Annotated in this window: 53 protein-coding genes (1 of these 53 cut by a window edge); 13 read left to right on the forward strand and 40 right to left on the reverse strand. The window is 71.9% G+C overall.

All coding sequences use genetic code 11. From position 1 onward, the window contains the following. Positions 1-239 precede the first annotated feature (239 nt). On the forward strand, positions 240-1652 hold the full coding sequence (locus AC3WRT_RS15210) for a class II fumarate hydratase (RefSeq protein ID WP_492723312.1): 1413 nt from the start codon (positions 240-242) through the stop codon (positions 1650-1652). A 181-nt stretch (positions 1653-1833) separates the two neighbouring features. After that, on the forward strand, positions 1834-2145 hold the full coding sequence (locus tag AC3WRT_RS15215; protein ID WP_492723313.1) for a hypothetical protein: 312 nt from the start codon (positions 1834-1836) through the stop codon (positions 2143-2145). Positions 2146-2155: 10 nt separating this feature from the next. On the opposite strand, the gene AC3WRT_RS15220 is transcribed toward AC3WRT_RS15215, so the two are convergent. From AC3WRT_RS15220 to AC3WRT_RS15310, 19 genes are all read right to left on the reverse strand, one after another. Then, the gene (locus tag AC3WRT_RS15220; RefSeq protein ID WP_492723314.1) at positions 2156-3487 is read right to left on the reverse strand and encodes a D-arabinono-1,4-lactone oxidase; all 1332 of its coding nucleotides are present in this window, start codon (positions 3485-3487) and stop codon (positions 2156-2158) included. Positions 3488-3572: 85 nt separating this feature from the next. Continuing rightward, a complete protein-coding gene (locus tag AC3WRT_RS15225) occupies positions 3573-4754 on the reverse strand; it encodes a type III PLP-dependent enzyme domain-containing protein (protein WP_492723315.1) in 1182 nt (393 codons plus the stop codon). Between the two features lie 141 nt (positions 4755-4895). Next, positions 4896-5915: a polyprenyl synthetase family protein gene (locus tag AC3WRT_RS15230; protein WP_492723316.1), complete on the reverse strand. Its 1020-nt coding sequence runs from the start codon at positions 5913-5915 to the stop codon at positions 4896-4898. A 31-nt stretch (positions 5916-5946) separates the two neighbouring features. Beyond that, a complete protein-coding gene (gene nuoN, locus AC3WRT_RS15235) occupies positions 5947-7560 on the reverse strand; it encodes an NADH-quinone oxidoreductase subunit NuoN (RefSeq protein ID WP_492723317.1) in 1614 nt (537 codons plus the stop codon). After that, positions 7557-9158, reverse strand: a complete 1602-nt coding sequence (locus AC3WRT_RS15240) for an NADH-quinone oxidoreductase subunit M (protein ID WP_492723482.1) — start codon at positions 9156-9158, stop codon at positions 7557-7559. Before AC3WRT_RS15240 ends, nuoN begins: the two co-directional genes overlap by 4 nt. A gap of 8 nt (positions 9159-9166) precedes the next feature. Then, positions 9167-11152 carry an NADH-quinone oxidoreductase subunit L gene (gene nuoL / locus AC3WRT_RS15245; protein WP_492723319.1) on the reverse strand — a complete coding sequence of 662 codons (1986 nt, stop codon included), beginning with the start codon at positions 11150-11152 and terminating at the stop codon, positions 9167-9169. Between the two features lie 15 nt (positions 11153-11167). Then, on the reverse strand, positions 11168-11467 hold the full coding sequence (gene nuoK, locus AC3WRT_RS15250; protein WP_492723321.1) for an NADH-quinone oxidoreductase subunit NuoK: 300 nt from the start codon (positions 11465-11467) through the stop codon (positions 11168-11170). After that, positions 11464-12252: an NADH-quinone oxidoreductase subunit J gene (locus AC3WRT_RS15255; RefSeq protein WP_492723323.1), complete on the reverse strand. Its 789-nt coding sequence runs from the start codon at positions 12250-12252 to the stop codon at positions 11464-11466. The genes nuoK and AC3WRT_RS15255 overlap by 4 nt, the downstream gene beginning before the upstream one ends. Next, positions 12249-13109, reverse strand: a complete 861-nt coding sequence (gene nuoI / locus AC3WRT_RS15260; RefSeq protein WP_492723325.1) for an NADH-quinone oxidoreductase subunit NuoI — start codon at positions 13107-13109, stop codon at positions 12249-12251. Before nuoI ends, AC3WRT_RS15255 begins: the two co-directional genes overlap by 4 nt. After that, complete coding sequence (nuoH, locus tag AC3WRT_RS15265) at positions 13102-14514, reverse strand: NADH-quinone oxidoreductase subunit NuoH (RefSeq protein ID WP_492723327.1); 1413 nt, start codon at positions 14512-14514, stop codon at positions 13102-13104. Before nuoH ends, nuoI begins: the two co-directional genes overlap by 8 nt. Then, positions 14511-16985: an NADH-quinone oxidoreductase subunit G gene (locus tag AC3WRT_RS15270; protein ID WP_492723329.1), complete on the reverse strand. Its 2475-nt coding sequence runs from the start codon at positions 16983-16985 to the stop codon at positions 14511-14513. Before AC3WRT_RS15270 ends, nuoH begins: the two co-directional genes overlap by 4 nt. Further along, on the reverse strand, positions 16982-18325 hold the full coding sequence (nuoF, locus tag AC3WRT_RS15275; RefSeq protein ID WP_492723331.1) for an NADH-quinone oxidoreductase subunit NuoF: 1344 nt from the start codon (positions 18323-18325) through the stop codon (positions 16982-16984). The genes AC3WRT_RS15270 and nuoF overlap by 4 nt, the downstream gene beginning before the upstream one ends. Beyond that, positions 18322-19092 carry an NADH-quinone oxidoreductase subunit NuoE gene (gene nuoE / locus AC3WRT_RS15280; protein ID WP_492723333.1) on the reverse strand — a complete coding sequence of 257 codons (771 nt, stop codon included), beginning with the start codon at positions 19090-19092 and terminating at the stop codon, positions 18322-18324. Before nuoE ends, nuoF begins: the two co-directional genes overlap by 4 nt. Further along, positions 19089-20477 carry an NADH-quinone oxidoreductase subunit D gene (locus AC3WRT_RS15285; protein ID WP_492723335.1) on the reverse strand — a complete coding sequence of 463 codons (1389 nt, stop codon included), beginning with the start codon at positions 20475-20477 and terminating at the stop codon, positions 19089-19091. Before AC3WRT_RS15285 ends, nuoE begins: the two co-directional genes overlap by 4 nt. Continuing rightward, positions 20477-21277, reverse strand: coding sequence for an NADH-quinone oxidoreductase subunit C (locus tag AC3WRT_RS15290; RefSeq protein WP_492723337.1), 801 nt, complete (start codon positions 21275-21277; stop codon positions 20477-20479). Before AC3WRT_RS15290 ends, AC3WRT_RS15285 begins: the two co-directional genes overlap by 1 nt. Beyond that, complete coding sequence (locus tag AC3WRT_RS15295) at positions 21274-21828, reverse strand: NuoB/complex I 20 kDa subunit family protein (protein WP_492723339.1); 555 nt, start codon at positions 21826-21828, stop codon at positions 21274-21276. The genes AC3WRT_RS15290 and AC3WRT_RS15295 overlap by 4 nt, the downstream gene beginning before the upstream one ends. A 66-nt stretch (positions 21829-21894) precedes the next feature. Beyond that, a complete protein-coding gene (locus AC3WRT_RS15300) occupies positions 21895-22254 on the reverse strand; it encodes an NADH-quinone oxidoreductase subunit A (RefSeq protein ID WP_020145018.1) in 360 nt (119 codons plus the stop codon). Positions 22255-22390: 136 nt separating this feature from the next. Continuing rightward, positions 22391-23710: a geranylgeranyl reductase family protein gene (locus tag AC3WRT_RS15305; RefSeq protein WP_492723341.1), complete on the reverse strand. Its 1320-nt coding sequence runs from the start codon at positions 23708-23710 to the stop codon at positions 22391-22393. A 130-nt stretch (positions 23711-23840) separates the two neighbouring features. Next, on the reverse strand, positions 23841-24533 hold the full coding sequence (locus tag AC3WRT_RS15310; RefSeq protein ID WP_492723343.1) for a demethylmenaquinone methyltransferase: 693 nt from the start codon (positions 24531-24533) through the stop codon (positions 23841-23843). 132 nt (positions 24534-24665) lie between these two features. Between AC3WRT_RS15310 and AC3WRT_RS15315 the strand changes: the two genes are divergently transcribed. Together AC3WRT_RS15315 and menD are read left to right on the forward strand one after the other, a co-directional pair. Continuing rightward, positions 24666-25961, forward strand: coding sequence for an isochorismate synthase (locus tag AC3WRT_RS15315; protein ID WP_492723345.1), 1296 nt, complete (start codon positions 24666-24668; stop codon positions 25959-25961). Between the two features lie 9 nt (positions 25962-25970). Further along, entirely contained in the window at positions 25971-27761 is a 1791-nt protein-coding gene (gene menD / locus AC3WRT_RS15320; RefSeq protein ID WP_492723346.1) for a 2-succinyl-5-enolpyruvyl-6-hydroxy-3-cyclohexene-1-carboxylic-acid synthase, read from the forward strand. 18 nt (positions 27762-27779) lie between these two features. Here menD and AC3WRT_RS15325 read toward each other — a convergent pair whose 3' ends face one another. The 3 genes from AC3WRT_RS15325 to AC3WRT_RS15335 are packed head-to-tail and all read right to left on the reverse strand — an operon-like array spanning position 27780 to position 30069. Then, positions 27780-28535 carry a 3-keto-5-aminohexanoate cleavage protein gene (locus tag AC3WRT_RS15325; protein ID WP_492723348.1) on the reverse strand — a complete coding sequence of 252 codons (756 nt, stop codon included), beginning with the start codon at positions 28533-28535 and terminating at the stop codon, positions 27780-27782. Then, the gene (locus AC3WRT_RS15330) at positions 28532-29536 is read right to left on the reverse strand and encodes an o-succinylbenzoate synthase (RefSeq protein WP_492723349.1); all 1005 of its coding nucleotides are present in this window, start codon (positions 29534-29536) and stop codon (positions 28532-28534) included. Before AC3WRT_RS15330 ends, AC3WRT_RS15325 begins: the two co-directional genes overlap by 4 nt. Positions 29537-29583: 47 nt before the next feature. Beyond that, a complete protein-coding gene (locus AC3WRT_RS15335; RefSeq protein ID WP_492723351.1) occupies positions 29584-30069 on the reverse strand; it encodes an NUDIX hydrolase in 486 nt (161 codons plus the stop codon). Between the two features lie 35 nt (positions 30070-30104). Between AC3WRT_RS15335 and AC3WRT_RS15340 the strand changes: the two genes are divergently transcribed. The 6 genes from AC3WRT_RS15340 (at position 30105) to AC3WRT_RS15365 (ending at position 36437) form a co-directional block, all read left to right on the forward strand. Further along, entirely contained in the window at positions 30105-31055 is a 951-nt protein-coding gene (locus AC3WRT_RS15340; RefSeq protein WP_492723352.1) for a 1,4-dihydroxy-2-naphthoyl-CoA synthase, read from the forward strand. A gap of 67 nt (positions 31056-31122) precedes the next feature. Then, positions 31123-32664: an MFS transporter gene (locus AC3WRT_RS15345; protein ID WP_492723354.1), complete on the forward strand. Its 1542-nt coding sequence runs from the start codon at positions 31123-31125 to the stop codon at positions 32662-32664. Then, positions 32664-33848 (forward strand): o-succinylbenzoate--CoA ligase, encoded by a 1185-nt coding sequence (menE, locus tag AC3WRT_RS15350; RefSeq protein ID WP_492723356.1) that lies wholly within the window; start codon positions 32664-32666, stop codon positions 33846-33848. The genes AC3WRT_RS15345 and menE overlap by 1 nt, the downstream gene beginning before the upstream one ends. A gap of 46 nt (positions 33849-33894) precedes the next feature. Further along, positions 33895-34179: a PLDc N-terminal domain-containing protein gene (locus tag AC3WRT_RS15355; protein ID WP_492723358.1), complete on the forward strand. Its 285-nt coding sequence runs from the start codon at positions 33895-33897 to the stop codon at positions 34177-34179. Positions 34180-34198: 19 nt separating this feature from the next. Then, a complete protein-coding gene (locus tag AC3WRT_RS15360; RefSeq protein ID WP_492723360.1) occupies positions 34199-35074 on the forward strand; it encodes a 1,4-dihydroxy-2-naphthoate polyprenyltransferase in 876 nt (291 codons plus the stop codon). Between the two features lie 136 nt (positions 35075-35210). After that, entirely contained in the window at positions 35211-36437 is a 1227-nt protein-coding gene (locus tag AC3WRT_RS15365) for a flavin-containing monooxygenase (protein ID WP_492723362.1), read from the forward strand. 19 nt (positions 36438-36456) lie between these two features. Here AC3WRT_RS15365 and AC3WRT_RS15370 read toward each other — a convergent pair whose 3' ends face one another. Genes AC3WRT_RS15370 through AC3WRT_RS15395 form a run of 6 tightly spaced genes read right to left on the reverse strand, consistent with a single transcriptional unit; the run spans position 36457 to position 41636 of the window. Then, entirely contained in the window at positions 36457-36798 is a 342-nt protein-coding gene (locus AC3WRT_RS15370) for a DUF4229 domain-containing protein (RefSeq protein ID WP_492723364.1), read from the reverse strand. A gap of 11 nt (positions 36799-36809) precedes the next feature. After that, complete coding sequence (gene ccsB, locus AC3WRT_RS15375; RefSeq protein ID WP_492723366.1) at positions 36810-37847, reverse strand: c-type cytochrome biogenesis protein CcsB; 1038 nt, start codon at positions 37845-37847, stop codon at positions 36810-36812. Continuing rightward, complete coding sequence (gene resB, locus AC3WRT_RS15380; RefSeq protein ID WP_492723368.1) at positions 37844-39598, reverse strand: cytochrome c biogenesis protein ResB; 1755 nt, start codon at positions 39596-39598, stop codon at positions 37844-37846. Before resB ends, ccsB begins: the two co-directional genes overlap by 4 nt. A 1-nt stretch (position 39599) precedes the next feature. Beyond that, positions 39600-40343, reverse strand: coding sequence for a cytochrome c biogenesis CcdA family protein (locus tag AC3WRT_RS15385; protein ID WP_492723369.1), 744 nt, complete (start codon positions 40341-40343; stop codon positions 39600-39602). A 10-nt stretch (positions 40344-40353) separates the two neighbouring features. After that, entirely contained in the window at positions 40354-40968 is a 615-nt protein-coding gene (locus AC3WRT_RS15390) for a TlpA family protein disulfide reductase (protein WP_492723371.1), read from the reverse strand. Next, a complete protein-coding gene (locus AC3WRT_RS15395; RefSeq protein WP_492723372.1) occupies positions 40968-41636 on the reverse strand; it encodes a histidine phosphatase family protein in 669 nt (222 codons plus the stop codon). Before AC3WRT_RS15395 ends, AC3WRT_RS15390 begins: the two co-directional genes overlap by 1 nt. Positions 41637-41744: 108 nt before the next feature. Between AC3WRT_RS15395 and AC3WRT_RS15400 the strand changes: the two genes are divergently transcribed. Next, positions 41745-42362 (forward strand): LysE family transporter, encoded by a 618-nt coding sequence (locus AC3WRT_RS15400; RefSeq protein ID WP_492723374.1) that lies wholly within the window; start codon positions 41745-41747, stop codon positions 42360-42362. A gap of 159 nt (positions 42363-42521) precedes the next feature. Here the strand turns inward: AC3WRT_RS15400 and hemL are convergent, their stop codons facing one another. From hemL to AC3WRT_RS15440, 8 genes are all read right to left on the reverse strand, one after another. Further along, a complete protein-coding gene (gene hemL / locus AC3WRT_RS15405; protein ID WP_492723376.1) occupies positions 42522-43859 on the reverse strand; it encodes a glutamate-1-semialdehyde 2,1-aminomutase in 1338 nt (445 codons plus the stop codon). Positions 43860-43905: 46 nt separating this feature from the next. Next, complete coding sequence (locus AC3WRT_RS15410) at positions 43906-44391, reverse strand: MarR family winged helix-turn-helix transcriptional regulator (protein WP_492723378.1); 486 nt, start codon at positions 44389-44391, stop codon at positions 43906-43908. Positions 44392-44426: 35 nt separating this feature from the next. Then, entirely contained in the window at positions 44427-45392 is a 966-nt protein-coding gene (gene hemB, locus AC3WRT_RS15415; RefSeq protein WP_492723380.1) for a porphobilinogen synthase, read from the reverse strand. A gap of 13 nt (positions 45393-45405) precedes the next feature. Continuing rightward, complete coding sequence (locus tag AC3WRT_RS15420) at positions 45406-47055, reverse strand: bifunctional uroporphyrinogen-III C-methyltransferase/uroporphyrinogen-III synthase (protein WP_492723381.1); 1650 nt, start codon at positions 47053-47055, stop codon at positions 45406-45408. Continuing rightward, positions 47052-48032: a hydroxymethylbilane synthase gene (hemC, locus tag AC3WRT_RS15425; protein WP_492723383.1), complete on the reverse strand. Its 981-nt coding sequence runs from the start codon at positions 48030-48032 to the stop codon at positions 47052-47054. Before hemC ends, AC3WRT_RS15420 begins: the two co-directional genes overlap by 4 nt. Beyond that, positions 48029-49411, reverse strand: a complete 1383-nt coding sequence (gene hemA / locus AC3WRT_RS15430; RefSeq protein ID WP_492723385.1) for a glutamyl-tRNA reductase — start codon at positions 49409-49411, stop codon at positions 48029-48031. Before hemA ends, hemC begins: the two co-directional genes overlap by 4 nt. After that, positions 49408-50091: a redox-sensing transcriptional repressor Rex gene (locus AC3WRT_RS15435; protein ID WP_492723387.1), complete on the reverse strand. Its 684-nt coding sequence runs from the start codon at positions 50089-50091 to the stop codon at positions 49408-49410. Before AC3WRT_RS15435 ends, hemA begins: the two co-directional genes overlap by 4 nt. Before the next feature lie 143 nt (positions 50092-50234). Beyond that, entirely contained in the window at positions 50235-50498 is a 264-nt protein-coding gene (locus AC3WRT_RS15440) for a glutaredoxin family protein (protein WP_492723389.1), read from the reverse strand. Positions 50499-50658: 160 nt separating this feature from the next. On the opposite strand from AC3WRT_RS15440, the gene AC3WRT_RS15445 reads away from it, so the two are divergent. Together AC3WRT_RS15445 and AC3WRT_RS15450 are read left to right on the forward strand one after the other, a co-directional pair. Next, on the forward strand, positions 50659-51441 hold the full coding sequence (locus AC3WRT_RS15445; RefSeq protein WP_492723391.1) for an RNA polymerase sigma factor: 783 nt from the start codon (positions 50659-50661) through the stop codon (positions 51439-51441). A gap of 345 nt (positions 51442-51786) precedes the next feature. Beyond that, positions 51787-53109 carry a DUF5667 domain-containing protein gene (locus AC3WRT_RS15450; protein WP_492723393.1) on the forward strand — a complete coding sequence of 441 codons (1323 nt, stop codon included), beginning with the start codon at positions 51787-51789 and terminating at the stop codon, positions 53107-53109. A gap of 49 nt (positions 53110-53158) precedes the next feature. On the opposite strand, the gene AC3WRT_RS15455 is transcribed toward AC3WRT_RS15450, so the two are convergent. From AC3WRT_RS15455 to AC3WRT_RS15470, 4 genes are all read right to left on the reverse strand, one after another. After that, positions 53159-54922, reverse strand: coding sequence for a lysophospholipid acyltransferase family protein (locus AC3WRT_RS15455; RefSeq protein ID WP_492723395.1), 1764 nt, complete (start codon positions 54920-54922; stop codon positions 53159-53161). Further along, positions 54919-55965: an NAD-dependent epimerase/dehydratase family protein gene (locus AC3WRT_RS15460; RefSeq protein WP_492723397.1), complete on the reverse strand. Its 1047-nt coding sequence runs from the start codon at positions 55963-55965 to the stop codon at positions 54919-54921. Before AC3WRT_RS15460 ends, AC3WRT_RS15455 begins: the two co-directional genes overlap by 4 nt. A gap of 212 nt (positions 55966-56177) precedes the next feature. Next, positions 56178-56276: a 30S ribosomal protein bS22 gene (locus tag AC3WRT_RS15465; protein ID WP_003792170.1), complete on the reverse strand. Its 99-nt coding sequence runs from the start codon at positions 56274-56276 to the stop codon at positions 56178-56180. A gap of 225 nt (positions 56277-56501) precedes the next feature. After that, positions 56502-56563 carry the 3' end of a helix-turn-helix domain-containing protein gene (locus AC3WRT_RS15470; protein ID WP_020145054.1) on the reverse strand. The gene runs 139 nt beyond the window's last position, so 62 of the gene's 201 nt are visible here — the last part of the coding sequence; the start codon falls outside the window, past its right edge; its stop codon occupies positions 56502-56504.

The following is a 56563-nucleotide window of genomic DNA, read 5'->3' on the forward strand; positions in this document are numbered from 1 at the left end:
CGCCGGTGTCGACAGGCACGGCACGACCGAGCCCGTGCGCGACGCTGCCGCCGTCCTCAGCCCGAGCACACGGCACATGCGGGCGGCGCCGGCCGGGTGGTCGTGCGCCGGCTCCGAGGGCTGCCCGGGCACGGGTCGCGAGGAGCCGGCCACGGCCCGGCACGAATGACCGACCCGGCCGCACACGTGGTCGGGCGGCTGCCCGTGGCCCCAGGATGCATTGCGTGGATGATGGGGGCATGAGCGACGTCGCAACGCAGGGCTTCCGGACCGAGCACGACTCGATGGGCGATGTGCAGGTGCCTGCCGACGCGATGTGGGGCGCGCAGACGGCGCGCGCGGTCGAGAACTTCCCGATCAGTGGACAACCCGTCCCGACCGGAGTCGTGCACGCGCTGGCGCGTCTCAAGGCCGCGGCGGCCGAGGTCAATGCCGACCTCGGCGTCCTCGACGCCGACCGCGCCCGCGCGATCGCCGCAGCGGCCGGTGAGGTGGCGGAGGGCCAGCACGACGACCAGTTCCCCATCGACGTCTTCCAGACCGGCTCGGGCACCTCGACCAACATGAACGTCAACGAGGTCGTGGCCCGCCTGGCACACCTCGAGAGCGACCTCGACGTGCACCCCAACGACCACGTCAACGCCGGCCAGTCGAGCAACGACACCTTCCCGAGCGCGCTGCGTATCGCCGCCACCACGGCCGCGGTCCTCGACCTCGTGCCGTCGCTCGAGCACCTGGCCCTGGCGCTGGCGCGCAAGGAGTCGGAGTTCGCCGACGTCGTCAAGGCAGGGCGCACGCACCTGATGGATGCGGTGCCGGTCACCCTCGGCCAGGAGTTCGGCGGCTACCGCCGGCAGGTCGAGCTCGGGGCGACGCGGGTGCGGGCCGCCGCGGAGGCGACGAGCGAGCTGCCGCTCGGCGGCACGGCGGCGGGCACCGGGCTCAACGCGGCTCCCGGTTTCGCGCGGGCGGTGATCGAGCGGGTGTCGGGCGTCACCGGACTGCCCTTCCGCGAGGCGGCGAACCACTTCGAGGCGCAGTCGGCCCAGGACGCCGTCGTCGAGCTGTCCGGCGCCCTCAAGGTGGTCGCGGTCAGCCTGACGAAGATCTGCAACGACCTGCGCTGGATGAGCTCGGGGCCCCGCACGGGCCTCGGCGAGATCCACCTGCCCGACCTCCAGCCCGGCTCGAGCATCATGCCCGGCAAGGTCAACCCCGTGGTGCCCGAGGCCACGGTGATGGCGTGTGCGCAGGTCATCGGCAACGACGTCGTCATCACCACCGCCGGGGCCGCCGGCAACTTCGAGCTCAACGTCATGCTGCCGGTCATGGCGAAGAACATCCTCGAGTCGATCGGCCTGCTCGCGTCCACGAGCCGCCTGCTCGCCGACCGCTGCGTCGACGGCATCACCGCCGAGGTCGAGCACGCGCGGGCGCTGGCCGAGGGCTCGCCCTCGATCGTCACTCCGCTCAACCGCTACATCGGCTACGAGGCCGCAGCCGCCGTGGTCAAGCAGGCCGTCAAGGAGCGCCGGACGATCCGCGACGTCGTCATCGAGCAGGGCCACGTGGCCGCCGGCAGGCTGACCGAGCAGCAGCTCGACGAGGCCCTGGACGTGCTGTCCATGACCCGGCCCGAGGCCGCAAGCTGACCAAGCGGTGAAGCACACCGGCCGGTCAGCACGCCTGCCGGTCACAGCACCTGTCGGGTTCCAGAGGCCCCCTCTGCGTTGGGTTGCCACGTGACCCAGCCAGCGGCATACGCAGTCGTTCGCCTCTGGGCCACCCGCCGACCCAACGCACAGCGGCTGGCCCCCCCACTAGCGTGAGCCCATGACGCTGGACGACGTCGACGCGTACCTCGACACGCTCGCGGGCTGCCGCGCGCGCCGCACCGACGGGCGCCGGGCGTGGTACGTCGACGGCCTGCTGGTCGCCCGTGCCGACGCCGACGGCACCCTGCTCGTGCGTCTCGGCGGTCGCGACCGCGAGGAGCTCGTGGCGGCGCACCCGCAGACGTTCGTGGTGCCGCCCCGGTGGGAGTCGCACCAGAAGGTGCAGGCCGACCTCGCGGGTGACGCGGACGCGGTCCGGCTGGCGCTGCGCCTCGCGTGGGATCGACAGCGCACGGCGCGGTCGTCGTGAGCCCTCCGGCTCAGGAGCCGAGCACGCGCTCCAGGTAGGGGTTGCCGAAGCGGCGCTCGGGGTCGACCCGGTCGCGCACGGCGAGGAAGTCGTCGAAGCGCGGGTAGACGCCGCGCAGGTAGTCGGCACCGCGGGTGTGGAGCTTGCCCCAGTGGGGGCGGCCACCGTGGTTGCTCGCGATGGCCTCGAAGGCGTCGAAGTAGGCCCCTCGCTCCTGGCGGTGGTAGCGGTGGATCGCGACGTAGCAGCTCTGCCGTTGGTACGCCGTCGAGAGCCAGACGTCGTCCGCGGCCGCCATGCGGCACTCGACCGGGAAGGAGATCCGCTCGTCGTGGGTGTCGACCCACTCCCTCAGCTCGAGCAGCACCTCCGCCAGGCTCGCGCGCGGGAAGGCCCACTCCGACTCCAGGAAGCGCACCTCGCGCGCCGTCACGAAGACCTTGTGCGAGCTGTCGGTGTACTGCCGCTCGCTGAGCGCCCGGGCGGCCAAGGCGTTGATGCCCCTCGTCGAACGAGGCACCCGGGTGGCGACGCGGTTGGTCAGCTCGAAGAACCGGTTGCTCAGCAGGTCGTCGTCGAGCTTCTCGCGCCACGCCGCAAGGGGTCGGCGCGCGGTGCCTTCGGGGACCCGGTTGTTGCGCTTCGTCAGGGTCCGGTCGGTGTGCGGGAACCAGTAGAACTCGAAGTGGTCGTTGCCCTCGGCCGACGCAGCGGCGTGGGCAAGCACCTCGGCCAGCGGTTCGGGCCGCTCGTCGGCGTGCAGCAGGAAGGCGGGGACGACCGACAGAGTGAGCTCGGTGACGATGCCGAGCGCGCCCAGACCGAGACGCGCAGCCTGGAAGAGCTCCGGCTCCCGCGTCGGGGAGCACTCGACCACCGAGCCGTCGGCCAGCACCATGCGCAGGGCACGGATGCCGGCGGACAGCCCTTTGAGCTTCAGCCCGGTGCCGTGGGTGCCGGTGGCGGTCGCGCCCGCGACGCTCTGGCGGTCGATGTCGCCGAGATTCGGCAGGGCGTAGCCGAACGCGGCGAGCTCCTCGTTGAGGACGTGCAGTGGCGTGCCCGCCCGGACCGTGGCCTCACCACGCGTCGAGTCGATCGAGGTGACGCCGGCCAGGGCGCCGAGGCGCAGCTGGACCCCGTCGGTGACGGCCACACCGGTGAACGAGTGACCCGCGCCGATGGCCTTGACCCGCAGGCCGCGCGCCGCCGCGCGCGACACCTCTTCCACGACCTCGGCCTCGCTGGTCGGGGTCGCCACCCGCGCGAGCTTCGAGCGCTCGATGCCGGCCCAGTTGGACCACTCGACGCTGCGGACCACGCCACCCTTCCCGCCGGTCACACCGGGATCCACACCGGGGTCCACGCCATTCGTCACGCCATTCGTCACGCCACTCGTCACGCCACTCGTCACGCCACTGACCGTGTCAGCCAAAGCACTGCCCTTCCCCACGATAGGTCGCGGCCCGCCCGACGACCCGGTCGCCTCCGTCGCTGCTGACGAGCACGAACTCCGGAAAGCGCTCGGCCAGCTCCCCCGCCTTGGCGTGCCGGAACCATATCCGATCTCCCAGTGAGAGCCGGTCGGCCCCCGCTCCCGTCAGCGGCGTCTGGACCTCGCCCGTCCCCTCGCGGCTGCTGAGCTCCAGGTCCTGCTCGGCGAGTGGGGCGGGGACCCGCGCCCACCCGGGCGGCCCGGATGCCACGTAACCACCGGCGTATGCCGTCACCATGCCCGGTCCGGGCCGGCGCACGACCGGGACGGCGAAGTACGCAGCGGGTCGGAGCGAGAGCGCGTCGTAGCCGTCGAAAAGGGTCGGCGCGAAGAGCCCCGACCCGGCGGCGAGCTCGGTCAGCGCCGGGTCGGAGTGGGTGACGTGGAGGCTGCCGGTGCCGCCGCCGTTGACGACGTCGAGGTCGGCCAGCGCGCGGGCAGCCCTGACCACCTCCGCCCGACGGGTGCGCAGCTCGGCGTCGGACGCCCTCTTCATCCGGCGCACCACCAGCGACGAGTCGGGCAGCCCTGCGATCTGGGCGTCGTAGAACATCAGGCCGGCGACGACGAGCCGGCGCTCCTGCGCCCTGCGGATGACCGTCTCCACGTCCGCCGGCGTGCGGGTGGGCGACCGGCGTACGCCCAGGTGCGCCGGCCCGAGCCGCAGGGAGGCGTCGACGTCCACGGCCACCCGCAGGCCCTCGTGGCCGGGCACCTCACGGGCGAGGAAGTCGACGTGCTCGACGCTGTCGACCATGAGGATGACGGCACGCTTCCAGGCCGGGTCGGCGGCCAGCTCGCGCAGGGCCTGGAGGTCGACGCTGGGGTAGGCGACGAGGAGGTTGTCGTGGCCCGCGCGGGCCCACCAGAGGGCCTCGCGGACGGCGTAGCACATGAGCCCCTCGAAGCCGTCACGACCGAGCGCGCGTTCGATGAGCGGCCGGCTGCGCAGGGACTTCGTCGCGATCCGGATCGGCCGGCCTCCGGCCAGCCCGACGAGCGTCGCGGCGTTGGCGTCGAAGGCGTCGAGGTCGACGACGGCGAGCGGCGCGGGCAGGTCGGCGGTCGCTGCCGAGAGGCGCGCCGCGACGGGCGGCGACAGGCGACGAGGCATGCCCTGCACCCTAGCGACCCTCCATCCCCTCCCCGGCCCCTTCACCGAACGCAGCGCTCGGTGTCGAACTCGCTGGTAGGACACTCAGTTCGCGACCGAACGCTGGGTTCGCGCGGCCAGGGTCGGGGTTCGCCGGCGGGGTCAGCCGACGCGGTCGACGACGGAGAGCGCGAGGGCCTGCAGGGCCGCCTTGGCGTCGCTGGCCGGCAGCGGGGCCAGCAGGTCCTGTGCCTGGCGCGCGACGGCATACGTCTCGAGGCGGGCCTGCTCGAGCGCCGGGTGGGCGCGGAACAGCGTCAGGGCCTCGGCCAGGGCGTCCTCGTCGTGCGAGAGGTCGCTGTCGAGCAGCTCGAGCAGGCGGGCGTCAGTGGCGTCGGCGGGGTCCGCCATGGCCCGGAAGCGCAGCACGGCCAGTGTGTCGACGCCTTCGCGCAGGTCGGTGCCGGGCAGCTTGCCGCTCTCGCCGGCGTCCGACGCGATGTCGATGAGGTCGTCGGCGAGCTGGAACGCCACGCCGACCTTCTCGCCGTAGGCGCGCAGGATCTCGACGGTCTCGGCCGTGCCTCCGCTGAACATCGCGCCGTAGCGCCCCGCGGTGGCGATGAGCACGCCGGTCTTGTCGGCGAGGACCTCGAGGTAGTAGTCGACCGGGTCGACTCCCTCGGGGCACGGGCGGTCGTCGCGGATCTGGCCCGAGCAGAGGCGTACGAACGTCTGGGCCTGGATGAGGACCGCCTCGGCGCCGAGACCGGCGACCAGCTCCGAGGCCTTGCCGAAGAGCAGGTCGCCGACGAGGATCGCCGTCGAGTTGTCATAGGCGGCGTTGACCGACTCCACGCCCCGCCGCACGGTCGCCTCGTCCATGACGTCGTCGTGGTAGAGCGAGGCGAGGTGCGTCAGCTCGACTCCGGACGCGGCCCGCACGACGTCGTCGTTGATGCCGTCACCGAGCTCGGCTGCGAGGAGGGTCAGCAGCGGCCGGAACCGCTTGCCGCCCGCCTCGACGAGGTGGCCCGAGGCCCTCGCGATGAACGGGTCCTCGTGGTCGACGACCTGCAGCAGCAGCGCGTCGACGCGGGCGAGGCCGTCACGCAGCCGGGCCGAGAGGTCCGCGCTGGCCCCCGGGATGCCGAGGACCGGCGGGGTGGCGTGGGTCGTCATCGGGCCCCGTGACCGTGCAGCGACAGCGACGTCATCGGACGAACAGCGATGCACGGTCGGCGAGGTCGAGCAGCGACGACGGCAGGACGCCGAGGGCCAGCGTGATGAGCGTGCCGATCGCGATCGAGAAGGTCGTCGACACCGACGGCGTGATGACCTCGACGGCGTCGTCCGGGGCGTCACTGAAGAACATCAGGACGATGACCCGGGCGTAGACGAAGACCGTGATCGCGCTGCACACGACACCGACGACCGCAAGGACCGTACCGGTCGCGCCACCCGTGGCGACCGCTGCGGAGAAGACACCGAACTTCGAGACGAAGCCCGAGGTCAGCGGGATGCCGGCGAAGGCGAGCATGAGGAAGGCGAACGCGCCGGCCACGAGCGGGTAGCGCTTGCCCAGACCCGCCCACTGGGACAGGTGCGTCGCCTCGGCGCCGTTCTGGCGCACGAGCGACACGATGGCGAAGGCCGCGATCGTCGAGAAGCCGTAGGCGACGAGGTAGAAGAGCACCGCGCTGACGCCCCTGCGGTCGAAGGCGAGCACGCCGACGAGGATGAAGCCGGCGTGGGCGATCGAGGAGTAGGCGAGCAGGCGCTTCATGTCGGTCTGGGTGACCGAGAGCACCGAGCCCACGACCATCGTCAGCATCGCGACGATCACGAGCGCGTTGGTCCACTCCCAGCGAGCGGTGTCGAGGCCGACGTACGCGAGGCGCAGGATCGCGCCGAACGCCGCCGCCTTGGTGCAGGCCGCCATGAAACCGGTGACCGGCGTCGGGGCGCCCTGGTAGACGTCGGGGGTCCACGCGTGGAACGGCACGGCAGCGACCTTGAAGAGCAGTCCGACGAAGACGAGGAAGGCCCCCGGCAGCAGCAGCCCGTTCAGCTCGAGCGGTGCCGAGGCGATCGCCCGGGACAGGTCGCCGAAGTACACCGAACCGGCGTAGCCGTAGAGCAGGGCGGTGCCGAAGAGGAAGAAGGCCGAGCTGAAGGCGCCGAGCAGGAAGTACTTCAGCGAGGCCTCCTGCGAGAGGAGGCGACGACGGCGCGCCAGGCCGGACAGGATGTAGAGCGGCAGCGAGAGCACCTCGAGTGCGACGAACATGCCGATGAGGTCGTTCGTCGTCGGGAAGAGCATCATCCCGAAGATCGCGAAGAGCGTCAGCGGGAAGACCTCGGAGGTCAGCGCACCCGCGCGGGCCGCAGCCGTCTCGCTCGCTGAGCCGGGGGTCGAGGCGCCGCTCGGGGTGAACGCGTCGGGGCCCACGCCGCCGAACCGCTCGGACATCGTCAGGACGCCGAGCACGCCCATGAGCAGGATCGTGCCCTGCATGAACAGGGCGAAACCGTCGATGGACAGGGCGAAGAGCTGGTGGCCGGCGGTGCCGTCCGAGAGTCCCATCGTCAGGCCCTGGTGCTTCGCCGCGAGGATGAGCGACGCGGCAGCCACGAGCAGGCCCCCGACGGTCAGCGTCAGCTGGATGGCGTGACGGCGCGCGCGCGGCGCGAAGGCCTCGACGAGCACGCCGACCAGGGCCGTGCCGAAGACGATGAGCAGCGGCAGGATCGCCAGGTAGTCGACGTTCGACTGCTGGAACGCTGCGGGAAGCGTGGGCAGCGCCAGCGGAGCGACGGCGGTCACTTCGAGCTCCCTTCGGCCAAGGTGCCGGTCGGGTTGAGGTTGGGGACGGCTTTCTGAACGTGCGACAGGGTCTTGTCGACGGCCGGGTTGATGACGTTGAGCGCGAGGTTCGGGGCGAACCCGAGCACCACGAAGGCGGCGATCAGCGGCACGGCGACGAGCTTCTCGCGCGTCGTCAGGTCACGCACGGCGGTGAGGCCGCGGCGGCCGGGCTCGTCGAGGCGGTCGTGCTCGCGCACGCCCACCAGACCCTCCGCCCTCGGGCCCGTCATGACCCGCTTGTACATCAGCAGGATGTAGAGCGCCGCCAGGATGATGCCGGCCGTCGCGATGACGGTCCCCACCGGCTGCGTGGAGAAGCTGCCGGCCAGGACGAGGAACTCCGAGACGAAGGTCGAGAGGCCGGGCAGCGCGAGGCCGGCCAGGCCGGCGACGAGGAAGATGCCGGCGAGGGCCGGGGTGATGCGCTGCCACCCCCCGAAGTCGGGGATGCGCTTGCTGCCGCGACGGCGTACGAGCATGGCGGCGAAGAGGAAGAGCGCAGCGGTCGAGAAGCCGTGGTTGACCATGTAGAGGGTCGACCCGGCCTGGCCCACGTTGGTGAAGGCGAAGATGCCCAGCACGATGAAGCCGAAGTGGCTCACCGAGGTGTAGGACACCAGGCGCATCATGTCCGTCTGGCCGATCGCGAGCAGGGCGCCGTAGATGACGGACAGCACCGCGAGGGCCACCACGACGGGCGTCGCCCACGCGCTCGCCTCCGGGAAGAGCTGGAGGCAGAAGCGGATCATCCCGAAGGTGCCGACCTTGTCGAGCACGCCGACGAGCAGCGTCGCCGTCGCCGGCGAGGACTCGGTGGCGGCGTCGGGCAGCCAGGTGTGGAACGGCACCATCGGCGCCTTCACCGCGAAGGCCAAGAAGAAGCCGACGAAGAGCAGCCGCTCCGTGATCGGGTCCATCGAGAGGCCGGTGAGGCGCTCGATGAGGAAGCCGTCGCTGCCGCCGGGGCCCTGCAGGTAGAGGGCGATGACGGCGACGAGCATGATCAGCCCGCCCGCGAGGGAGAAGAGCAGGAACTTCATCGCGGCGTACTGCCTGCGCGGCCCGCCGAAGCGGCCGATGAGGAAGTAGACCGGGATCAGCATGGCCTCGAAGAAGACGTAGAAGAGGAACACGTCGGTGGCCGCGAACACGCCGACCATGAACGTCTCGAGCACGAGGATGAGCGCGAAGTACGTCTTGACGCGCTGTCCGCCGCGGGGGCCGGCCTCCTCGGGCACGTCGTGCCAGGCCGCGAGCAGGCATACCGGGGTCAGCACGAGCGCCATGAGGATCAGCACCAGCGCGATGCCGTCGACGCCGAGGGCGTAGCTCACCCCGAACTGCGGGATCCACGAGTACTGCTCACCGAGCTGGAACTGCGCGGTCGAGGACCGGTCGAACTGCGTCGCGGCCACGATGCCGAGGACGAGCGTGACGAGGGAGACGCCGAGCGCGAGGCGCTTGGCGTTCTCGACACTGCCCGGCACGAAGGCGACGAGCAGCGCGCCGACGAGCGGGACGAGCCCGAGGATCGTCAGCCACGGGACGGTGGACATGTTCGTCATCAGGAGATCACCCAGAGTGCACCGAGGATGGCGACGACGCCCGCGAGCATCGTCAGGGCATAGGAGCGTGCGAAGCCGTTCTGCAGCTTGCGCAGGCGGGAGCTCGTCCCGCCGACGAGGGCGGCGAGGCCGCCGGCGGCACCGTCGACGCCCTTGCTGTCCGCGAAGACGAGCGAGCGCGTGAGGTGGAGGCCGGGCCGCATGAGGAGGGCCTCGTTGACCTGGTCCTGGTAGAGGTCCTTGCGGGCCGCCTGGGTCGCGAGCGAGCCGGTGGGAGCCGTGAGCGGCACCTCGTCACGCCAGTAGCGCAGCCACGCCAACAGCCCGCCGGCCAGCACGAGGACGAGCGTCAGGGCGATCAGTACCGGAACCGGCAGGACGGGGTGGGCACCAGCCGGCTCGGCGCCGGTGACGGGCTCGAGCCAGGTGTTGAAGAGCCCCGTCGGGCCGAGGACGAGCCCGAGGAAGGCCGACCCGACGGCGAGCACGATCATCGGGACCGTCATCAGCCGGCCGGACTCGTGCGGGTGCACGTCGTCGGTCCAGCGCTTCTTGCCGTGGAAGGTCATGAAGAACAGGCGGGACATGTAGAAGGCGGTGATGCCGGCACCGACGAGGGTGGCCGTGCCGAACACCCACGGCCGCCAGCCCTCGCCGATGAAGGCGGCCTCGATGATCCGGTCCTTGGACCAGAAGCCCGAGAACGGGGGCACACCGAGGATCGCGAGCCAGCCGACGGCGAAGGTCGCCCAGGTGATCTTCATGGCGCCCGACAGCCCCCCGAAGCGGCGCATGTCGATCTGGTCGTTCATGCCGTGCATGACCGAGCCGGCGCCGAGGAACATGCCGGCCTTGAAGAAGCCGTGCATGAGCAGGTGGAAGATCGCGAAGGCGTAGCCGACCGGGCCGAGGCCCGCCGCGAGCATCATGTAGCCGATCTGGCTCATCGTGGAGGCCGCGAGGGCCTTCTTGATGTCGTCCTTGGCACAGCCGACGATCGCCCCGAAGAGCAGCGTGATGGCGCCGACGATGACGACGACGAGCTGGGCCGTTGGCGCGGCCTCGAAGACCGGCGCCGAGCGCACGACGAGGTAGACACCGGCCGTGACCATGGTCGCGGCGTGGATCAGCGCCGAGACCGGCGTCGGGCCGGCCATCGCGTCACCGAGCCAGCTCTGCAGCGGGAACTGCGCCGACTTGCCGCAGGCACCGAGCAGCAGCATCAGGCCGATGGCCGTCATGAAGCCCTGGTTGGCGTTGCTGCCGGCGGCCCCGAGCACCGTCTGGAAGTCGACCGCGCCGAAGTGGAAGAACATCAGGATGATCGCGATGGACAGGCCGAAGTCACCCACACGGTTGGCGACGAACGCCTTGTTCGCCGCGGTCGCGTACGCCGGGTTGTGGTTCCAGAAGCCGATCAGCAGGTAGCTGGCCAGGCCCACGCCCTCCCAGCCGACGTAGAGCAGCAGGTAGGAGTTCGCCAGGACGAGCAGCAGCATCGCCGCGACGAACAGGTTGAGGTAGGCGAAGAAGCGGCGCTTGTCGCGGTCGTGCTCCATGTAGCCGAGCGAGTAGACGTGGATCAGCGAGCCGACGAAGGTGATGAGCAGCACGAAGACCAGGGAGAGCTGGTCGACGAGCAGGCCCGCGTTCACCGTGAAGGAGCCGGCTGAGATCCAGTCGAAGAGGTTGACGGACACCGCGCGGTCCTCGGCGCCACGGCCGATCATCGAGAGGATGACGACCGCACCGACGACGAAGGCGGCCCACGAGAGGGCGGTCGCGAGCACGGGACCGAACTTGTCGGTGCGGCGGCCGCCGAGGAGCAACACGGCGGCACCGAGCAGCGGCAGCGCGACGAGCAGCCACGCGTATGCCGTCACCCCGGTGGCGGCGTGCGCCTCACCTTCGTGCGTGGCGAGGCCCACGGCATACGTGCTCAGCGTGCTCGGCGAGCTCGCGAGCGTCTGGACGAGAGTTCCCATTGTGGGCGGCGCTCCTTACAGCTTCAGCAGGTTGGCGTCGTCGACCGAGGCCGAGCGGCGGGCGCGGAAGATCGCCATGATGATGGCGAGTCCCACGACGACCTCCGCGGCTGCGACGACCATGACGAACAGGGCCATGACCTGCCCGTCGAGGGCGCCGTGCAGCCGGGAGAAGGTGACGAGGGCGAGGTTCGTCGCGTTGAGCATGAGCTCGACGCCCATGAAGACGATGATCGCGTTGCGGCGGATCAGCACGGCGGCGGCACCGATGGCGAAGAGCAGCACCGACAGGTTGACGTAGTTCATCAGGCTCATTTGGACCGACCCTCCTCGATCTCGCGCTCCATGTGGCGCTCGACGTCCTTGAGGCCCTCGGCGGTGGCGACCTGGTCGCGCGCCACGAGGACACGCGAGACGGACAGGTCGCTCGGCGTGCCGTCGGGCAGCAGCGCCGGGGTGTCGACCGCGTTGTGGCGGGCGTACACACCGGGCACGGGCAGGCCGGCGACGTTCTTGTTCTCGCGCACGCGCTTGGCGGCCCACTCGGCCTGGGTGATGCGCGGCGTGAGGCGCTCGCGGTGGGCGAGCACCATGGCGCCCAGCGCGGCGGTGATGAGCAGCGCGGAGGTGATCTCGAAGATCCAGACGTACTGGCCGAAGATCAGCTCGGCGATGCCCGTCACGTTGCCGGTGTCGGCGTTGCTCGCGACGAGCTTGTCCATGCCGGCCTGAACGCTCTGCTGGTCGAGGACGACCTGCCCGATCGAGAAGACAAGCACGCCGGCGAGGCCGATGACGAGCAGGAACGCCGCCCAGCGCTGGCCCTTGATGGTCTCGACGACGGAGTCGGAGGAGTCGACGCCGACGAGCATGAGGACGAAGAGGAAGAGCATCATCACGGCGCCGGTGTAGACGAACACCTGCACGATGCCGAGGAAGTCGGCCTTCTGCATGATGTAGAAGATCCCGAGGGTGCACATGACGAGCGCCATGCCGAGGGCGGCGTGGACGGCCTTCCTGGCGAACAGCAGGCCCAGCGCGGCGATGACCGCGATCGGGGCCAGCACCCAGAAGCCGACGGCTTCGGCGGTGGAGGTCACGGGTTGGCCCCTTCCCTGGTCTGTGCTGCGGTGGGGTGCCCGGCGTGGGCGACGTCGTGCTCGCCCGGGACGGCCGCGGCCGCGTTGCCGGGGCGGCCGCCGGCGCCGGTGATCGAGGGCGCGGTGCTGCCGTCGTCGTCGAGGTCGTCGACGTCGCCGTCAGCCGTGCCGGCGTCGCGAGCGCCGACGTATGCCTTCTGCTCGGCGGTCGCGCCGGTGACCTTGCCCTGGTAGTAGTCGCGCTCCTCCAGGCCGTCGGCCATCGGGAACGGCGGCGGCAGCATCCCGCCCTGCAGGGGTGCGAGCAGCTGGTCCTTGGTGAAGATGAGCTTGCCGCGGTCGTTGTCGGCCAGCTCGTAGAAGTTCGTCATCGTCAGGGCGCGGGTCGGGCAGGCCTCGATGCACAGGCCGCAGAAGATGCAGCGCAGGTAGTTGATCTGGTAGACGCGGCCGTAGCGCTCGCCGGGGCTGAAGCGGCCCTTGCCACCCTGCTCGAGCGGCGTGTCGTCGTTGTCGGCGCCCTCGACGAGGATCGCGTCGGCCGGGCAGGCCCACGCACACAGCTCACAGCCGACGCACTTCTCGAGGCCGTCGGGGTGACGGTTGAGCTGGTGGCGGCCGTGGAAGCGCGGCGCGGTCGGGCGCGGCTTCTCGGGGTACTCCTCGGTGGCGACCTTGCGGAACATCGTGGAGAACGACACCCCGAACCCGGCCACCGGGGCGAAGAGCTCGGACAGGAAACCCTTGTCGCGCTCGTCCTTGGCGGGCCGCTGGCCACGCGGCGCGCCGACCTCCGAACCCGTGGGATTGCCGGGGCTCTGGGGCGACACGTCCTTGCCGACGGTGTCGTCAGGCATGGTCCTCCTCCTTGCGGGGGGTCGAGGTGCTCGAGGTGCTGGCGGTCGTGAGCACGGGCTCGCGGGACGCGGCCAGGCGCGGGGTGGGCTCGGCGAGGCGCTGGCCGGGCAGCGGCGGCACGGGGTAGCCGTCCTCGAAGGGGTCGACCTCCTCGGGCGGGGTCTCCTCCTCGGCGGCGGCCCTGGCGGCGCGCTTGTCGTCCCAGATCCACGCCGCGGCGAGCGCGATGACGGCGACGATGCTGACGATGACCACGGTGGCGACGGAGAGCTCCCGGCCGGCGAAGGTCAGCTTGCTGTCGCCGAGGAAGCCCAGCTGGGCGCCGCGGATGAAGGCGACGGCGACGACCCAGGCGAGGGTGATCGGGATGAGGAACTTCCAGCCGAAGCGCATGAACTGGTCGTAGCGCACGCGCGGCAGGGAACCGCGCAGCCAGACGAAGATGAACATGAACAGCCACAGCTTGGCGGTGAACCACAGCAGGCCCCACCAGCCGCCGCCGAACATGTTGTCGTTGATGGCCGAGATGATCGGCGGTGCCTGCCAGCCGCCGAGGAACAGGGTGGTGGCGAGGGCCGAGACGGTGAACATGTTGACGTACTCGCCGAGGAAGAACATCGCGAAGCGCATCGAGGAGTACTCGGTGTGGAAGCCACCCGTGAGCTCACCCTCGCCCTCGGCGAGGTCGAAGGGCAGGCGGTTGGTCTCGCCGACCATGGTGATGACGTAGACGGCGAAGCTGAAGAACGCCGGGAGGATGTACCAGAGCGAGCTCTGCGCCGACACGATCGCCGAGGTCGACATCGAGCCGCTGTAGAGGAAGATCGCGACGAGCGAGAGCCCCATGGCGATCTCGTAGCTGATCACCTGGGCGGTCGAGCGCAGGCCACCGAGCAGCGGGTAGGTCGAGCCGGAGCTCCACCCGGCGAGGATGATGCCGTAGACGCCGACCGAGGCGACGGCGAGCACGAGGAGCACGGCCACCGGGACGTCGGTCACCTGCAGCGGTGTCTCGTGGCCGAAGATCGACACCGTGCCGCCGACGGGGATGATCGCGAACGACACGAAGGCCATCGTGGCGGCGATGAGCGGCGCCAGCGTGTAGATGAGCTTCTCCGCGTTGGCCGGCGTGATGTCTTCCTTGAGCATCGACTTCATGCCGTCGGCGAGGGTCTGCAGCAGCCCGAAGGGTCCGTTGCGGTTGGGCCCCGGGCGCTGCTGCATGCGGCCGATGACGCGGCGCTCGAACCAGATGACGAGCAGCGTCGAGATGAGCAGGTAGACGAAGATGCCGACGGCCTTGATGAGCGACAGCCACCACGGGGTGTCGCTGAAGTTCGCCGTGGGGTTCTCGGTCGCGGGCAGCGCGGCCGCCACCCCGTATGCGGTCAGGCCGAGGCTCATGCCGCACCACCCTTCGTGACGTGGACGCGGCCCCCGGCGTCGGTGCCGAGGCCGGCGCGGACGGAGCAGTCCTGGTTGGTCGAGCGCGAGTTGGTCGGGAGCCAGACGACGCCGTCGACCATGCCCTCGGTGACGACCGCGGGCAGCGTGACGCTGCCGATCGGGCCGGTGACCGTGACGTGGTCGCCGTCTTCGACGCCGAGTCCGGCGGCCGAGGAGACCGAGAGCCGGGCCACGGCCAGCGGCGCGGTGCCGGCCAGGAACGGCTCGCCGTCCTGCATCCGGCCGGCGTCGAGGAGCGTGGCCCACGTCGACAAGGTGAAGTCACCGGTGCCGTCGGGCGCCGCGGCGGCACGCTGGCCGGCCGGCGCGCTGGTGGCGCGCGCACCGCCCCACGGGCCGAGCGCCTCGAACTGGGCCTGGATCTCGTGCTGCGTGCGGGTCTCGAGGAAGTGGCCCATCTCGCTGGCCAGCATGTCGAGCGCCCGGTGGTCGCTCACGGCGTTGCTCTCGAGGGCCTCCTCGAAGGCGCGGACGCGGCCCTCCCAGTCGACGAACGTGCCGGCCTTCTCGGACTGCGAGGCAACCGGGAGGACGACGTCGGCGACGGCGGTGACGGGCGACTCGCGCAGCTCGAGGGAGACGACGAACGCCTTCTCGAGGGCCACGGCAGCAGCCGGGTCACCGAGGTCGGACGGGTCGACGCCACCCACGAGCAGGGCCTGGATGTCTCCCGCAGCGGCGGCCGCGACGATGCCGGCCGTGTCGCGCGGCGGCGTCGCGGGCACGTGGTCGACGTCCCAGACGCGGGCCACCTCGGCACGGGCCGTGGCGTCGGAGACAGGACGCCCGCCGGGCAGGAGCGCACCGAGCGCACCGGCCTCGAGGGCACCGCGCTCCCCCGCCCGGCGCGGGACCCACGCGAGGCGGGCGCCCGTGGCGGCGGCGAGGTCGGCGGCGGCGCGCAGGGCGCCGGGCGAGGTGGCGAGGCGCTCTCCGACGAGGACGATGCCGCCCTCGGTGAGGGCCGCACGAGCCGTCGCGAGGAGCTCGGTGCGAGGCTCGGTCGCGCCGAGATCGGCCAGGGCCGACGCCTCGTGGCCCGGAACGGTCGGCAGCAGGGTGCCACCGAGCTTGGTGAGGCCGCGCGTCGCGTGGGACGCGACGGCATACACCTGCGTCTTGTGGTGGCGGTAGGCCTTCCGCAGGCGCAGGAAGACGATCGGGCTCTCGTCCTCGGGCTCGAAGCCGACGAGGAGCACGGCCTTGGCCTGCTCGAGGTCGGCGTAGGTCACCGAGCCGCCCTCGGGGCCGGTGGCGGCCACGTGCTCGCCGAGGAAGGCGACCTCCTCGGCGGAGTGCGGGCGGGCGCGGAAGTCGACGTCATTGGTGCCGAGCACGACGCGCGCGAACTTGCCGTAGGCGTAGGCGTCCTCGGCGGACACGCGGCCACCGACGAGCACGCCGGCGGCGGCAGCCCGGGAGAGGCCGGCCGCAGCGGCGGCGAGGGCCTCGGGCCACCCGACGACCTTGAGCTCGCCGTCGGTGTCACGCACCATCGGCAGCTGCACGCGGTCGGGCAGCGTGGCGTAGGTGAACGCCCAGCGGCCCTTGTCGCAGTTCCACTCCTCGTTGACGGCCTGGTCCTCGGCGGCCAGACGGCGCAGCACGACGCCGCGGCGGTGGTCGGTGCGCATGGCGCAGCCGCTCGCGCAGTGCTCGCAGACCGACGACGTCGACACGAGGTCGAACGGACGGCTGCGGAAGCGGTAGGCGGCACCGGTGAGCGCGCCGACCGGGCAGATCTGGACGGTGTTGCCCGAGAAGTAGCTCTCGAAGGGCTTCTCCTCGTAGATGCCGATCTGCTGCAGGGCGCCACGCTCGACGAGCGCGATGAAGGGGTCGCCGGCGATCTGGTCGGAGAAGCGGGTGCAGCGGGCACAGAGCACGCACCGCTCGCGGTCGAGCAGCACCTGCGAGGAGATGTTGACCGGCTTGGGGTAGGTGCGCTTGACGTCCTCGAAGCGGGACACCGCGCGACCGGCGCTCATCGCCTGGTTCTGCAGGGGGCACTCGCCGCCCTTGTCGCAGACCGGGCAGTCGAGCGGGTGGTTGATCAAGAGCAGCTCCATGACGCCCTGCTGCGCCTTGTCGGCGACCGTGGACGTGGCTTGGGTGTTGACGACCATGCCCTCGGAGACCGTCATGGTGCACGACGCCTGCGGCTTGGGCATCGGCCGGACGTTGCCCTCGCGGTCGGGCATCGCGACGTCGACGAGGCACTGGCGGCACGCCCCGACGGGCTCGAGCAGCGGGTGGTCGCAGAAGCGCGGGATCTCGACGCCGATCGTCTCGGCGGCCCGGATCACCAGCGTGCCCTTGGGCGCGCTGACGGGGACGCCGTCGATGGTCAGCCTGACGAGGTCCTGGGCGGCCTTCGTCCCGGTCGGGTTCGAAGCAGTGGTGGTCATGCGGACACCATCCCGCTGGACTCCTTGGTCTGGACCTGTGGCTGGACGGGGAAGAGGACCGACCGCTCCGGCGGGAACAGCTCGTGGGCCGGCGTGTGCATGCCGGCCTCGAACTCCTCGCGGAAGTGCTGGACGGCGGAGGTGATCGGGCTCGTCGCCGCGTCACCGAGTGCGCAGAAGCTGCGGCCGAGGATGTTGTCGCAGATGTCGACGAGCTTGTCGATGTCGTCCTGCGTGCCCTGGCCCGCCTCGATGCGGTTCATGATCTGGCGCAGCCACCACGTGCCCTCGCGGCACGGCGTGCACTTGCCGCACGACTCGTGGGCGTAGAAGTCGGTCCAGCGCGCGACCGCGCGCACGACCGAGACCGTCTCGTCGAAGACCTGCAGCGCGCGCGTGCCGAGCATCGAGCCGGCGGCGGCGACCGAGTCGAAGTCGAGCGGCACGTCGAGGTGCTCCTCGGTGAAGATCGGCGTCGAGCTGCCACCCGGCGTCCAGAACTTCAGCTTGCGCCCGCCGCGCATGCCGCCCGCCAGGTCGATGAGCTCGCGCATGGTGATGCCGAGCGGGGCCTCGAACTGGCCCGGGTTGGTGACGTGGCCGGACAGGCTGAAGATGCCGAAGCCCGTGGACTTCTCGGTGCCCATGCCCTTGAACCAGTCGGAGCCCTCGAGGATGATCCCGGGCACCGAGGCGATGGACTCCACGTTGTTGACCGACGTCGGACGGGCGTAGAGACCCGCGGCGCCGGGGAACGGCGGCTTGAGGCGCGGCTGGCCGCGGCGGCCCTCGAGCGAGTCGAGCAGGGCCGTCTCCTCGCCGCAGATGTAGGCGCCGGCACCGGCGTGGACGGTGATGTCGACCGTGACGCCCTTGCCGCCGACGTCGGTGCCGAGGTGGCCGGCAGCGCGGGCCTCCTCGACCGCACGCAGCAGGCGGCGGTAGACGTGGACGACCTCGCCGCGGAGGTAGATGAAGGCGTGCTCGCAGCCGATCGCGTACGAGGCGATGATGACGCCCTCGATGAGCGCGTGCGGGTTGGCCATCATGAGCGGCACGTCCTTGCACGTGCCCGGCTCGGACTCGTCGGCGTTGACGACGAGGTAGCGCGGGCCGCCGTCGGGCGGGCTCATGAACGACCACTTCATCCCGGTGGGGAAGCCCGCACCTCCGCGCCCGCGGATGCTGGAGTCCTTGACGGCGTCGATGATCGCCTGCGGCTCCATCTCGAGCGCCTTGGTGAGGGCCTTGTAGCCGTCGTGGCGCTCGTAGGTGGCGAGGGTCCAGGACTGGGGGTCGTCCCAGAACTTCGTGAGGATCGGGGTCAGGGTGTCGGTCACTTCGATCCGTCCTTCGCGTCGGCCTGCGCGGGCTGTGGAGCGCGAGAGCCGTTGCTGCCGTCGGCGCCCGGGGCGGTCCAGCCGCGGTCGTTGGCGATCTTGAGGCCGAGCAGCGACGCCGGCCCGGCGCCCACGCCCTCGTCGGCGCGGCCGTCCTCGAAGCCCGCGAGCACCCGCGAGACCTCCTTGAAGCTGCAGACCTTGGCCGCACCCCGGGTGGGGGTGACGTCCTTGCCGGCCCGCAGGTCCTCGACGAGACCGATCGTGCTCTCGGGGGTCTGGTTGTCGAAGAACTCCCAGTTGGCCATGACGACAGGCGCGTAGTCGCACGCCGCGTTGCACTCGACGCGCTCGAGGGTGATCTTGCCGTCCTCGGTCGTCTCGTCGTGGCCGATGCCCAGGTGCTCGGAGACGCGGTCGAAGATCAGGTCGCCGCCCATGATCGCGCACAGGGTGTTGGTGCAGACGCCCACGGTGAACTCACCGTTGGGGTGGCGCTTGTACTGCGTGTAGAAGGTGGCGACGCCGCTGACCTCGGCCTCGGTGAGGTCGAGCACCTCGGCGCAGAAGCTCACCCCACGACCTGTGACATAGCCGTCCACGGACTGCACGAGGTGCAGCAGCGGCAGCAGCGCCGAGCGCTTCTGCGGGTAGCGGCCGATGACCTCGGCTGCGTCGGCGTGCAGCCTCTCGAGCACGTCGGCGGCATACGGCGCCTTGGACTCGGGACTGACGTGCAGGTGGCCTGAAGCGTCGTGACCGCTCAACGGTCCACACCTCCCATGACGGGGTCGATCGAGGCCACGGCGACGATGACGTCGGCGATCTGGCTGCCTTCGCACATCGCGGCCACGGCCTGCAGGTTGTTGAAGCTCGGGTCGCGGAAGTGCGCGCGGTAGGGGCGGGTGCCGCCGTCGGAGACGATGTGGCAGCCGAGCTCGCCCTTCGGCGACTCGATGGCCACGTACGCCTGGCCGGGCGGCACCCGGAAGCCCTCGGTGACGAGCTTGAAGTGGTGGATCAGCGACTCCATCGAGGTGCCCATGATCTCGCGGATGTGGTCGAGGCTGTTGCCCAGGCCGTCGCTGCCGAGGGCCAGCTGAGCGGGCCAGGCGATCTTCTTGTCGGTGACCATGACCGGCCCCTCGCCCGCCTGGAGACGGTCGGTGGCCTGCTCGATGATCTTCAGCGACTCGTACATCTCGTCGATGCGGATGCGCAGGCGGCCGTAGGCGTCCTGGCTCGTGCGGGTCTTGACCTCGAAGTCGTACGTCTCGTAGCCGCAGTAGGGGTCGAGCTTGCGCAGGTCGTGCGGCAGGCCCGTCGAGCGCAGCACCGGACCGGTGATGCCGAGCGCCATGCAGCCGGCCAGGTTGAGCACGCCGACGTCGACGGTGCGGCCCTTGAGGATGGGGTTCTCGTTGAGGAGGGCCTCGAGCTCGCCGAGGCCGCGCCGCACCTCCGGCACCATCTCGCGCAGCGCGTCGATGGACCCGGGCGGGAGGTCCTGGGCCACGCCGCCGGGGCGGATGTAGGCGTTGTTCATGCGCAGCCCGGTCACCATCTCGATGACCCGCAGCAGGCGCTCGCGCTCGCGGAAGGCGACGGTCATGACGGTCGTCGCGCCCATCTCCATGCCGCCGGTGCCCAAGGCGATGAGGTGGCTGCTGATCCGCGTCATCTCCATCATGAGCACGCGGATGACGCTGGCGCGCTCGGGGATCTGGTCGGTGATGCCGAGCAGCTTCTCGATCGCGAGGCAGTAGGCGGCCTCCTGGAACATGGGCGTGAGGTAGTCCATGCGCGTGCAGAACGTGACGCCCTGCACCCAGGAGCGGTACTCCATGTTCTTCTCGATGCCGGTGTGGAGGTAGCCGATGCCCGCCCGGGCCTCGGTCACCGTCTCGCCGTCGATCTCGAGGATGAGGCGCAGCACGCCGTGCGTCGACGGGTGCTGGGGCCCCATGTTGACGACGATGCGCTCCTCGCCGAGCGAGGTGGCCTCGTCGACGAGGTCGTTCCAGTCGCCGCCGGCGGCGTTGAAGACGTGGGCGCCCTCACTGGCCTGCTCGTCGGCCACGGACGTGGCATAGACGTCGTTGGCGCCGGCGTCCGGCACCTCGGTCTGGGTGAACTCGGTGTGCGTGCTCATCAGGTGTACGACCTCCGCTGGTCCGGCGGCGGGATGGTGGCGCCCTTGTACTCGACGGGGATGCCGCCGAGGGGGTAGTCCTTCCGCTGCGGGTGGCCCGGCCAGTCGTCGGGCATGAGGATTCGGGTGAGGGCCGGGTGGCCGTCGAACTCGATGCCGAACATGTCCCACGTCTCGCGCTCGTGCCAGTCGTTGGCCGGGTAGACGGAGACGATCGACGGGATGTGGCGGTCGTCGTCGGGGCACGAGACCTCGACGCGGACGCGTCTGCCGCCGTGGGTGATCGACAGGAAGTGGTAGACCGCGTGCAGCTCCTCGCCGGCGCGGTCGGGGTAGTGCACGCCGGAGACGCCGGTGCAGATCTCGAAGCGGAGCGAGGCGTCGTCGCGCAGGACGCGGGCCACGGCCACCAGGTGCTCGCGGCGGACGTGGATCGTCATCTCGCCGCGGTCGACCACGACGGCCGAGACCGCCTCGGCGTAGGAGGCGGTGCCGCCGACGAGGCCGCGCTCGAGGTTGTCGGCGATCTCGTCGAAGTAGCTGCCGTAGGGGCGCTGCGCAGCGCCGGCGATGAGGATCGGGCGCACGAGGCGGCTGTAGCCGGTCGTGTCGCCGCCCTGGGTGACGCCGAACATGCCGCGCCGGACCCCGACGACGACCGGCTCGGCGCCGGCGGCGGCGTTCTGGCGGATCTCGATCTCGTTGGGCGTGAGGCCGGAGCTCTGGTCCTTGGTCGTGTCGGCGTTGACCGCGTTGCCAGTAGCCTTGCCGTCCGCTGGCTTCTTCTCGTCCCCGCTCATGCGAGCAGGCCCTTCATCTGGTGCGTCGGCGTCGCCGAGAGCGCGGCGACCTCCGCGGCCTTGGCGGCGGCCTCGCGGTTGACGCCGAGCGGCGAGGTCTCGATCTGGTGGTGCAGCTCGATGATGGCGTTGAGCAGCATCTGCGGGCGCGGCGGGCAGCCGGGCAGGTAGATGTCGACCGGGATGATGTGGTCGACGCCCTGCACGATCGCGTAGTTGTTGAACATCCCGCCCGAGCTGGCGCAGACACCCATCGCGATGACCCACTTGGGGTTGGGCATCTGGTCGTAGACCTGGCGCACGACCGGGGCCATCTTCTGGCTGACGCGTCCGGCGACGATCATCAGGTCGGCCTGGCGAGGAGTCGCCGAGAAGCGCTCCATGCCGAAGCGGGCGATGTCGTAGTCGGGGGTGCCCACCGCCATCATCTCGATGGCGCAGCAGGCGAGGCCGAAGGTGGCCGGCCAGATCGAGGCCTTGCGCATGTAGCCGGCGAGGCCCTCGACGGTCGAGAGCAGGAACCCGGACGGGAGCTTCTCTTCGAGACCCATTGCTTACTCCTTAACTTTCCCTACGAACCCGGTGGACGTGCCGCTGGTGCGGCGTCATCCGCGAGGTCAGTCCCACTCGAGGCCGCCACGACGCCACACGTAGGCGTAGGCGACGAACACCGTGAGGATGAACAGGACCATCTCGACCAGCGCGAAGAGGCCCAGCTTGTTGAAGGCCACCGCGAACGGGTAGAGGAAGACCGACTCGATGTCGAAGATGATGAACAGCATCGCCGTCAGGTAGTACTTGATCGGGACGCGTCCTCCACCGGCGGCCTGCGGGGTCGGCTGGATGCCGCACTCGTAGGCCTCGAGCTTGGCGCGGTTGTAGCGCTTGGGCCCGACCACGAGGGAGGTGAAGACCGACAGCGCCGCGAACGCGAAGCCGAGACCCAGCATGAAGAGGATCGGGACGTAGGAGTTCATCCGAGGTCACGTGCCTTCCGGTCGTCCTTGTCGTGCATTGCAGCGGCTGCGGGCTCGCAGGTGCGCGGCGCACCCATCCTAGGGGCGCTTCCGACGATTGTGCTCGGCGTCACAAGTGCGCCGACAGTCGGGCGGTTCATGCGCTGGGCGCCAGCCGCGAGAGGGTGGAGATGAGCCGGTCGCTCGCGCCCTTGCTGCCCGGGTCGGCGAGGTTGGCCATGATCTTGAGCAGGAACGGCATGAGCCGGGTGCGCGGAAGTCCGTACCTCGTCGCGAGCCGCATGACCTCCGGGTTGCCGATGGCGTGCGCGAACCAGCGGCCGAGGGTGAAGTAGCCGCCTAGCTCGGACTTCATGACCTTGGGGTATGCCGCGAGCACCCGCTCGCGCTCGGCGTCGCTCGGTCGCGCCATCGCCTGGGCGACGAGCTCGGCGCCGAGGCGTGCCGCCTCGAGGGCGTAGTCGATGCCCTCGCCGTTGAACGGGTTGACCATGCCACCGGAGTCGCCGACGAGGAGCAGGCCGTCGGCGTACAGAGGGCTGCGGTTGAAGCCCATCGGCAGGGCGGCGCCGCGGATGGGACCCGCGGACTCGTCGTGCTCGAGCTGCCACTCGGGGAAGATGTCCTCGACCCAGCGCCGCATGACGTCCTTGTAGTCGGTCTTCTGGAAGGCCGAGGTGGTGTCGAGGGTGCCGAGGCCGACGTTGGTGCGGCCGTCCTCGAGCGGGAAGAGCCAGCCGTAGCCCGGCATGAGGATGCGGTTGCCGGCGTCGTCGCGGCTCCACAGCTCGAGGTGGCTCTCGAGGTAGTCGTCGCGCCTGGGCGTCGTGTAGTACGCGCGGACGGCCACTCCCATGACGCGGTCCTCGCGCTTGGGCCGCCCGACGGCGGTGGCGAGGCGGCTCGAGACGCCGTCGCTCGCGACGACGACAGGGGCGCGGTAGGTGACCGTCTCGCCGGTGGCGCGGCCGGCGTCGTCGAGGCGCTTGGCCGTGACGCCGGTGACGCGGCCCGCGCTGTCGTGCAGCGGCGCCGTGACGCTCGTGCGCTCGTGCAGCAGGGCGCCCTTCTTCTGCGCGTGACGGGCCAGGGTCTCGTCGAGCTGGGCGCGGGTTCGGACCATGCCGTAGCCGGGGAAGGCGTCGGACTCGGGCCAGTCGAGCTGCAGGGTGTGCCCGCCGCCCTTGATGCGCAGGCCCTTGGTGCGCTGCCAGCCGGTCGTGTCGACGCCGAGGGAGATGAGCTCCCTGGTGGCCCGGGGGGTGAGCCCGTCGCCACAGATCTTGTCGCGGGGGAAGGCCGACTTCTCGAGGAGCAGGACGTCGAGACCGTGGTCGGCGAGGTAGGCGGCCGTGGCGCTTCCACCCGGGCCGGCCCCGACGACGATGACGTCGGCCCGCTCGGCAGGTGCGCCATCGGCTCCCGAGGAGCTCGGCGCGACGCTCGAACTGGTCATGTCTCCCTGCACGCTTCCGAACCGCTTGTGAAGATCTTCACGAACTAACTTCGGGAGTCTATTCCCGCCATTTCGCGGTTGTCAGATAAGGCATGCCTAAGTCTCGACAACACTCGAAAGGGCGGCTGGGTCAGCGCTTGGTGGCGTGGTGGAGCGCGACGACGCCACCCGTCAGGTTGGTCCAGCCGACCTGCTGCCAGCCGGCCGCCTCGATGACGCGCGCCAGCTCGCCCTGGGGCGGCCAGGCGCGGATCGACTCCGCGAGGTAGACGTAGGAGTCGGGGTTGCTGGAGGTGCGACGGGCCACCGGCGGAAGCGCGCGCATGAGGTAGTTCGAGTAGACGGTGCGGAAGACCTTGTTGACCGGCTGGCTGAACTCGCAGACCAGCAGGCGGCCTCCGGGACGGGTGACGCGGAGGAACTCGCGCAGCGCCGTCTCGGGGTCCGCGACGTTGCGCAGCCCGAAGCTCATGGTGACGACGTCGAAGCTCTCGTCGGCGAAGGGCAGGCTCATCGCGTCCGCGGCGGTGAACGCCATGTCGGGCCGGCGGCGGCGACCGACCCGGAGCATGCCGAGCGAGAAGTCGGCCGGCACGACCTCGATCTCCCGGTCGGCCCACGGCTCGCTCGAGGTGCCGGTGCCGGCGGCGATGTCGAGGATGCGCTCCCCCGGCTCGGCGTCGACGGCCTTGACGACGGCGCGGCGCCACAGCCGGTCCTGCCCGAGCGAGAGCACGTCGTTGGTGACGTCGTACTTCTCGGCGACCGTGTCGAACATCGACGCGACGTCGACCGGTTTCTTGTCCAGCTGCGCACGGGTCATGCGCCCATCCTCGCACCCCGCGCTGAGGTGCCGTGAGACGCGGCGTGCCACCCCGGGGCGGCGGCCGGCCTGCGTGTCGCCCGGGTCGCCGCTCGCCGGGCCGGCGGCCGGACGGCCGTACAGTTGCAGTCGATGTCGACGCTTCCAGCCCCCGACGCGCCGTCCCCCGCCGCGGGACCGACGCTCGTCGTGCGCACCGTGCCGCTCGCAGCAGCGGACGCCCTGCTCACCTTCCTCCCCGCCGACCGGCCGCATGATGAGCTCGTGTCGTGGGTGCGCCGCGGTGAGGGCCTCGTCGGCTGGGGCACCGCCCTGACATTCGAGGCGCGCGGCGAGGACCGCTTTGCGGACGCCGAGGCGTGGTGGCGCGAGGTCGCCGGACGCGCCGTCGTCCGTGACGAGGTCGGACGGGCCGGCACAGGCCTCGTGTGCTTCGGGTCCTTCCCCTTCGCGTCGGACTCCGCCGAACCCGCCCGGCTGGTGGTGCCCTCCACCGTCGTCGGTCGGCGCGACGGGCAGACGTGGCTCACCACCGTCTCCCTCGAGCCCCAGCTGACCCTCATCGAGGACCCGTCTGCTGCAACGGATCCCGAGCCGCCGCAGGGCGTGGCGTTCGCCGACGGCGCCGTCTCCCCGGCGGACTACTCGCACGCGGTCGCCGAGGCCGTGCAGCGCATCGCGGCGGGCGAGGTCGACAAGGTCGTGCTGGCCCGCGACCTGGTCGCGACAGCCTCCGGGCCCATCGATCCCCGCTGGCTGCTGCGGCGCCTGGCCGAGCGGTACGAGAACACGTGGGTCTTCGCGGTCGCGGGCCTCGTCGGAGCCACGCCGGAACTGCTCGTGCGGCGCGACCAGGGGCTCATCACCTCCCGGGTGCTCGCCGGCACCATCCGGCGCACCGGCGACGACGCCAAGGACCTCGCGCTCGCCGCGTCGCTCGCGAGGTCGTCGAAGGACCTCGAGGAGCACGAGTACGCCGTGCGCTCGGTCGCGGACGCACTCGCACCACACTGCTCGTCGATGAACGTGCCGGAGGCGCCCTTCGTGCTGCACCTCCCCAACGTCATGCACCTGGCCACGGACGTCGCGGCCGTGAGCGCGGACGGCGCCTCGTCGCTGACGCTCGCCGCATCGTTGCACCCGTCGGCGGCGGTCGGCGGCACCCCCACGGATCGTGCGGTCGAGCTCATCTCCGAGCTCGAGCACATGGACCGCGGCCGCTACGCCGGCCCGGTGGGCTGGATGGACGCCAAGGGCGACGGCGCGTGGGGCATTGCCCTGCGCAGCGGTGCCTTAGACGCCGGCGACCCCTCGCAGATCACGCTGTATGCCGGCTGCGGCATCGTCGCAGGGTCCGACCCCGAGTCGGAGGTCGCCGAGTCGATCGCCAAGCTCATCCCCATGCGCGACGCGCTCGCGAGCGACTGACCCGTCACCATGACCGCTCGACGCACGGCCCCGGAGCTGGCGCTCCACGTGCTGCAGCAGCTGTGGCTCTGCGGCGTGCGCGACGTCGTGCTGGCTCCCGGGTCACGGTCGGCGCCGTTCGCCCTGGCACTGGACGCGGCCGACCGGCGGGGCGACCTCCGGCTGCACGTGCGTGTCGACGAACGCTCGGCAGGCTTCCTCGCCCTGGGTCTCGCGACCGGTTCGCGCCGGCCCGTCGCGATCGTCACGACGTCCGGCACGGCCGTCGGCAACCTCCTGCCGTCGCTGATGGAGGCGCACCACACCGGCCGCCGCGTCATCGTCGTCAGCGCTGACCGTCCCGACCGGCTGCGCGGCACCGGCGCCAACCAGACGACCGACCAGGCGGGGATCTTCGGGGTGTTCGCCCCGTGCCACGACGTGACAGCCGGAGTCCCCGCTGAGGAGTTGAGTGCCCTTGTGACACAGTCCTGCTCGCGTCGCGGTCCGACGCAGCTGAACGTGCAGCTCGAGGGTGACCTCCTGCCCTCGGACGCCGGCCCGGACACGTGGTGGCAGAGGCCGACGAGCGCGCACCGCAACGATCCCGCCGCGAAGGGTTTCGTGCAGCGCGAAGCGCCAGCCGGCCGAAAGGATCCCGCCATGGATGGGTCGCGGTGGTCCGCGGACGAGCCGGGACGCGATCCGTCCGTCTCGCTGCCCACCGACGGAGAGGTGCTCCCGCTCGGGCCGCGCACCGTCGTCGTGGCCGGCGACGACGCAGGGCCGGCCGCGCGGTTGCTGGCCGAGTCCGCCGGCTGGCCCCTCGTGGCCGAGCCCACGTCGGGAGCCCGCATCGGCCGTCAGGCCCTGCGCACCGGCCGGCTGCTGCTCACCACCGACCTGCGCGGCGACGTGGAGCGGGTCGTGGTCATCGGGCACCCCACGCTGTCGAGACCGGTGACGAGCCTCATCAGCGACCCCGGGCTCGAGGTGCTCTCCGTGCGCGGGCGCGACGGCGTCGCCACCGACCCCGGACGGGTCGCCCGCGTGCTCGACGCCGTGCCCCGCGTCGAGGCCCCCGACGACCCGGAATGGTTCGACGCCTGGCGTGACGCCGACGACCGGCTCGCCGCTCTCATCGACGCCGGAGTCGCTGCGCCGCAGGGCGACCCGGCTGGCCCTCCTGGGGCCACTGGCCTGTCGGCCCTGGCCGTCGCCGCCGTGGTGGGCGCCGCCGTCGCCGCCCACACGACGCTCGTCGTCGGCTCCTCGAACGCCGTACGCGACCTCGACGTCATGGCCACACCGTGGCCGCCCGGGGAGCACCGTCTCGTCGTCGGCAACCGCGGCCTCGCAGGCATCGACGGCATGGTGTCGACGGCCATCGGTGTCGCCCTGGGCCGACCGCAGGCCGCGCGCAGCATCGCCTACCTCGGCGACCTCACCTTCCTGCACGACACGAACGGCCTGCTCACGGGCCGCGGCCAGCGTCGGCCGGACCTCACGTTCGTCGTCCTCAGCGACGACGGCGGCGCGATCTTCAGCACCCTCGAACAAGGCGACCGCCGCTACGCGAGTGCCTTCGAGCGGGTCTTCGCGACCCCGCACGGCACCGACCTCGAGGCACTGTGCGCGGCACACCACACGGCATACGAGTGCGTGGACGACCTGGGTCGTCTTGCTGCGGCGCTGGCCGAATCCGCATCCGGCATGAGAGTTCTCGAGGTCCCGGTGTCGCGTGCGGAGCGACGGGACGAGGCGGCATGGCTGCGCGAGCTCGCACAGCAGGCGGTACCGCACCGGGACGACCGCCGCTGACACCCGCGCACCGGCGGCTCAGCGGGTCGAGCTCTCCGAGGTCGGAGTGCTCGGCTGGAGCTCCAGGGCCGCCATGACCAGCTCGGCGTTGTCGCGGGCCTCACGGCCATCCGGCAGAGACAGCGTGTCCTCGAGGCCGACGCGCACGTCGTAGCCGGCCTCCTGTGCCCACCGGAGCACGGGCCACGCCCACCGCTCCTCTCCGTGCACGAGAACGGGCACCGGGGAGGCCCCGAGAGCCCGAACCAACTGCTGGGCGGCCTGCGGGCCGTCGAGGCCAGGGGTCACGCCCGGGATGACCTCGACGAGGACGCGCTCGACCTGCGCCGCCCAGGAGGTCGAGGCGAAGCGACTGGCGGCCTGTGGTGTCCAGATGCCGGCTTCGACACGGATCCGCCTGTCCCGCAGGGCTTCTGCAACGTCGACGGCGCCATCCTCGTGCCAGTTGACGCTCGCGCAGTCGGGTCCACCGAGATCGGGCGAGGGCCACCGGGACACGTGGGCGAGCTTCTGCCGGGTGCTTCCGACGATGCCGTCACGCGTCGACACGCTGACGCGCAGCCCCGGAGTCGCAGCGCGGAGGGCCACGACCGCATCCACGACGTGCCGCGTCTCGAGGGTCTCGCGGCCGGATTCGTCCCGCGGGTGCACGTGCACCATCAAGGCACCCGCCGCGACGGCCTCGGCCGCCGCGCGGGCGAGCTCCCCGGGCGTCTGGGGCACGGAGCGGTGCTGGTCGCGGGTGCGGTCGCCGTTGAGGCAGGCCTTGATCATCGGCGGGGCCCACCCGCCAGCACGGCATGGCATCGGACGAGGCGGTCGCGCCACCACCGCTGCCGGTCCGGCGGTGCGGCCAGCGCCGCCAGGGCCTCACGGTCGGGCACCGCGCGCCCCGTGGTCAGGAAGCCACCGGTCGGGCGCCACGGACTCGCTGAGACGTCGCGCTCGAAGAGGCCGACGGTGCCGAGGCCGCAGGCGTGGTCCAGGGAGGGCAGTGCCGCGGCGAGCGCCACCCCGGCGGCGATGCCGAGACTCGTGTCCAGCGCGGACGAGACGACGGCCGGCAGACCGCAGGCCTCGACGACCTCGAGCGCGCTCGCGACGCCACCGAGCGGTGCGACCTTGACGACGACGACGTCGGCTGCGCCGAGCCGTGCGACGCGGATGGGGTCGTCGGCCTTGCGGATCGACTCGTCGGCAGCGACGAGGACATCGATCCCTCTACGTGCCAGGGCTGTACGCAGCTCGATGAGCTCCTCGACCGTGGCGCAGGGCTGCTCGGCGTACTCGAGGTCGTATGCCGTGAGCCGCCTCAGCGCCTCCGTGGCCGTCTCGACGTCCCACCCGCCGTTGGCGTCGACCCGGATGCTGGCGGACGGCCCCATCGCGGCACGGACCGCGGCGACGCGGTCGACGTCGTCGGCGAGGGTCTGGCCCCGTTCGGCGACCTTGACCTTGGCCGTCGTGCACCCGTCGAAGCGAGCCAGGACCTCGGGCACCCGCTCGGGAACGACGGCGGGGACCGTCGCATTGACCGGCACGGCGTTGCGTACGGGAGCAGGCCACACGGCATACGCAGCCTCGAGCCCAGCGGCGAGCCAGCGCGCGGCCTCGCCGTCGGTGTACTCGACGAACGGGCTGAACTCGCCCCAGCCGGAGGGCCCTTCGAGCACCAGCGCCTCGCGCACATCGACCCCCCGGAAGCGCACCCTCATCGGCAGCGCGACGACGTGTGCCCGCTCCAGGAGCTCGTCGGCCGGGGGCAGCGTCGTCATGCCCCCATCATTCCCGACACCACGTGCCGAGGCCCCACCTCTTCGGGTCAGTGGCCGAGGCGGACCTCGGCCGGATTCTCGACGGCCAGTGCGATGCGGTCGCGGAACAGCCGGCTCATCGGCGGCAGCGCCTCGAGCGGGAACCAGCCCGCATCGGTCACCTCGTCGTCGCCCGGTCGCGGCTCGCCCGAGACCCAGCGGCAGCGGAAGGTGTGGTCGAGGTACTGCGCCAGGTCGCCGTTCGCGTGGGTCACGACGTCGCTCGTCGACACCCACACGAGCCGCTCGACCTCGACGACGACGCACGCCTCCTCCTGGACCTCGCGGACCGCGGTGACGTGCGGCTCCTCCCCCGGGTCGACGATCCCGGTGACCGGAGTCCAGGCCCCGTTGTCGGAGCGCTTCACGAGCAGCACCTCGTCCTCGCCGCCGGAGGCGGCCGCCCGCAGCACGACGGCCGTGACGCCCGGCATCCACAGCAGCTCCCGGCCGACCATGGTGCGCAGGCGGGAGACATAGGGAGGGATCGGCATACGGGCGAGGCTAACCCCGTCGGTAGGGTCGGTCCGTGAGAAGCGAGCGCAGCGTGTCCGAGATCTTCGACCCGACCGAGTGGGCGCCCGTCGAGGGCTTCGACCTCAGCGACATCACCTACCACCGGCGCCGACCCGTGGCCGGTCGCCCGCACGCCGAGTCCGGGGTGGTGCGCATCGCCTTCAACCGGCCCGAGGTGCTCAACGCCTTCCGGCCGCACACCGTCGACGAGCTCCACCGCGCCCTCGACCACGCCCGCATGACACCGGACGTGGGTGTCGTGCTGCTCACCGGCAACGGGCCGAGCCCCAAGGACGGCAAGTGGGCCTTCTGCTCCGGCGGTGACCAGCGCATCCGCGGGCGGTCGGGCTACCAGTACGCCGAGGGCGAGACCGCCGACACTGTGGACCAAGCGCGCACCAAGGCCCAGGGCGGCCGGCTGCACATCCTCGAGGTGCAGCGCCTCATCCGCACGATGCCCAAGGTCGTCGTCGCCGTCGTGAACGGCTGGGCGGCCGGCGGCGGCCACTCGCTCCACGTGGTCTGTGACCTCACGATCGCGAGCCGCGAGCAGGCCCGCTTCAAGCAGACCGACGCCGACGTGGGCAGCTTCGACGCCGGCTACGGCAGCGCCTACCTCGCCAAGATGGTCGGGCAGAAGTTCGCCCGCGAGATCTTCTTCCTCGGCCGCACCTACTCCGCCGAGGACATGCAGCGCATGGGCGCGGTCAACCTCGTGGCCGACCACGCCGACCTCGAGCGCGAGGCGCTGCAGGTCGCGACCGAGATCATGGGCAAGAGCCCGCAGGCCCAGCGCATGCTGAAGTTCGCCTTCAACCTCGCCGACGACGGGCTGATGGGCCAGCAGGTCTTCGCGGGCGAGGCGACGCGCCTGGCCTACATGACCGACGAGGCCGTCGAAGGCCGTGACCAGTTCCTCGAGAAGCGCGAGCCCGACTGGTCGCCCTTCCCCTGGTACTTCTGACAGCCAGCTGACGGCGCCCATCGGTGTCGGGCGCACGGGCCAGCCCCCGACAGGGCAGGATGTCGGCGTGGGACCGAGCGACGACCGCCGCGCCGCTGGCCGGCGCACGACGGCGGCGAGCGCGACGCGCGCCGTGGGTCGCGGCGTGCGCCGAGCCGTCGCGGGCACGGCCCGGGTGACCGCCCGGACGGGACGCGGCGCGGCCGGCCGGGCCCACGCGTACACCCACTCCGGCGGGGCCGGCGAGTCGGGACTGGCCCGCGTCACGGAGCTGCACGCCAGCCACACCACGGGCGACACGATCATGACGCTCGCGCTGGCCGGCACCCTCTTCTTCAACCCGCAGACCGCGCAGGCGCGCAGCGACGTCGCGACGTTCCTGCTGCTGACGATGGTGCCGTTCGTACTCGTCGCACCCCTCATCGGGCCGCTGCTCGACCGCTTCTCCCATGGCCGGCGCTGGGCGATCGGCACAACCCTGGCCCTGCGGGCCTTCCTCTGCTGGGTGCTCGCCGAGGCCCTGGCCACCGACAGCAGCTGGCTCTTCCCGGCTGCGCTGGGCTGCCTGGTGGCGTCTCGCGCCTACACCATCACCCGGGCCTCGGCGGTGCCCCGCCTGCTGCCACCGGGCACGACGCTCGTCAAGGCCAACTCCCGCGTGTCGATGGCCGGTGTCGTCGGTGCCGTCGTCGGCGGCGCGCTCGGCGGGCTGGCCATGCTCGCCGGCCCGACCTGGGCGCTGCGGCTGGCCTTCGTCGTCTTCGTCGTCGGCACCGTCCAGGCGATCCGGTTGCCGGCGCGGGTCGACTCCTCCGCAGGCGAGGTGTCGATCGAGGACACGACGCCCATCCCGATCAGCAGCGCACGCCCGTCGGGGCGCGGTGGCCAGGCACCAGTCAGCTCGCTGCGCGGCACCCAGCGCGGGTGGGGTGACGACCCGGCCGCACGGCGTACGCCCGTCGGGGGCGACGCCCTGACCGTGGACTCGCTGGGCCCGCTGGGCCGCTTCCGCCGTCGCAAGCAGGCCATCCCGTGGCCCGTCATGCACGCCCTCTGGTCGACGGGCGGCACCCGCGTGCTGACCGGCTTCCTCATCCTCTTCCTGGCCTTCCTCGCCAAGGAGCACCCGATCGACGGCCTGCGCGCCGAGCTCGTGCTCGTGCTCGTGGCGATCGCAATCGGCCTGGGCAACGGGCTCGGGAGCGTCGTCGGCAACGTCGTGCGCGACCAACGTCCCGAACGCATCGCCATGGTGTCGGTCCTCGCGGCGACGGTCTGCTGCGCCGCCACCGGGATCTGGTACGGCCTGTGGACGCTCCTCCTGCTCGGCCTCGTCCAGGGGCTGTCGGCACAGCTGTCCAAGCTCGGCTTCGACGCCCTCGTGCAGCGTGAGGTCCCCGAGAACGTCCGCACCTCCGTCTTCGCCTGGTCCGAGACCATCCTCCAGGTGCTCTGGGTCGTCGGCGGCGTCCTCGGCATCGTGCTGCCCCTCGTGCCCCACATCGGCTTCCCGGTGTGCGCCGTCGCGATGGCGGCAACCGTCGCCATGGCGGTGCGGCAGCGCCGACGGGCCCGGCGCACCGCCACTGCGAGAGCGAGACCTGCCTGATGGCCGCCCCCTTCCCGCGCCCCCTGCCGGTCCCGGCCGGACCTGCCGTGCTCGACGTCCTGCCGGCCCTCGAGGCGGCGCTCACCGGGCGCGCACCCGTGCTGCCGTATGCCGCGACCGAGCCGCCGCCGTCCGTGTCGGCCCACGACCTGTCCGGGCTCCCCGAACGGCTGGCCGTCGCCATCGGCACGTCCGGGTCGACCGGCCGGCCCAAGCGCGCCCTGCTGACCTCCGACGCGCTCGAGCGGTCGGCGTGGGCGACCCACCAGGTCCTGGGTGGCAGCGGCGCCTGGCTGCTCGCCATGCCGGCCCACCACGTGGCCGGGCTGCAGGTGCTCCTGCGCTCGCTCGCCTCGGGCACCCCGCCGGCCGTGCTCGACCTGCGCGACGGGTTCTCTGTGGCCGGCTTCGCCGAGGCCACCGGGCGCGTGCAGCCGACCTCGTCGGCTCCACGGCGCTACACGGCCCTGGTCCCCACCCAGCTCTCCCGGCTCGTCGAGGACCCCCTCGGCCTGGAGGTGCTGCGCGTCTTCGACGGCGTGCTCGTCGGCGGCGCCGCGACGCCGGCCGCCCTCGTCGAGCGGGCCCGCTCCGCCGGGGTGTCGCTGAGCCTCACCTACGGCATGAGCGAGACGGCCGGCGGGTGCGTCTACGACGGGAGCCCGCTGCCGGTCAGCCGGGTCCACGTCGACAACGACCGGCACGTCGTCCTCGGCGGCGACACCGTGGCCCACGGCTACCTCGGCGAGCCGGCCCTGACCGGCGACGCCTTCAGCACCGACCCGGACGGGGTGCGGTGGTTCCGCACCGACGACCTGGGCCACTTCGACGAGCACGGCCTGCTCGTCATCGACGGGCGCGCCGACGACGTCATCAACACCGGCGGCCTGAAGATCAACCCCGGAGTCGTCGAGGACGCGATGACCCGCCACCTGGACGACGTCCTCGACGTCGTCGTCATCGGCCTGCCAGACCCCGAGTGGGGCGAGTCCGTCTGCGCCGCAGTCACTCTCGTCGACCCGGCCGGGCAGCTGACGACCCGCGACGTACGCGACCGGCTGCGCGGCATACTCCCCGATGCGGCGCTCCCCCGCCGCGTCCTCGTGCTGCCATCGATCCCCCAGCGCGGACCGGGCAAGCCCGATCGGGACGCCATCCGACGGTCTGCGCGAGGCGCCGGCTGACCGGTGGCAAGATGGGGGTGTCCACCCCGCTGCGAAGGAGGTCGCCGTGCTCCGCGTCGTGCTGGTCGCCCTCGTCGTCTTCGCCTCGATCTACGCCGTCGTCGACTGCCTGCAGACCGACCGGCGCCTGGTGCGGATCATGCCCAAGCCCGTCTGGCTGATCGCCGTCCTCGTGCCTGTGGTGGGACCGGTCTTGTGGCTCGTGGCCGGTCGTAGCGACGCCCGCGGCGGTCCGGCGGCACGGGGTCCGGGCCGGCAGCCGCCCGGCCCGCGTGGACCGCGCGGCCCCCTCGGCCCCGACGACGACCCCGACTTCCTCCGCAAGCTGTAGAAGGACGCCCCAGACCTCCATGGCCACCCTGTCCCAGTGGATCGAGGGCGCCCGCCCTCGCACCCTGCCCGCCGCCGTCTCCCCCATCCTCGTCGGCACCGGTGCCGCCTACCAGACCGGTCACATCGTCTGGGCGTATGCCGTCCTCGCCCTCGTCGTGGCCGTGGCCCTCCAGATCGGGGTCAACTACGCCAACGACTACTCCGACGGCATCCGCGGCACCGACGAGGTGCGCGTCGGGCCGGTGCGGCTCGTCGGCCAGCGGCTCGCCGACGCCCGGTCGGTCAAGATCGCGGCCTTCGCGTGCTTCTTCTTCGCCGGTCTCGTCGGGCTGGCGCTCGTCGGCCTCTCCGGCCTGTGGATCATGATCCCCATCGGCGCTGCCGCCATCGTCGCCGCCTGGTACTACACCGGGGGCTCTCGCCCCTACGGCTACCTCGGCCTCGGTGAGGTCTTCGTCTTCGTGTTCTTCGGCCTCGTGGCGACGGTCGGCACGATGGCGACGATGACCCCACCCACAGGCGCCTGCTGGGCCGGGGCCGTCGGGGTGGGGGCCCTCGCGTCGGCCATCCTCGTCGCCAACAACCTGCGTGACATCCCCACCGACCGCGAGCACGGCAAGCGCACCCTCGCGGTGCGGGTGGGCGAGTCCGGCACCCGGGTCTTCTACGTCGCCCTCGTGGCCGTCGCCTTCGTGATGACCGGCCTCGCCTCCTTCACGTCGCCGTGGGCGCTGCTGGCGCTGCTGGCCGCCCCGCTCGTGGTGCGCCCCATGCAGGCGGTCGTCGGTCGCGCCACCGGTGCCGGGCTGGTCCCGGCGCTGGCGGGCACGGGCCAGTTCCAGCTGGCCTGGTCGCTCCTGCTCGCCGTCGGCCTCGGGCTCGGCCGGCCCTGACGCGTCTGCAAGCCCGCCCCGCGGGTCGAGGTGCTTCCTCGTGGCCGGTCGCGACGGCTACCTCCATCCGGGCCAGTGACCCGGGAGCCGCCGCGTTCGGCTGACGCCGGACGGCGGGCGGTGCCACCGTGGAGGCGTGCCCGAGGAGATCGACGTCGTCGTCATCGGGGCCGGCCAGGCCGGTCTCGCCACGAGCCACGAGCTCGGCGTACGCGGGGTCGAGCACGTCGTCCTCGAGGCCGGCGAGCCCGGCTCGTCCTGGCTCGGCCGGTGGGACAGCTTCACGCTCGTCGGCCCGAACCACACCGTCCGGCTGCCCGGCGCGACCTACGCCGGCGACGACCCGCACGGGTTCATGTCGCGCCACGAGATCGCCGAGCACCTGCGGGCGTATGCCGGCCGGCTGGGTCGGGTGCGCGAGGGCGTCCCGGTGCGCCGGCTGGCACGCCACAGGGCCGGTGGGTTCGAGCTGCGGACCGACACCGGGCCGATCCGCAGCCGGGTCGCCGTCGTGGCGACGGGCGCCTACCAGCGGCCCCTCCGGTCGTGTGCCGTCTCCGGGCTCGCGCCCGACGTGCCGTGCGTCGACGTGCTCGGCTACCGCAACCCGGCCGCGCTGCCGGAGGGACCGGTGCTCGTCGTCGGCAGTGGCCAGAGCGCGTGCCAGATCGCCGAGGAGCTGGTGCTCTCCGGCCGTGACGTCGTCATGGCGTGCGGCCGTGCGCCGTGGTTCCCGCGACGGGTCGGGGGCCGTGACCTCTTCGAGTGGCTGATGGACTCGTCCTTCTACGAGCAGACGCCCGAGCAGCTCACGAGCCCCGCGGCGCGGCACGGCGCGAACGTCCAGGCGAGCGGCGCCGGAGGGGGCCACGACCTGCACTACCGGACGCTCGCTGCCCTCGGGGTCCACCTCACGGGGCACCTGCTGGAGATCGACGGGCATTCCGCGCGGATGGCCCCCGACCTGCCCGAGGTGATCGCGGCGGGCGACGCCGGCTTCCGGTTCGTGCGGGACACGGTCCTCGCCGTCTGCCGCACCCATGGCCTGCAGCCACCGGACATCCCGGAACCCGGTCGGCTCGACACCGCCGCTCCCACGGAGCTGGACCTGCGCGGTTTCGGCGCCGTCGTCGTGGCCACGGGCTTCCGGTCTCGCTACACCGAGTGGGTGGACGTGCCGGGTCTCGTCGACGCGCAGGGCTTCCCCGTCCACGTCGACGGCGAGAGCGTCGTCGCCCCCGACCTGCACTTCGTCGGCGTCCACTTCCTGCGCCGGCGGCGGTCGTCGCTGCTCTTCGGCGTGGGCGACGACGCGACCGCGACGGCGACCCGGATCGCCGGCCGGGTCGGGCTCGCGTCCTGACCGCCCAGCCGGGGGCGGCTCAGCGCTCGGTCCGGCGCGGGGTGTCGGTCGAGGCGGCCCCGGTGGCGTCGGCGTCGGCGTCGCGCGGCGGCCGCTCGTCCTCGGCGTCCTCGGCGTCCTCGGCGTACTCGTCGCTCGTCGGGTCGACCTGCTGCTTGGCCTCGAGCTTGGCCTCGTGGCGCTCGACGAGCTTGGCGGTGACCTCGTCCCGCATGCCCCGCAGCAGGATGTAGGAGGCTGCCGCCGAGGCGATCGCCGCCGCCCCGAGCAGGAGCACCGGGTTGTGGCGCAGGCCGATGAGCCAGAAGAGCAGCAGGAAACCGAAGAAGATCAGGATGCGAAGCAGGGAGTAACGGACCACGTCACATCACCTCAGCCCATGCCGGAGTAGTTGTGCATCCCCACGAAGGTCGACACGAGGTTGACCAGCGTGAAGTTGATGATCACGGCGACGTAGCCGACGAGCGCGATCAAGCTCGACTTGCGGTGGTCGACACCCGCCGTCGCCCGACCGTGCATGTAGGCGGCGTAGACCGTCCAGATGACGAAGGTCCAGACCTCCTTGGGGTCCCACTGCCAGTAGGCCCCCCAAGCCTGCTTGGCCCAGATGGCCCCGGCGATCAGCGTGAACGTCCAGAGGATGAAGGCGACCATGTTGAGGCTGTAGGCGGTGCGCTCCAGCGACTGCGCGCTCGGCAGGGACTCGATGAAGTTCGGCTTGGCCGGCGGCTTCTCCTCTCGCCGCAGGCGCACGAGGTAGAGCAGCCCGATCGCGAAGCCGAGCGTGAAGAAGGCGACGGCGAGGAACGCCACGGACACGTGGATGCCGAGCCAGTAGGACTTCAGGGCCGGCATGAGCTCGCCGGCCTCGGTGTAGAGCACCGTGAGGGCCAGGCCCTGCACGAGCAGGATCGGCGTGACGATGAAGACGCCCAGCCACTGCCAGCCGTTGCGCTTGGCGAGCACGCTGTAGGCGGCGCCGACCGCAGCCACCGCCGCGGTGGCGAACTCGAACATGTTGCCCCACGGCGGACGCCCGACGGCCAGGCCGCGCATCAGCACCGAGGCGACGAGCAGCGCCGACGCGAGGTAGGTCAGCATCAGCGCGATGCTGCCGCGCTGGCGGCTCTTGAGGCTCTCCTCGAAGCCCTCCCCGGCGCCGGGCCGGGGCCCTGCGCCGGTTGCCGGAGTCGACACCCCACCGCTCGCGCCGCCGCTCGTGTCGCCGCTCGTGGCGCCGCCCGCGCCCACGAGGACGCCCTCTCGGTCGCGTGCGGCCAGGTCGGCGGCCTTGGCGTCGGCCACCTTGGGCGCCCGGGCGGCCAGGTGCCACGTGAAGGCGAGCATGGCGAAGGTGTAGACGATCATCGACGCGTAGAGCGCGGCATTGGCGTTGGCTGCGAGGTTCACGATCGGTCGGTCCGTTCTGCAAGGCGGTCGTGCACGCCGGCGGAGATCGCGGAGACGATCGCGGCGAGCCCGGGGTCGGAGTCCTTCGAGAGGCCACCGATGGAGACCACGGTAGCCGGTCGCGCGGTGGTGCCGGCAGGGCTGTCAAGGGTGCTGTCAAGGGTGCCGTCAAGGGTGCTGTCGAGCGTTCTGTCGGGACCGCCGCCGGGGGCGGCGCCGGCGGTCGGGGCGTCCGAGGCCGTCCGGACGCGTACGAAGACGCGACGTCGCTTGATCGTCAGGCCGAGGATGAGGCCGAGCGTCGCGAGGATCGCACTGACGAGGCTGATCGGGGCGCCGGGGTCGGTGCGCACCGACAGTCCGGCGAAGCGCTTCACGCCGTCGAACGTGATCGAGCCACGCCCGCCGGGCAGCTGCTTGGTCTCGCCCGGCTTGAGGCGGAACAGCGCCGGCGAACCGTTGGGCTGCAGCACCTGCTTCATCTCTTCGGTGTTGAGCGTGTAGACCGACTGCGGCGCACCACCCGGGAAGAGGCTGCCCTCCCACAGCGACATCGCAATCTCGGGGTTGTTCGCGTCGGGGAAGAGGGACACGGGACCGTTGGTGAAGGTCGGCTCCGCCGTCGGCAGGTAGAAGCCGGTGAAGCCGAGCTGCTTCGGGGACGCGGACGGCACCTTGATGACGCCGACGGACCGGTAGTTCGGGTCCTGCGGGAGGAACGGGGTCGCCTCGCGGTAGAGCACCGAGCCCTTCGCGTCGCGGACGGTGATGACGGGCGTGTAGCCGTTGCCGAGCAGGAAGATGTCGGCGCCGTCGACCGTGATCGGGTGGTTGACCGAGACGTTCTCGCTGCTCTTCGGTGCGTCCGGGGAGCTCTGCAGGGTCGTCTGGGCGTCGAACAGGCGCGGGCTGCCGAACGAGCGCCCCGGTGTCTCGTTGAACTCGACGTGGAGCTTGTCGAGGGACAGCACGAACGGTGGGAGCTTCTCGCTGTCGACCCAGGGCCCGGGCGAGATGGTGTTGTAGGTGCCCGCCGACGACGCGAACTTGTCGCCCTCGGCGAGGATGATGTCGCCGCGCCAGCCGAGCAGGTGCCCGACGGCCATGCCGACGATGATGCCGGTCAGCGCGAGGTGGAAGATCAGGTTGCCGGTCTCGCGGAGGTAGCCCGACTCCCCCGAGAGGCTGGTGCCGTCGTGCGCGTGGACACGGAACCGCTTGTGCCGCAGTGCCGCTCGAGCGGCGGCGAGCGCCTCGTCCGGCGGGAGGGTGGTCGTCACCTCGGCGTACTCGTCGAGCCGGTGCAACCGCGCGGGCGCGCGCGGCGGGGTGGAGCGCAGCGCCGAGAGGTGGACCTTCGTGCGCGGGATGATGCAGCCCACGAGCGAGACGAAGAGCAGAAGGTAGATGGCCGAGAACCATGGCGAGGAGTAGACGTCGAAGAAGCCGAGCCGGTCGAGCCACGGCGCGCTCGTGCGGTGCTGGGCGATGTAGTCGGCCACGCGGCCGGCGTCGATGTTGCGCTGCGGGAAGATCGAACCGGGCACGGCGGCGATGGACAGCAGCAGCAGCAGGAACAGCGCCGTGCGCATGCTCGTCAGCTGGCGCCACCCCCAGCGCAGCATCCCGATCGTGCCGAGCGTCGGCAGCGTGGGCTCCTGGCGGTCCGGCCGCATCCCCCTGCGTAGGCGTTCGGCGCCGTCGGAGCCCTCCGCGGGTTTCGAGGTAGCCGGGTCGGTGTCGGTGCTCATCTCAGATCGCCACCTGGAAGCCGTTGACGAGGCGCACCTGGATCCAGACGACGACGTCCTCCCAGACCCCGGTGAGCATGAGCAGGCCCACGATGACGAGGAGCAGGCCGCCGAGATTCTGCAGGGCGCGGCGGTGCCGTCGCAACCAGTCGTTGGCCGTGCCGGCGCGCTCCCAGAGGGCGGCCATGAGCACGAACGGCAGGCCGAGGCCGATCGAGTAGACGGCCGCGAGCGCCAGGCCCCGGCCGATCGAGCCGGACTCGGCCGAGATCGGCGCGGCCATGGCCTGGATTGCGCCGAGGGTCGGGCCCATGCACGGCGACCAGCCGATCGCGAAGGCCGCGCCGAGCAGAGGCGCCCCAGCGAGACCGGCCCGTGGTCGCCAGCTGACCGGGACGGCATACGACCGACCGAGACCGAGGAAGAGCAGCCCCATGACGAGCACGACGGCGCCGCCGACGCGCAGCAGCACGCTCTGGTGCTCACGGAAGGCCAGGCCCACCGCGGAGACGGCGGCTGCGGCGACGAGGAAGACGACGGTGAAGCCCAGCACGAAGAGCAGCGCGCCCACGACGAGCCGGCCGCGCGAACGCCGCTCGAGCGAGACGTCCGAGAGCCCGGTGACGTAGCCGAGGAAGCCCGGCACCAGGGGCAGCACGCAGGGCGACGCGAAGGAGACGAAGCCCGCGACGAGCGCGACTAGCCCTGCGGCGAGAAGGGATCCGGTGGCGAGCTGGCCGTCCACGAGGCCGCCCTCAGGCCTTCTCGCCGAGGACGTCGTCGATGAGACCGAGCAGCGTCGTGGTGGACACGGGGCCGGAGACGCGAGCCGCGATGCGGGCCTCGCGGTCGAGGACGAGGGTCGTCGGGGTGGCCGACGCCTTGCCCTGGAGGGCGAGGAGCGGCACCCCGCCGTCGTAGGCGAGCGAGGGGTAGGTGACCTTGTTGGCAGTCTGGAAGGCTCGCCCGGTCTCGGGGCCCTCGAGCTTGTCGAGACCGATGAACTCGACCTTCCTGCCCTTGGCCTGCACCGTCTGCCAGGCCTGCTGCAGCGCCGGTGTCTCCTCGATGCACGGTGGGCACCAGGAGCCCCACACGTTGACGACGAGCACGGTGCCGGCCCGCTCGGCGCTGCTCCACGGCTTGCCCTCGAGGGTCGTGCCGTCGAGCCTGACCGGCTCGCCGCGATCGCTGACGGGCAGCTGCTCGATCGAGCCGTCCCCGGCGACGTAGCCCTTGCGGTCGCCCGCCCGTGCCTGGTCCGCGACGGAGTTGGGGTCCGAGGAGCACGCCGCGACGAAGGTCACGAGACCTGCGGCCATGGCCGTGGTACCCCACCGCAGCGCGGTGCGTCGGTCGAGGTGGTCCATCAGGCGCCCACGCTCCGGCTTGCCCGCGCGAGCAGCCCGACCGCCGGCTCCGAGTAGGTCACCGAGGTCAGCTCGTCGCCGAGGTAGGCCAGCGAGGTCAACGAGGCGAGCGTGCACTCGCGCTTGCGGGGGTCGTGCCAGAGGCGACGGCCCTCGAGCTTGTTGCGCACCGTCCACACGGGCAGCTGGTGGCTGACGATGACGGCCTCGTGGCCGCGTGCGGCGTCGCGGGCGTCCACGATGGCGGCCAGCATGCGGGTGGCGATGTCCTCGTAGGGCTCGCCCCACGACGGCTTGGTGACGTTGGTGAACAGGTGCCAGTTGCGTGGGTGCACCAGGTCGGCGAGGCCGACGCTGCGCCCCTCGAAACGGTTCTCCGACTCGATGACGCGCACGTCGGTCGTGATCGCGACGCCGTGGTCGGCGGCGACCGGGCTCGCCGTCTCCTGCGCGCGTTCCAGTGGCGAGGCCACCACGTGGGTGATGTCGCTGGTGGCGAGATGGTCGGCCACGAGGCGCGCCATCTCCGTGCCGAGCTGCGAGAGGTGGAAGCCGTCGAGGCGGCCGTAGAGCACTCCCCGCGGGTTGTGGACCTCGCCGTGTCGCATGAGGTGCACGACCGTGACGTCGCCGGCAGCGGCTGCCGCCCTGCCCGCGATCTGACCCATGGTCGACAGTCTCTCAAACGTCCCGCTCAGGACCGAATCCGCTCCTGCGCCTGTGCACCCCCTGTGACCTGCTGCAACGCGCCGGCTCGGGCGCCCTACACTCGGCCCGTGTCCTGGACCCTCTGGCTCACGCTCGTCGCAGCGGGTGCCCTCATCTCGTTGACCCCCGGTGCCGGCGCCATCAACACGATGGCCAACTCGCTCGGCTCCGGCTGGACCCGCTCGATCTGGGGCATCCTCGGCCAGCAGGTCGCGCTGCTCGCGCACATCGCCGTGGTGGCCGCGGGCCTCGGCGTCCTCGTCGCCGGCTCACCCGTGCTCTTCAACGTCATCCGGTATGCCGGTGCCGCCTACCTCGTGTACCTCGGTGTGCGCCAGTTCCGTTCGCGGGCGGCGGCGGCCAGGGTCAGCGCGGTGGAGCGTGAGCCGGCGGCCTCGATGTTCCGCCGCGGGCTGCTCGTCAACCTGACCAACCCCAAGGCCGTCGTCTTCTTCCTGGCGTTCACGCCCCAGTTCGTCCGGCCCGACCGGCCGTTGCTGGCGCAGTACCTCGTGCTGGCCGCCACGATCGTCGCGATCGACGTGGTGGTCATGTGGTTCTTCTTCGCGGCCGCGGCCCGCGGCCTTGGAAGACTGACCGAGCGGGAGTCGGGTCAGCGCACCCTGAACCGCGTCTTCGGCGGCCTCTTCGTCGGCGTCGGCGTCCTCCTGGCCGCCGTCCACTGACCCCCCCACACCCCACACCGTCGAAAGGCCACAAACCGTGGCCCCACCGTCGAAAGGCCACGTTCTGTGGCCCTTCGATGGTGAAAGGGCCCGGTTTGTGGCCCTTCGACGGTTTGAGCGGGCGCGGTTTGTGGCCCTTCGACGGTGGAGCTGTGGGATTCAGTCGGGGGTGGCGGCGGCGCGGGCCGCCGCCGGCAGCGCAGCGACGACCTGCTCGACGGCCTCGTCATCGTGCGAGGCAGACACGAACCACGACTCGAAGGCGCTCGGCGGCAGGTGCACGCCCTGGCTGAGCATCGAGTGGAAGAAGCGGCGGAAGGCGGCGGTGTCCTGGTCCTTCGCGTCGTCGTAGTTCGCCACCGCGCCGTCGCGGAAGAACACCGAGAACATCGACCCGGCCCACTGGATGGTGTGTGGCACGGAGGCGGCCGACAGCTCCCTGTCGACGGCGTCCGCGATGGCGTGCGAGACGACCTCGAGACGCTCGTACACCTGGGGCGTGCACCCCTGGAGGGTCGCGAGGCCGGCCGCCGAGGCGACGGGATTGCCGGACAGCGTGCCCGCCTGGTAGACGGGACCCTGCGGAGCGAGCAGCGCCATGACGTCCGCCCGGCCACCGAAGGCCGCGGTCGGGAAGCCGCCACCCATCACCTTGCCGAACGTGAAGAGGTCCGGGGCCCCCGCGGCATACGGACCCTCGAGCCCGTAGAAGCCGGAGGCGCTGCAGCGGAAGCCGGTCATGACCTCGTCGGAGACGAGGAGAGCACCGTACTCCTTCGTGACGCGCAGCAGCCCCTCGGTGAACCCGGGCGCCGGGGGGACGACGCCCATGTTGCCGGCCGCTGCCTCGGTGATGATCGCGGCGATCTCGTGGCCGCGCTCGGCGAACGCGGCCTCGAGGGCCGGGAGGTCGTTGTAGGGCAGCACGATCGTCTCGCCGGCGCTCGAGCGCGGCACACCGGCGGAGTCGGGCAGCGCGAACGTCGCCACACCCGAGCCCGCGGACGCCAGGAGCGCGTCGACGTGGCCGTGGTAGCACCCGGCGAACTTCACCACGACGTCGCGACCGGTGTAGCCGCGAGCGAGCCGGATCGCCGACATCGTCGCCTCGGTCCCGGAGTTGACGAGCCGCACCTGGTCGACCGGCGCGACGCGGCGCACGATCTCCTCGGCGAGCCGCACCTCGTTCTCGCTCGGGGTGCCGAACGAAAACCCTTTGGCCGCAGCTTCGTTCACCGCGGCGAGTACCTCCGGGTGGGCGTGGCCGAGGATCATGGGGCCCCAGGAGCAGATGAGGTCGACGTAGCGCTTGCCGTCCGCGTCGGTGAGCCACGGCCCCCGCCCGCTCGCCATGAAGCGCGGCGTGCCGCCGACGGCGCGGAAGGCCCGCACCGGCGAGTTCACCCCGCCGGGGATCACCTCGCTCGCGCGGGCCAGCAGCGCTGCGGACGCAGGTGCGTCGGTGGTGGTCTGGACGGGGACGGGCTGCGAGCTCATGCCACCAGTCTCTCAGCGCCGGCGGGACGTACGCTCCGGCGGGTGGTCAGCGGTCGCTGACGTGCCCCGGGTCGAGGTGGTCGCGCACGATGGCCATGGCGTCGCCGATGGCCGCGAACTGATCGGGCGTCATGATGTCGACCATGTTGTCGCGCACGCTCTGGACGTGCACCCGGGCGATGTCCTGCACCGCCGTGAGGCCACCTGTCGTCAGGACGAGCTCCACCCCCCGCCGGTCGTCGGAGCACTGCTCGCGCGTGACCCAGCCGCGGTCCTCGAGGCGCTTGGCGGTGTGGGTCAGGCGGCTGCGCGACTGGACCACCATCGCGGCGAGCTCGGACATGCGCAGGCGGTGCTTCGGGCTCTCCGAGAGCATCGAGATGATCTCGTACTCGCTCAGCTGCAGCCCGGCGTCACCGAGCGCGTCGTCGAGGGCGCGCTCGAGCAGCCGAGTGCCGCGCAGGACGGCCCTCCACGACGCCTGTTCAGCGTCGCTGAGCCACCGCACGCACTCGTCCCCTGCACCTGACATGTCAACCTCCTGCGACGTCACAGATGGTAGTGGTGTCAGGCAAGCCATTCCGGCACATCGAGGGCGAAGTACGTCAGCACGACCTGGGCGCCGGCGCGACGGATGGAGGTGAGCGACTCGATGGCGGCCGTGCGCAGGTCGATCCAGCCGTTCGCGGCGGCCGCGTGGATCATCGAGTACTCCCCCGAGACCTGGTACGCCGCGACCGGCACCGAGGCGCGCTCGGCAGCGGCCGCGACGACGTCGAGGTAGGACATCGCGGGCTTGACCATGACCATGTCGGCGCCCTCGGCGATGTCGAGGTCGACCTCGCGCAGCGACTCGACGACGTTGGCGGGGTCCTGCTGGTAGGTGCGGCGGTCGCCCTGCAGGCTCGACTGGACGGCGTCGCGGAAGGGGCCGTAGAACGCGGAGGCGTACTTGGCGGCATACGCGAGGATGACGGTGTCGGTGAAACCCTCGGCGTCGAGCGCCTCGCGGATGACGGCGACCTGGCCGTCCATCATCCCGGAGGGGGCGACGACGTGCGCGCCGGCCCGGGCCTGCGCGACCGCCATCTCGGCGTAGATGAGGTTGGTCGCGTCGTTGTCGACACGCCCGCGCTCGTCGATGACGCCGCAGTGCCCGTGGTCGGTGAACTCGTCGAGGCACGTGTCGGCCATGACGACGAGGTCGTCGCCGACGGCCTCGCGCACCGCCCGCAGGGCCCGGTTGAGGATGCCGTCCGGGTCGACCGCGCCCGAGCCGGTGGCGTCCTTCTCCTGCGGCACGCCGAAGAGCATGATGCCTCCGAGTCCGGCTGCCACGCAGCGGCGGGCGAGCTCGACGACGCTCTCGAGCGTGTGGTGGTCGACGCCGGGCATGCTGACGATCGGCCGCGGCTCGGTGAGTCCCTCGACGACGAAGACGGGCAGCACGAGGTCGCGGGGGTGCAGCCGGGTCTCGGCGACGAGGGACCGCAGGACGGGGTTCTGCCGCAGGCGGCGGGGACGCTCGATCATGGCCGCCCGCCGCTCAGCGGGCCCGGCGGCGCGAGGCCGGACGCTTGTCGCTGGGTCGCTGCACCGGCTGACCGGCCTCGGCGGCCGCGAGGGCGAGCCCGACACCGTGGCCCGCGAGCGCATCGACGAGGCTGGTGGCCGACGCCTCGGGGGCGAGGACGTCGACACGCAGCCCGTGCTCCTGGGCCGTCTTGGCCGTGGCCGGGCCGATGCAGGCGACGACCGTGGCGGTGTGGGGCTTGCCGGCGATGCCGACGAGGTTGCGCACCGTCGAGCTCGACGTGAACAGCACGGCGTCGTAGTCGCCGCCCTTGATCGCGTCGCGGATGTGCGCGGCGGGCGGGGCGGCGCGCACGGTCCGGTATGCCGTGACGTCGTCGACCTCCCAGCCCATGTCGCGCAGCCCCGCGACCAGCGTGTCGGTCGCGATGTCGGCGCGCGGCAGCAGGACTCGGTTGATCGGGTCGAGGACCTCGTCGAACTCGGGCCACGACTCGAGCAGGCCGGCAGCCGACTGCTCGCCGGCCGGGACGAGGTCTGGGTTGATGCCCCAGTCGTGCAGCGCGGCGGCGGTGGTGCCACCGACGGCGGCGACCTTCAGGCCGGCGAAGGCCCGGGCGTCGAGGCCGAACTGCTCGAAGCGCTCGCGCACGGCGCGCACGGCGTTGACCGACGTGAAGCCGATCCACTCGTAGCGGCCGGTCACCAGGCCCTTGACGGCCTTCTCCATCTGCTGCGGCGTGCGCGGCGGTTCCACCGAGATCGTGGGCACGACGTCGGCGGTCGCGCCGTAGCCGGCGAGCCGCTCGACCATGGACCCGGCCTGCGCCTGGGTCCGCGGGACGAGGACCTTCCACCCGAAGAGCGGCTTGGACTCGAACCACGCGAACTCCTCGCGCAGCGCGACGTTCGGTGAGACGACGGCGAGCGACACCTCGAGGGGGTCCTTGCCGGTGAAGAGCGACTCGGCCCCCGCCAGGGTGGTCGCCACGGACGACTGGCGCACCGTGGTGCCGTGGGCTGTCAGGGCGACGAGGGACTCGCCTGGGCGTCCGGCTGCGAGGAGCGAGGCGAGGGCGGCGCGGATGCCCTCGGTGCCGCCGAGCAGCACGAGCGTGTCGGCGTCGGCGACGTAGGCGGAGTAGTCGACCGACGCGCGGTCGACGCCGACGACGTGGACGGCGCGGGTGGACTTCGATGTCAGGGGCACCCCGGCATACGTGGGCCCGGCGGTGAGGGCGGAGACGCCCGGCACGATGTCGAAGGTGATGCCGGCCTTGCGGCAGGCGCGCACCTCCTCGACGAGCCCGTTGAAGGTGGCGGGGTCACCGTCCATGAGCCGCACGACGAGGCCACCGGGCGCCACCGACTTCGCTGCCTTGACGACGAGCTTGGCCCGCACCGCGTGGGTGAGCTCCTGGCCCTGCTCGCCGTGGCCGGCGTCGATGATCTCGACGTCGGCGCGGGCGTGCTGGAGCACGGCGTCGTCGCGGGCGATGCGGTCGATGACCACGACGTCCGCGGTCGCGAGCAGGTCGCGGCCGCGTAGCGTCATGAGACCGGGGTCGCCCGGTCCGGAGCCGACGAAGGCGACGCACGCCGGTGTCGTCGCGAGGGTGGGGGTCGAGTCCGTCTGCTCTGACGGCTGGCGGGAAGGAGTCACGACACTTGCTCCGGTTGGTGGGGGGCCGGGTGCGGCCCGTGGTCTGTTGCAGGTCCAGCTGACGTGGCGACCTGGAGGTCGACGGCGCCGTCCTCCAGCAGGATCCGGGCAAGACGCGAGCCGAGGACCTCCGGCTCGTCGTAGCGCCCGACGAGCGAGCGGCGCAGCTCGAACGAGCCGTCCTCCGTGCCGGCGAAGGCACGCAACGACAGCTCCAGGCCGTCCTCGCCCTCGACGACCTCGGCGAGCGCCCCGACGGGGGCGGTGCAACCGGCCTCGAGGGCCGCCAGGAGCGAACGCTCGGCGACGACGCAGGCGCGGGTGTCGGGGTCGTCGAGAGCCGACACGGCGGCCACGACCTCGGGGCGGTCCGAGCGGCACTCGACCGCGAGCGCGCCCTGGCCCGGGGCCGGGAGGACCTGGATCGGGTCGATGACCTCGGTGGCCTCGCCCAGGCGTCCGAGGCGAGCGAGCCCGGCGCGCGCCAGCACGACGGCGTCGAGCGCGCCCGAGTGCACGAAACCTATTCTCGTGTCGACGTTTCCGCGAATGGGCCGGATCTCGATGCCGAGGCCGAGTGCCGCGAGCTGGGCGGTGCGGCGAGGTGAGCCGGTGCCGACGACGGCCCCGGAGGGCAGCTCACCGAGCGTCAGGCCGTCCCGCGCCACGAGCACGTCACGGCTGTCCTCGCGCACCGGCACGGCGGCGACGACGAGCCCGGGCTCCGGGGTCGTGGGCAGGTCCTTGAGCGAGTGCACGGCGACGTCGATGCGACCGTCGAGCAGGGCCCGGCGGATGGCGGCGGCGAAGACGCCGGTGCCACCGATGACGCTGAGCGGCTCGCCCGACACGTCGCCCTCGGTCGTGATCTCGACGAGCTCGACCTGGTGACCCGACTCGCGCAGGCGCTCGGCCACCCAGCCGGACTGGGTGGTGGCGAGGGCGGAGCGGCGGGTGCCGAGGCGCAGGGCGGTCATGGCTGCGCCCGCTTCGGGGGCGTGGACACGTTGGCGATGTCCTTGGGCTCGAGGTCGAACAGCTCGCGCAGGGCGGCGGCGTAGTCGTCGCCGCTGCCCTCCATCGCGAACTCCTTGACGCGCATGGTGGGCGTGTGGAGCAGCTTCTCGACGATGCGGTGCACGGCCAGGGCCACCTCCGCGCGGGTGGTCTCGTCGAGGCGCGGCAGCCGCTGGTCCAGGCGGTCCATCTCCGCGGCGACGAGCTCGGCGGCGCGGGAGCGCAGCGCGGCGACGGTCGGGGCCACGGCCTTCTCCATGCGGCGGGTGAGGTAGTCGCCGACCTCACCGGTGACGAGCTCGCGGACGCGGACGACCTGTGTGGTGTCAGCGCGCCCCTCGAGGAGCAGCCCGAGGGCCTGGAGGTCCACGAGGGTCACACCGGGCACGGCGTGCGGCCACGACACCACGGGTTCGACGTCCCGGGGCAACGCGAGGTCGACCACCACCTGGGGGCGACCGTCGCGGCGGGTTGCGCTCTCGGCCAGCATCTCGGCGGTGATCACGTGGCCCACGGCGCCGGTGCAGGTGATGACCAGGTCGCTCGCCGCCAGGACGTCACGCAGGTCGGACCAGGGACGCGCCACCCCTGAGGTCGCGGCCGCGAGGCGCTCGGCGCGTTCGGCGGTGCGGTTGACGATGGTGATCGACTCGACGCCCTCGCGGTGCGCGGTCGCCGCGGCGAGGCCGCTCATGCCGCCCGCTCCCACCACGGCGGCGGTCACGTGCTCGAGCGACCCGAGCACGCCCGCGGCCTCCTCGAGCGCGATGTGCACGAGGGAGACGCTGTGCTGGTCGATGTCCGTCTCGGCGTGAGCCCGCTTGCCGACGCGCAGTGCAGCCTGGAAGAGGGCGTTGAGCGACTCGCCGACCTGCCCCCTGCGCTGGGCCCCGGCCAGGGACTCGCGCATCTGGCCCAGGATCTGCGCCTCACCGACGGCCATCGAGTCGAGGCCACACGCGACGGTGAACGCGTGTGCGACGGCGGCGTCGTCGTAGCGGACGTAGAGGTGGTCGGCCAGGGCCTCCGCCCGTGCGGCCAGGGCGTCGGCAGGGTCGCTCGGCGCCGGCCCGACGACGCGGCGGGAGCCGGGGGTCTCCTCGATGCCGGCGGCGACGGCGAGGGCCTCACCGATGGCGGCGACGGCCGGGTGGAAGGCCGGCACCGAGGCGTAGACCTCGAGGCGGTTGCACGTGGAGAGCACGACCGCCTCGGTGGCCGTCGCGGACCCGAGCACGGAGGCGGCGATGGCCTCGGCGCGGTCGGGCCGCTCCGAGAGCGCCTCGAGCACCGACAGCGGGGCGGTGTGGTGGGACAGTCCGATGACGAGCAGGCTCACGGCGCGACCACCGCCGACTGGAGCTCGCCCTCGGCGAGGGACTTGCGCTGGGCGTGGAAGGCGAGGATCTGCAGCTCCGTGGACAGGTCGACACGGCGTACGTCCACGCCGTGGGGCACCGACAGCACGGCCGGCGCGAAGTTGAGGATGGACCGGATGCCGGCGCCGACGAGGGCGTCGCACACGGCCTGTGCCGCCGGCGCGGGCGTGGCGATGACGCCGATCGCGATGGGGTCGAGGGCGTGGCGCGCGGCGAGCTCGGCCAGCGGCCGGATGGCCACCCCCACGATCCGCTCGTCGGCGAGCGCCGGGTCGTCGTCGTAGAGGCCGACGATGCGGAATCCCTTGGTGACGAAGCCGGAGTAGGAGGCGAGCGCGTGCCCGAGGTTGCCCATGCCGACGATGGCGACGGGCCAGTCCTCGGTGAGACCCAGGGCCCGCGAGATCTCGAGGGCGAGCGTCTCGACGTCGTAGCCGACTCCTCGGACCCCGTAGGAACCGAGGTGGCTGAGGTCCTTGCGCAACTGCGCGGAGCGCACCCCGACCTCGGCCGCGAGCTCTTCGGAGGAGACCGACAGGACGCCGTCCTCAGCGAGGCGCGAGAGCGTCCGGAGGTACTCGGGGAGCCGCGCGACGGTTGCGTCGGGTATCTCTCGACGCAGTGCAGGGTCGGCGGACACTCTTGCTCACCGGCTCCTCTCAGAAGAGGCGTTCTCCGGGACACGGAGCACGTGGGGACCCGATCAGGCTAGACGTTTGTGAAGCCATGCACAAAGTTGACTTCGGGCGCCTACCACGGCATGGGAGCGAGCGGTGAGGCAGGTCATCGCAGGGCGGCACGGAGGCGCCCCTCGTCCACCCGCCAGAAGTCGTGACGGCGCCCGTCGACGAAGGTGACGGGGATCTGCTCGGCATAGCGGCGCAGCAGCTTCGGGTCGTCGTCGACGGACCGCTCCTCCCAGCCGACCCCCAGCTCGCCGGTCACCCGCTCGATGACGGCGCGAGCCTCGTCGCAGAGGTGGCAGCCGGGTCGACCGAGCAGGACGACGCGCGGCTGGGCGGCTGCCCGGTCGGGCTCTGTCGTCATCCCTCCACTGTAGGCGCGAGCATGCGGTCGGCTGCACCACAAAAGGTCGTGGGGGTCCCATCTGGGGTCGCATTCAGTCAGACTGTCCGCAATGCGCGCGAACAGGACGGCGGACAGCCGACCCAGGCCTGTGCCCGCGCCGGGAAGGAGCCCGGTGCCGGTGCGGATCGCGCCTACCCGTTCGGCTCCAGCAGCTCTCGCGTTCTCGTCGGGGGCACCCGCCACCGCCACCCTCTCGCTCCCCCTGCCCGGGTGGCGCGCGGCGCTCGACCTGCTCTGGGCGGCCCTGGCCGACGAGAGCCCCGACCGCGTCGGGCTGGCCCGCGCCGGGACGCCGGGCGCCACCGGGACCGCCGGCATCGGCCCCCGCCGCCAGCCCGAGCGGGACGCCGACGAGCAGGCCCGCATCGCGGCCCTCGTCGAGCTGGCGCAGGCCGGCGACAAGGAGGCCTTCGCCCAGCTCTACGACGTCTACGTCGACACCGTGTTCCGCTACGTCCTCGTCCGGGTGGCCAACCGCTCCCTCGCCGAGGACCTCACCTCCGAGACGTTCCTCCGGGCGATGCGCCGCATCGACTCGTTCACGTGGCAGGGCAAGGACATCGCGGCGTGGTTCGTCACCATCGCGCGCAACCTCATCGCCGACCACGTCAAGTCGGCGAAGTTCCGTTTCGAGGTCACGACCGCCGACATGCGCGACGCCGACGAACGCGTCGATGCCCCCGACACCGAGGTGCTGACGCGACTGCGCGACGAGCGGCTCGTCGGGGCGATCCGGGGCCTCGGGTCCGAGCAGGCGGAGTGCATCACCCTGCGCTTCCTGCAGGGGCTCAGCCTCGCCGACACGGCGAAGGTCCTCGGCAAGTCCGAGGGCGCCGTCAAGCAGCTGCAGCTGCGGGCCACCCGGGCGTTGCGCAAGGCTCTGGACGGAGTCGAGCTGTGACGTGCGTAACCCCGCCCGCACCTTCGTCGTTCTCACGGCGGAGGGACGGTGCGTGTGGGCCCGGCCCGACGCGCGGCGCGCCGACCGGCGCGACCGTGGACCGCGTGAACGCAGGTGGCTCGATGGCAACGACCGTGCCCCCGCCCCTGCGGAACGACCCGCATCACCCACCCCTCGCCACCTGCCGTGCCGTCTGCCGTTCCGGAGCGTCCCGTATGCCGTTGCGTATGCCGTTCCGCTGGGGTCCGCCGCTCCGGCGGCTCGACCAGCACCGACCAGCCTGACCAGGACAACCCGCCCGACCAGCCCGACACCCACCACTCACGAGAGACACGAGGAGGAGACATGGACATCGGTGCCAACGCCGACAGTGACCTCCTCCAGCGCGCCCTGGACGGTGAGCAGGCCTCCGAGCCGGGCATTCTCGAGCTGATCGCCGTGCTGCACGCCGTCCAGGCCGTCGACCAGGCCGGGCTGGCACCGCGCGCCGAGTTCGTCTCCGACCTTCGCTCCCGGCTGCTCGCCGACGACGCGACCGCGCCGGTGCGGCCGGTTGCCCCCTTCCCCGACAGCGCAGGCGCCGACCTCGAGGCGGAGCCCTCCACCGGGGGCGAGGGCGCCCGCGGTGGCACGGTCTCGGTGCTGCGCGTGGCGGCCAGGCCGCTCAAGCTCATCGCGGCGGTGGCCGCGAGCATCCTCGTCATCGGTGGCGCGCTCGGTGTGGCGTCGCGAGCGGCGGTCCCGGGAGATGCGCTCTACGGTGTCAAGCAGCTGCTCGACCGCGCCGCCGTGCAGCTGGCCGGGTCTCGCTACGACGAAGGCCTGACCTACCTCGCCCAGGCCCAGGAGCACATCACCGAGGCGCGCAAACTCATCGACGGCGGAGACCCCGAGCCGCAGCACCTCGACACCGCCTACGACGCCGCCACCGACGCGACGCGGCGGGCCCAGACCATCCTCGTGGAGGTCTACCGCACCGAGAACCGTCCCGAGGCGCTCAGCGAGCTGACCGACTTCTACGCCCGCGCCATCCCGCAGGTGGACGCGATGCGGCCGAGCGTGCCGGTCCCGTCGTTGCCGGCATGGCAGCGGCTGCGTGACGCCCTCGGGACCGGCCAGGTCACGACGCTGCGCCAACTGTCCACGTGCGGGAGCTGTGGCGAGCTGGCGAGCCAGGCCAGGCACGCACTCACCGCCCTGCTCAGTGCGCCGGGGGCCAGCTCCACCAGGCCGGCCGGCCCCAGCTCCGGGCCCGGCACGTCCGGGACACGAGCGGGAGATGCAGGCTCTCCTGGCCCCACCGGTTCGGCCTCACGCCCACCGGCGCCGTCGGCGACGGGTGCGGCCGGGCTTCCGAGCGTCGGCGTGACCGGCGCCGTGACCCTCCCCGGAAGCACCGTCAACCTGCCGGGCGTCGGGGTGGGCACCTCGTCGATCGGCGTCGGGGGCGGCGGGGCCACCCTCCCGGGTGCCACCGTGAGCCTGCCCGGCGTCAGCATCTCGTCCACGCGTGTGGTGGTCGGAGGTGGCGGCATCACCCTGCCCGGCGCCACGGTGCCACTGCCGTCGGTGACCGTTCCCGCGCTGCCGTTGCCGACGAGCCTGCCGGGCACGATCCTCCCCACGACGCTCCTGCCCACCAAGATCCTGCCCACCAAGCTGCCCTGACCCATCTGCCGGCGACGGCGCGGGGGCGGCCGCTGCGGTGCCGGAAGGCTCAGAGGAAGACGGACTTGCGCTGCATCAGCAGGCTGTAGAGCGTCTGCTGGATCGTCTCGCGCACCTGGTCGGTCAGGTCGAAGACGAGCATGGGGTCGTCGGCCGCCTCCGGTCCGAAGCTCGTCGTCTCGATGGGCGGGCCGAACTCGATGAGCCACTTGCTCGGCAGCGGCACGACGCCGAGCGGCCCGAGCAGCGGGAACGTCGGCGTGATGGGGGCGTAGGGCAGCCCGAGCAGTCGAGCGACCGCCGGCATGTTGCCGATGATCGGGTAGATCTCCTCGGCGCCGACGATCGAGACGGGCACGATGGGGACGCCCGACCTGAGCGCCGCCGACACGAAGCCACCCCGGCCGAAGCGCTGCAGCTTGTAGCGCTCGCTGAACGGCTTGCCGACCCCCTTGAACCCCTCCGGCCACACCCCGACGAGTGCGCCGCTGCCCAGCAGCCGCTCGGCGTCGCTGTTGGCTGCGAGGGTGGTGCCGGAGCGCCGGGCCATGGTGCCGATGAACGGCATCTGGAAGACGAGGTCGGCGCCGAGCATGCGCAGGTGCCGGCGGCGCGGGTGCTCGTCGTAGACGGCGACCTGCGTCATCAGGGAGTCCATCGCCACGGTGCCGGAGTGGTTGCCCACGACGAGCGCTCCCCCGACGTCGGGGATGTTCTCGATGCCTCGGACCTCGACGCGGAACCACTTGCGGTAGAGCGGGCGCAGCAGCGGGAGGTGGACGTTGACGGTGTAGTCCTCGTCGAAGCCGAACTCGTCGACGACGTAGTCGCCGGTGAGCCGGCGCCGCACGTAGGCGAGCGTCTCGGCGACCTGCCGCTCCGCCTCCTCGGCGGGAACCCCGGCAGAGGTGGCCGTCGCGCGCAGCACGTTGACGGCGAGGTCGACGAGCTCTGCCGCTCCCGGGCGCGACTCGGAGGAGAGCTCGGCCCCCTCGAGCACCGCGCCGACGAGCTTCTCGGCCCGGGACTGCAGCCCGGAGGTGAGTGCGTGCTCCCGGCCGGCTCGCTCGCCCGATGGCGTATGCCGTGTGCCGGAGTCCGTGCCCGGCGCCTGCTCCCCCGCCGGCGACGGCTCCTCCACGGGCGGGACCGCCCGCAGTCGGGCTGGCTCCCCCGGAGTGGCACGGCGCGTGGAGCGCATCGACGCGCGGCTGGGTCGGGTGCGTGGGGGCGTCGGCTCGGCGGGCAGCTCCGCGCCGACCGGCTCGTCCCCGGTCGTCGGGCCCACCGGGCCCAGATCAGTCTGGTTGGTCGCTGCCGGCGTGGTCGCTGCCGGAGTCGTGGCCGCCGGCGTGGTTTCCGCACGCGTGGTCTCGGGCTCCGTCGGCCCCTCCGTGACGGCGGCCAGGACGTCGTCGGGGTCCTGGCCGGGGCCGGCCCCGGTGGCCAGCCGCCGGGCCGCGCTGGGCTCGACGGGGTTGGACGGCACGAGCGGGGTCCCGCTGCGCCGGCGCCGTTCGCCCGTCGCCCGGGCTGCCCCGGCGGCGAAGGCCCCTCGGGCGGGAGGCCTGACGGACGACGTGGCGCGCGCCGACGTCGCGGCCGTGGCCGGTGTCGAGGTCGGGGCTGCGGCCTTCTTCGCCGCAGGCTTCCGCGTCGCAGCCTTCATCGTGCCTGCCTTCTTCGCTGCGGACTTCTGCGTCGCAGCCTTCCTCGACTCGGTCTTGTTCGACGGGGCCTTCTCGGACGTTCCCGAGGGGGTCTCGGTCGAGGGCTTCGTCGCCTCGGCGGCCTTGCTCGGGTCGGCGGTCACGGCTGGATCCTGTCGAAGACTCGGGAGAGGGCAGCGGCGGTGCCCCCCGCGGCATCGCTGACGACGTCGCCGACACCCTCGACGCCGGGCACGGCCGGCCGCAGGTGGCGCGCGTAGTCCTCGAACGCGGCACGGGTCGTGAAGTGCGGCTCGAAGCCGAGCACGGTGCGCATGCGGGTGGTGTCGAGACCTCGACCGAAGGCGAGGAAGGTCAGCTGGTCGGAGGAGAAGTCGGCGAGGCCGCTGCGCTTGACGACGGTGCCGATCACGCCGGCGGCCGAGAGCGGGACGGGGAGCACCGGCCGGCGGGCGATCGCGGTGCACTGGGTGACGGTGAGGAACCCGTCACCGGCGACGTTGACGATCCCGGCAGCCGGGCCGGTGGTGGCCAGGATCATCGCGGCGGTCGCGTCGTCCTCGTGCACGAACTGGAAGCGGGCGTCGAAGCCGAGCGGGACGGGCACGAGCGGCAGCGCGAAGTAGTCGGTGATCGCGGTGTTGATGCTGGGTCCCACGACGTTGGCCAGGCGCAGCATCGTGATCTCGACATCGGGCCGCCGGCGTGAGAAGCCGCGGACGTAGCCCTCGACCTCGACCGAGTCCTTGCCGAAGCCGGTGCGCGGCAGCGTCTTGGGGAGCATGTCCTCGCTGAACATGGCGGGGTCACGCGGCGAGGAGCCGTAGACGGCTGCCGAGGACTTGACCACGAGCCGCGTCACCGACTCGGACTTCTGGCACGCAGCGAGCAGCTGCATCGTGCCGATGACGTTGATCTCCTTCTGCGTCACGCGGCCACCGGTGTCGCGGGGGGTCGCGATGACGTTCATGTGCACGACGGTGTCGACGTCGGCCTGCGCCATGATCCGCCCGATCATCGGGTTGCGGATGTCGGCGCGCACGAACTCGGCGCGGCCGATGGAGTGCTTCGGCGGCACGACGTCCACGGCGAGGATCCGCTCGATCGAGGGATCGGCCGACAGCCGGCGGGCGTAGAGGCCGCCGAGGTAGCGAGACACCCCCGTGACGAGGACGACCTTGGCCATCGGCTCCTCCTGTCGTCGGTGGGGTGCGAACGCGGCGTGCCGCACGTCGCAGCCTACCGAGGCGTCCGGCTCCCGTCGTGGCCCAGACCGCCAGATGGCGCGGATGTGTCGAGCCTCTCGCTGATCACCTACCCGGAACACGCGAACGACCCCCACCGGAGGTGAGGGTCGAGAGCGTGCGGGGCGATGCCGCCGGTCCTGAGCTGGTCAGGTCACTTCTTGTTGCGACGCTGGTGGCGCGTCTTGCGCAGCAGCTTGCGGTGCTTCTTCTTGGCCATCCGCTTGCGGCGCTTCTTGATGACAGAACCCATGTTTGTCCTTGCCGTGAGACGTGTCCTTGAACTGAGCTGGTGCCGACCTGCGTCGACACCCCTCGGAAAAGGGGAGGTCGAACTTCACGAGCCGAACAGGCTCACAGGGTAGCGCGTGCGGGCGCCCTGCCCAAAAGCACGTAACGCGCCCACCTGCGTGAATGCCGAAGGGGCGGCCGGACCAGGTGGTCGCGGCCGCCCCTTCGGTGCGTGGAGACGCTGCTGTCACGCGGTGTCGATGTAGGACGTCTGGAGGTACTTGTGCACCGCGTCCTCCGGAACCCGGA

The sequence above is a fragment of the Terrabacter sp. FW104-15G4B genome (assembly GCF_058790095.1).

Bases quoted from the DNA above. Each gene is read 5' to 3' on its own strand.
- AC3WRT_RS15395 (WP_492723372.1), bottom strand. From the start codon at position 41,636: ATGGGTCAGATCGCGGGCAGGGCGGCAGCCGCTGCCGGCGACGTCACG.
- AC3WRT_RS15290 (WP_492723337.1), bottom strand. From the start codon at position 21,277: ATGAGCGGGGACGAGAAGAAGCCAGCGGACGGCAAGGCTACTGGCAAC.
- nuoK (WP_492723321.1), bottom strand. From the start codon at position 11,467: ATGAGCCTGATGAACTACGTCAACCTGTCGGTGCTGCTCTTCGCCATC.
- resB (WP_492723368.1), bottom strand. From the start codon at position 39,598: ATGAGCACCGACACCGACCCGGCTACCTCGAAACCCGCGGAGGGCTCC.
- hemC (WP_492723383.1), bottom strand. From the start codon at position 48,032: ATGACCGCCCTGCGCCTCGGCACCCGCCGCTCCGCCCTCGCCACCACC.
- AC3WRT_RS15210 (WP_492723312.1), top strand. From the start codon at position 240: ATGAGCGACGTCGCAACGCAGGGCTTCCGGACCGAGCACGACTCGATG.
- AC3WRT_RS15440 (WP_492723389.1), bottom strand. From the start codon at position 50,498: ATGACGACAGAGCCCGACCGGGCAGCCGCCCAGCCGCGCGTCGTCCTG.
- AC3WRT_RS15335 (WP_492723351.1), bottom strand. From the start codon at position 30,069: ATGCCGATCCCTCCCTATGTCTCCCGCCTGCGCACCATGGTCGGCCGG.
- hemL (WP_492723376.1), bottom strand. From the start codon at position 43,859: ATGAGCTCGCAGCCCGTCCCCGTCCAGACCACCACCGACGCACCTGCG.
- AC3WRT_RS15225 (WP_492723315.1), bottom strand. From the start codon at position 4,754: ATGCCTCGTCGCCTGTCGCCGCCCGTCGCGGCGCGCCTCTCGGCAGCG.
- AC3WRT_RS15410 (WP_492723378.1), bottom strand. From the start codon at position 44,391: ATGTCAGGTGCAGGGGACGAGTGCGTGCGGTGGCTCAGCGACGCTGAA.
- AC3WRT_RS15450 (WP_492723393.1), top strand. From the start codon at position 51,787: ATGGACATCGGTGCCAACGCCGACAGTGACCTCCTCCAGCGCGCCCTG.
- AC3WRT_RS15315 (WP_492723345.1), top strand. From the start codon at position 24,666: ATGTCGACGCTTCCAGCCCCCGACGCGCCGTCCCCCGCCGCGGGACCG.
- menE (WP_492723356.1), top strand. From the start codon at position 32,664: ATGGCCGCCCCCTTCCCGCGCCCCCTGCCGGTCCCGGCCGGACCTGCC.
- AC3WRT_RS15465 (WP_003792170.1), bottom strand. From the start codon at position 56,276: ATGGGTTCTGTCATCAAGAAGCGCCGCAAGCGGATGGCCAAGAAGAAG.
- AC3WRT_RS15460 (WP_492723397.1), bottom strand. From the start codon at position 55,965: ATGGCCAAGGTCGTCCTCGTCACGGGGGTGTCTCGCTACCTCGGCGGC.
- AC3WRT_RS15360 (WP_492723360.1), top strand. From the start codon at position 34,199: ATGGCCACCCTGTCCCAGTGGATCGAGGGCGCCCGCCCTCGCACCCTG.
- nuoI (WP_492723325.1), bottom strand. From the start codon at position 13,109: ATGCCTGACGACACCGTCGGCAAGGACGTGTCGCCCCAGAGCCCCGGC.
- AC3WRT_RS15310 (WP_492723343.1), bottom strand. From the start codon at position 24,533: ATGACCCGTGCGCAGCTGGACAAGAAACCGGTCGACGTCGCGTCGATG.
- AC3WRT_RS15285 (WP_492723335.1), bottom strand. From the start codon at position 20,477: ATGAGCACGCACACCGAGTTCACCCAGACCGAGGTGCCGGACGCCGGC.
- AC3WRT_RS15305 (WP_492723341.1), bottom strand. From the start codon at position 23,710: ATGACCAGTTCGAGCGTCGCGCCGAGCTCCTCGGGAGCCGATGGCGCA.
- AC3WRT_RS15390 (WP_492723371.1), bottom strand. From the start codon at position 40,968: ATGGACCACCTCGACCGACGCACCGCGCTGCGGTGGGGTACCACGGCC.
- nuoL (WP_492723319.1), bottom strand. From the start codon at position 11,152: ATGGGAACTCTCGTCCAGACGCTCGCGAGCTCGCCGAGCACGCTGAGC.
- AC3WRT_RS15325 (WP_492723348.1), bottom strand. From the start codon at position 28,535: ATGATCAAGGCCTGCCTCAACGGCGACCGCACCCGCGACCAGCACCGC.
- AC3WRT_RS15330 (WP_492723349.1), bottom strand. From the start codon at position 29,536: ATGACGACGCTGCCCCCGGCCGACGAGCTCCTGGAGCGGGCACACGTC.
- AC3WRT_RS15240 (WP_492723482.1), bottom strand. From the start codon at position 9,158: ATGTCCACCGTCCCGTGGCTGACGATCCTCGGGCTCGTCCCGCTCGTC.
- AC3WRT_RS15270 (WP_492723329.1), bottom strand. From the start codon at position 16,985: ATGACCACCACTGCTTCGAACCCGACCGGGACGAAGGCCGCCCAGGAC.
- hemB (WP_492723380.1), bottom strand. From the start codon at position 45,392: ATGATCGAGCGTCCCCGCCGCCTGCGGCAGAACCCCGTCCTGCGGTCC.
- menD (WP_492723346.1), top strand. From the start codon at position 25,971: ATGACCGCTCGACGCACGGCCCCGGAGCTGGCGCTCCACGTGCTGCAG.
- AC3WRT_RS15300 (WP_020145018.1), bottom strand. From the start codon at position 22,254: ATGAACTCCTACGTCCCGATCCTCTTCATGCTGGGTCTCGGCTTCGCG.
- AC3WRT_RS15215 (WP_492723313.1), top strand. From the start codon at position 1,834: ATGACGCTGGACGACGTCGACGCGTACCTCGACACGCTCGCGGGCTGC.
- AC3WRT_RS15295 (WP_492723339.1), bottom strand. From the start codon at position 21,828: ATGGGTCTCGAAGAGAAGCTCCCGTCCGGGTTCCTGCTCTCGACCGTC.
- nuoH (WP_492723327.1), bottom strand. From the start codon at position 14,514: ATGAGCCTCGGCCTGACCGCATACGGGGTGGCGGCCGCGCTGCCCGCG.
- AC3WRT_RS15230 (WP_492723316.1), bottom strand. From the start codon at position 5,915: ATGACGACCCACGCCACCCCGCCGGTCCTCGGCATCCCGGGGGCCAGC.